Annotated in this window: 55 protein-coding genes and 1 pseudogene (2 of these 56 only partly in view); 40 read left to right on the forward strand and 16 right to left on the reverse strand. The window is 62.5% G+C overall.

Features of this window, described 5'->3' with window-relative positions; all coding sequences use genetic code 11:
* Positions 1 to 2,069: the 3' portion of a TRAP transporter permease gene (locus BLT09_RS14045; RefSeq protein WP_091593863.1), read on the forward strand. Its footprint begins 535 nt before the window's first position; 2,069 of the gene's 2,604 nt are visible here — the last part of the coding sequence; its start codon lies beyond the left edge, outside the window; the stop codon is at positions 2,067 to 2,069.
* A gap of 42 nt (positions 2,070 to 2,111) precedes the next feature.
* Here the strand turns inward: BLT09_RS14045 and BLT09_RS14050 are convergent, their stop codons facing one another.
* The 6 genes from BLT09_RS14050 to BLT09_RS14080 form a co-directional block, all read right to left on the reverse strand.
* Positions 2,112 to 3,161, reverse strand: coding sequence for an L-idonate 5-dehydrogenase (locus tag BLT09_RS14050; protein ID WP_091593865.1), 1,050 nt, complete (start codon positions 3,159 to 3,161; stop codon positions 2,112 to 2,114).
* Positions 3,158 to 4,564 (reverse strand): TRAP transporter large permease, encoded by a 1,407-nt coding sequence (locus BLT09_RS14055; RefSeq protein WP_091593867.1) that lies wholly within the window; start codon positions 4,562 to 4,564, stop codon positions 3,158 to 3,160. The genes BLT09_RS14050 and BLT09_RS14055 overlap by 4 nt, the downstream gene beginning before the upstream one ends.
* Positions 4,565 to 4,567: 3 nt before the next feature.
* A complete protein-coding gene (locus BLT09_RS14060; RefSeq protein ID WP_091593869.1) occupies positions 4,568 to 5,140 on the reverse strand; it encodes a TRAP transporter small permease in 573 nt (190 codons plus the stop codon).
* Between the two features lie 79 nt (positions 5,141 to 5,219).
* Positions 5,220 to 6,194, reverse strand: coding sequence for a sialic acid TRAP transporter substrate-binding protein SiaP (locus BLT09_RS14065; RefSeq protein WP_091594061.1), 975 nt, complete (start codon positions 6,192 to 6,194; stop codon positions 5,220 to 5,222).
* Positions 6,195 to 6,254: 60 nt separating this feature from the next.
* Entirely contained in the window at positions 6,255 to 6,974 is a 720-nt protein-coding gene (locus tag BLT09_RS14070) for a FadR/GntR family transcriptional regulator (RefSeq protein WP_091593871.1), read from the reverse strand.
* 447 nt (positions 6,975 to 7,421) lie between these two features.
* Positions 7,422 to 8,084, reverse strand: a complete 663-nt coding sequence (locus tag BLT09_RS14080; RefSeq protein WP_236473589.1) for a hypothetical protein — start codon at positions 8,082 to 8,084, stop codon at positions 7,422 to 7,424.
* A gap of 208 nt (positions 8,085 to 8,292) precedes the next feature.
* Here BLT09_RS14080 and BLT09_RS14085 point away from each other — a divergent pair, with 208 nt between their 5' ends.
* The 11 genes from BLT09_RS14085 to BLT09_RS14140 all read left to right on the forward strand — a co-directional run bounded on the left by BLT09_RS14085 (position 8,293) and on the right by BLT09_RS14140 (position 20,228).
* Positions 8,293 to 9,459, forward strand: a complete 1,167-nt coding sequence (locus tag BLT09_RS14085; RefSeq protein ID WP_091593875.1) for an FAD-dependent monooxygenase — start codon at positions 8,293 to 8,295, stop codon at positions 9,457 to 9,459.
* A gap of 229 nt (positions 9,460 to 9,688) precedes the next feature.
* The gene (locus tag BLT09_RS14090) at positions 9,689 to 12,205 is read left to right on the forward strand and encodes a heavy metal translocating P-type ATPase (protein WP_091593877.1); all 2,517 of its coding nucleotides are present in this window, start codon (positions 9,689 to 9,691) and stop codon (positions 12,203 to 12,205) included.
* 9 nt (positions 12,206 to 12,214) lie between these two features.
* A complete protein-coding gene (gene cueR, locus BLT09_RS14095; RefSeq protein WP_091593879.1) occupies positions 12,215 to 12,613 on the forward strand; it encodes a Cu(I)-responsive transcriptional regulator in 399 nt (132 codons plus the stop codon).
* Positions 12,610 to 13,170, forward strand: coding sequence for a cytochrome c (locus tag BLT09_RS14100; protein ID WP_027151848.1), 561 nt, complete (start codon positions 12,610 to 12,612; stop codon positions 13,168 to 13,170). The genes cueR and BLT09_RS14100 overlap by 4 nt, the downstream gene beginning before the upstream one ends.
* Positions 13,171 to 13,236: 66 nt before the next feature.
* Entirely contained in the window at positions 13,237 to 15,240 is a 2,004-nt protein-coding gene (locus BLT09_RS14105) for a multicopper oxidase domain-containing protein (protein WP_091593881.1), read from the forward strand.
* Positions 15,241 to 15,266: 26 nt separating this feature from the next.
* Entirely contained in the window at positions 15,267 to 15,704 is a 438-nt protein-coding gene (locus BLT09_RS14110; protein WP_091593883.1) for a YqaA family protein, read from the forward strand.
* A 165-nt stretch (positions 15,705 to 15,869) separates the two neighbouring features.
* On the forward strand, positions 15,870 to 16,241 hold the full coding sequence (locus BLT09_RS14115; RefSeq protein WP_091593885.1) for a hypothetical protein: 372 nt from the start codon (positions 15,870 to 15,872) through the stop codon (positions 16,239 to 16,241).
* Positions 16,242 to 16,553: 312 nt separating this feature from the next.
* Positions 16,554 to 18,011 (forward strand): TolC family protein, encoded by a 1,458-nt coding sequence (locus BLT09_RS14125; RefSeq protein ID WP_091593889.1) that lies wholly within the window; start codon positions 16,554 to 16,556, stop codon positions 18,009 to 18,011.
* Positions 18,012 to 18,028: 17 nt separating this feature from the next.
* Complete coding sequence (locus tag BLT09_RS14130; protein ID WP_091593891.1) at positions 18,029 to 19,387, forward strand: multicopper oxidase family protein; 1,359 nt, start codon at positions 18,029 to 18,031, stop codon at positions 19,385 to 19,387.
* A gap of 42 nt (positions 19,388 to 19,429) precedes the next feature.
* On the forward strand, positions 19,430 to 19,918 hold the full coding sequence (locus tag BLT09_RS14135; protein WP_091593893.1) for a cupredoxin domain-containing protein: 489 nt from the start codon (positions 19,430 to 19,432) through the stop codon (positions 19,916 to 19,918).
* 25 nt (positions 19,919 to 19,943) lie between these two features.
* Complete coding sequence (locus BLT09_RS14140; RefSeq protein WP_091593895.1) at positions 19,944 to 20,228, forward strand: copper-binding protein; 285 nt, start codon at positions 19,944 to 19,946, stop codon at positions 20,226 to 20,228.
* Positions 20,229 to 20,355: 127 nt separating this feature from the next.
* Here BLT09_RS14140 and BLT09_RS14145 read toward each other — a convergent pair.
* From BLT09_RS14145 to BLT09_RS14165, 5 genes and pseudogenes are all read right to left on the reverse strand, one after another.
* Positions 20,356 to 20,571 (reverse strand): annotated as a pseudogene (locus tag BLT09_RS14145) (histidine kinase dimerization/phospho-acceptor domain-containing protein); the annotation flags it as partial.
* 1,308 nt (positions 20,572 to 21,879) lie between these two features.
* Positions 21,880 to 22,188, reverse strand: coding sequence for a twin-arginine translocation signal domain-containing protein (locus tag BLT09_RS14150; RefSeq protein WP_091593897.1), 309 nt, complete (start codon positions 22,186 to 22,188; stop codon positions 21,880 to 21,882).
* Positions 22,189 to 22,224: 36 nt separating this feature from the next.
* The gene (locus BLT09_RS14155; protein WP_091593899.1) at positions 22,225 to 23,088 is read right to left on the reverse strand and encodes a ferritin-like domain-containing protein; all 864 of its coding nucleotides are present in this window, start codon (positions 23,086 to 23,088) and stop codon (positions 22,225 to 22,227) included.
* A 158-nt stretch (positions 23,089 to 23,246) separates the two neighbouring features.
* Positions 23,247 to 23,969, reverse strand: coding sequence for an RNA polymerase sigma factor (locus tag BLT09_RS14160; protein WP_091593901.1), 723 nt, complete (start codon positions 23,967 to 23,969; stop codon positions 23,247 to 23,249).
* Positions 23,970 to 24,039: 70 nt separating this feature from the next.
* Complete coding sequence (locus BLT09_RS14165; RefSeq protein ID WP_091593903.1) at positions 24,040 to 25,119, reverse strand: mechanosensitive ion channel family protein; 1,080 nt, start codon at positions 25,117 to 25,119, stop codon at positions 24,040 to 24,042.
* Between the two features lie 809 nt (positions 25,120 to 25,928).
* Here BLT09_RS14165 and BLT09_RS14170 point away from each other — a divergent pair.
* The 3 genes from BLT09_RS14170 (at position 25,929) to BLT09_RS14180 (ending at position 28,319) form a co-directional block, all read left to right on the forward strand.
* Entirely contained in the window at positions 25,929 to 26,279 is a 351-nt protein-coding gene (locus BLT09_RS14170) for a YciI family protein (RefSeq protein ID WP_091593904.1), read from the forward strand.
* Between the two features lie 31 nt (positions 26,280 to 26,310).
* Entirely contained in the window at positions 26,311 to 27,585 is a 1,275-nt protein-coding gene (locus tag BLT09_RS14175) for an RNA polymerase sigma factor (RefSeq protein WP_091594063.1), read from the forward strand.
* Positions 27,586 to 28,052: 467 nt separating this feature from the next.
* Entirely contained in the window at positions 28,053 to 28,319 is a 267-nt protein-coding gene (locus tag BLT09_RS14180; protein ID WP_091593905.1) for a BrnA antitoxin family protein, read from the forward strand.
* Between the two features lie 42 nt (positions 28,320 to 28,361).
* Here the strand turns inward: BLT09_RS14180 and BLT09_RS14185 are convergent, their stop codons facing one another.
* Together BLT09_RS14185 and BLT09_RS14190 are read right to left on the reverse strand one after the other, a co-directional pair.
* Complete coding sequence (locus BLT09_RS14185; RefSeq protein WP_091593908.1) at positions 28,362 to 29,843, reverse strand: ATP-binding protein; 1,482 nt, start codon at positions 29,841 to 29,843, stop codon at positions 28,362 to 28,364.
* Positions 29,840 to 30,559: a response regulator gene (locus BLT09_RS14190; RefSeq protein WP_023798507.1), complete on the reverse strand. Its 720-nt coding sequence runs from the start codon at positions 30,557 to 30,559 to the stop codon at positions 29,840 to 29,842. Before BLT09_RS14190 ends, BLT09_RS14185 begins: the two co-directional genes overlap by 4 nt.
* A 312-nt stretch (positions 30,560 to 30,871) precedes the next feature.
* On the opposite strand from BLT09_RS14190, the gene BLT09_RS14195 reads away from it, so the two are divergent.
* The 8 genes from BLT09_RS14195 to soxA are packed head-to-tail and all read left to right on the forward strand — an operon-like array spanning position 30,872 to position 37,195.
* The gene (locus BLT09_RS14195; RefSeq protein WP_023798506.1) at positions 30,872 to 31,342 is read left to right on the forward strand and encodes a (2Fe-2S)-binding protein; all 471 of its coding nucleotides are present in this window, start codon (positions 30,872 to 30,874) and stop codon (positions 31,340 to 31,342) included.
* Positions 31,343 to 31,353: 11 nt separating this feature from the next.
* Positions 31,354 to 33,528, forward strand: a complete 2,175-nt coding sequence (locus tag BLT09_RS14200; protein ID WP_091593909.1) for a xanthine dehydrogenase family protein molybdopterin-binding subunit — start codon at positions 31,354 to 31,356, stop codon at positions 33,526 to 33,528.
* The gene (locus BLT09_RS14205; RefSeq protein ID WP_236473587.1) at positions 33,515 to 33,877 is read left to right on the forward strand and encodes a c-type cytochrome; all 363 of its coding nucleotides are present in this window, start codon (positions 33,515 to 33,517) and stop codon (positions 33,875 to 33,877) included. Before BLT09_RS14200 ends, BLT09_RS14205 begins: the two co-directional genes overlap by 14 nt.
* Positions 33,864 to 35,126, forward strand: a complete 1,263-nt coding sequence (locus tag BLT09_RS14210) for an NAD(P)/FAD-dependent oxidoreductase (RefSeq protein WP_091593912.1) — start codon at positions 33,864 to 33,866, stop codon at positions 35,124 to 35,126. Before BLT09_RS14205 ends, BLT09_RS14210 begins: the two co-directional genes overlap by 14 nt.
* A complete protein-coding gene (soxX, locus tag BLT09_RS14215; RefSeq protein WP_236473585.1) occupies positions 35,123 to 35,593 on the forward strand; it encodes a sulfur oxidation c-type cytochrome SoxX in 471 nt (156 codons plus the stop codon). The genes BLT09_RS14210 and soxX overlap by 4 nt, the downstream gene beginning before the upstream one ends.
* 53 nt (positions 35,594 to 35,646) lie before the next feature.
* On the forward strand, positions 35,647 to 36,096 hold the full coding sequence (locus BLT09_RS14220; RefSeq protein ID WP_091593917.1) for a SoxY-related AACIE arm protein: 450 nt from the start codon (positions 35,647 to 35,649) through the stop codon (positions 36,094 to 36,096).
* On the forward strand, positions 36,096 to 36,416 hold the full coding sequence (soxZ, locus tag BLT09_RS14225; protein ID WP_091593921.1) for a thiosulfate oxidation carrier complex protein SoxZ: 321 nt from the start codon (positions 36,096 to 36,098) through the stop codon (positions 36,414 to 36,416). Before BLT09_RS14220 ends, soxZ begins: the two co-directional genes overlap by 1 nt.
* Positions 36,416 to 37,195, forward strand: a complete 780-nt coding sequence (soxA, locus tag BLT09_RS14230; RefSeq protein ID WP_091593923.1) for a sulfur oxidation c-type cytochrome SoxA — start codon at positions 36,416 to 36,418, stop codon at positions 37,193 to 37,195. Before soxZ ends, soxA begins: the two co-directional genes overlap by 1 nt.
* Positions 37,196 to 37,452: 257 nt before the next feature.
* On the opposite strand, the gene BLT09_RS14235 is transcribed toward soxA, so the two are convergent.
* Positions 37,453 to 37,929, reverse strand: coding sequence for a cupin domain-containing protein (locus BLT09_RS14235; RefSeq protein WP_236473583.1), 477 nt, complete (start codon positions 37,927 to 37,929; stop codon positions 37,453 to 37,455).
* A 138-nt stretch (positions 37,930 to 38,067) separates the two neighbouring features.
* On the opposite strand from BLT09_RS14235, the gene BLT09_RS14240 reads away from it, so the two are divergent.
* The 7 genes from BLT09_RS14240 (at position 38,068) to BLT09_RS35810 (ending at position 44,862) form a co-directional block, all read left to right on the forward strand.
* A complete protein-coding gene (locus tag BLT09_RS14240; protein WP_027151810.1) occupies positions 38,068 to 38,307 on the forward strand; it encodes a hypothetical protein in 240 nt (79 codons plus the stop codon).
* 256 nt (positions 38,308 to 38,563) lie between these two features.
* Positions 38,564 to 39,529 (forward strand): LysR family transcriptional regulator, encoded by a 966-nt coding sequence (locus tag BLT09_RS14245; protein ID WP_091593925.1) that lies wholly within the window; start codon positions 38,564 to 38,566, stop codon positions 39,527 to 39,529.
* Between the two features lie 139 nt (positions 39,530 to 39,668).
* On the forward strand, positions 39,669 to 40,682 hold the full coding sequence (locus BLT09_RS14250; RefSeq protein ID WP_091594065.1) for an amino acid ABC transporter substrate-binding protein: 1,014 nt from the start codon (positions 39,669 to 39,671) through the stop codon (positions 40,680 to 40,682).
* 69 nt (positions 40,683 to 40,751) lie between these two features.
* Entirely contained in the window at positions 40,752 to 41,939 is a 1,188-nt protein-coding gene (locus BLT09_RS14255) for an amino acid ABC transporter permease (RefSeq protein ID WP_091593927.1), read from the forward strand.
* Positions 41,940 to 41,996: 57 nt separating this feature from the next.
* On the forward strand, positions 41,997 to 43,082 hold the full coding sequence (locus BLT09_RS14260; RefSeq protein WP_091593929.1) for an amino acid ABC transporter permease: 1,086 nt from the start codon (positions 41,997 to 41,999) through the stop codon (positions 43,080 to 43,082).
* 166 nt (positions 43,083 to 43,248) lie between these two features.
* On the forward strand, positions 43,249 to 44,427 hold the full coding sequence (locus BLT09_RS14265; RefSeq protein ID WP_236473604.1) for a MalY/PatB family protein: 1,179 nt from the start codon (positions 43,249 to 43,251) through the stop codon (positions 44,425 to 44,427).
* A gap of 162 nt (positions 44,428 to 44,589) precedes the next feature.
* Complete coding sequence (locus BLT09_RS35810) at positions 44,590 to 44,862, forward strand: hypothetical protein (protein ID WP_208602505.1); 273 nt, start codon at positions 44,590 to 44,592, stop codon at positions 44,860 to 44,862.
* A 55-nt stretch (positions 44,863 to 44,917) separates the two neighbouring features.
* On the opposite strand, the gene BLT09_RS14275 is transcribed toward BLT09_RS35810, so the two are convergent.
* On the reverse strand, positions 44,918 to 45,637 hold the full coding sequence (locus tag BLT09_RS14275; RefSeq protein ID WP_236473536.1) for a GntR family transcriptional regulator: 720 nt from the start codon (positions 45,635 to 45,637) through the stop codon (positions 44,918 to 44,920).
* 205 nt (positions 45,638 to 45,842) lie between these two features.
* Between BLT09_RS14275 and BLT09_RS14280 the strand changes: the two genes are divergently transcribed.
* The 8 genes from BLT09_RS14280 (at position 45,843) to BLT09_RS14315 (ending at position 53,626) form a co-directional block, all read left to right on the forward strand.
* Positions 45,843 to 46,673: a transporter substrate-binding domain-containing protein gene (locus tag BLT09_RS14280; RefSeq protein WP_091593936.1), complete on the forward strand. Its 831-nt coding sequence runs from the start codon at positions 45,843 to 45,845 to the stop codon at positions 46,671 to 46,673.
* A 70-nt stretch (positions 46,674 to 46,743) separates the two neighbouring features.
* On the forward strand, positions 46,744 to 47,520 hold the full coding sequence (locus BLT09_RS14285; RefSeq protein ID WP_091593938.1) for an amino acid ABC transporter ATP-binding protein: 777 nt from the start codon (positions 46,744 to 46,746) through the stop codon (positions 47,518 to 47,520).
* Positions 47,521 to 47,529: 9 nt separating this feature from the next.
* The gene (locus BLT09_RS14290; protein WP_091593940.1) at positions 47,530 to 48,198 is read left to right on the forward strand and encodes an amino acid ABC transporter permease; all 669 of its coding nucleotides are present in this window, start codon (positions 47,530 to 47,532) and stop codon (positions 48,196 to 48,198) included.
* Between the two features lie 11 nt (positions 48,199 to 48,209).
* A complete protein-coding gene (locus BLT09_RS14295; protein WP_091593942.1) occupies positions 48,210 to 48,878 on the forward strand; it encodes an amino acid ABC transporter permease in 669 nt (222 codons plus the stop codon).
* Positions 48,879 to 48,908: 30 nt separating this feature from the next.
* Complete coding sequence (locus BLT09_RS14300) at positions 48,909 to 49,784, forward strand: dihydrodipicolinate synthase family protein (protein WP_091593943.1); 876 nt, start codon at positions 48,909 to 48,911, stop codon at positions 49,782 to 49,784.
* A gap of 20 nt (positions 49,785 to 49,804) precedes the next feature.
* The gene (locus tag BLT09_RS14305; RefSeq protein ID WP_091593945.1) at positions 49,805 to 51,061 is read left to right on the forward strand and encodes an NAD(P)/FAD-dependent oxidoreductase; all 1,257 of its coding nucleotides are present in this window, start codon (positions 49,805 to 49,807) and stop codon (positions 51,059 to 51,061) included.
* Between the two features lie 59 nt (positions 51,062 to 51,120).
* Positions 51,121 to 52,599, forward strand: coding sequence for an aldehyde dehydrogenase family protein (locus BLT09_RS14310; RefSeq protein ID WP_167366432.1), 1,479 nt, complete (start codon positions 51,121 to 51,123; stop codon positions 52,597 to 52,599).
* A 4-nt stretch (positions 52,600 to 52,603) separates the two neighbouring features.
* Complete coding sequence (locus BLT09_RS14315) at positions 52,604 to 53,626, forward strand: proline racemase family protein (protein ID WP_091593949.1); 1,023 nt, start codon at positions 52,604 to 52,606, stop codon at positions 53,624 to 53,626.
* 165 nt (positions 53,627 to 53,791) lie between these two features.
* Here BLT09_RS14315 and BLT09_RS14320 read toward each other — a convergent pair whose 3' ends face one another.
* Positions 53,792 to 54,670, reverse strand: a complete 879-nt coding sequence (locus tag BLT09_RS14320) for a GNAT family N-acetyltransferase (RefSeq protein ID WP_091593951.1) — start codon at positions 54,668 to 54,670, stop codon at positions 53,792 to 53,794.
* 255 nt (positions 54,671 to 54,925) lie between these two features.
* On the opposite strand from BLT09_RS14320, the gene argE reads away from it, so the two are divergent.
* Complete coding sequence (gene argE / locus BLT09_RS14325) at positions 54,926 to 56,050, forward strand: acetylornithine deacetylase (protein WP_091593953.1); 1,125 nt, start codon at positions 54,926 to 54,928, stop codon at positions 56,048 to 56,050.
* 16 nt (positions 56,051 to 56,066) lie between these two features.
* Positions 56,067 to 56,775 carry the 5' portion of a 2-hydroxyacid dehydrogenase gene (locus BLT09_RS14330; protein WP_091593955.1) on the forward strand. Its footprint extends 215 nt past the window's final position, so only the first 709 of its 924 coding nucleotides appear in the window; the start codon lies at positions 56,067 to 56,069; its stop codon lies off the right edge, out of view.

The raw sequence follows: 56,775 nt of genomic DNA on the forward strand, positions 1-56,775 counted from the left end.
ATCGCGGCGCATCGCTCACCAAGTTTCTCAACCATCAATGGCTGACAACCGAAGGCGTCTTCGGGATTGCACTTGGCGTATCGACTAGCTTCGTCTTTCTGTTCGTCCTGTTCGGCACGCTTCTGGAAAAGGCAGGCGCCGGCAACTGGATGATGCAGATCTCCATTGCGCTGCTCGGCCATCTGCGCGGCGGCCCGGCGAAAGTCGCGGTGGTCTCGTCGGCCCTCAACGGCGTTGTGTCCGGCTCGTCCGTCTCCAACGTGGTTTCAGGCGGCATCTTCACCATCCCGCTGATGAAGCGCACCGGCCTTTCCGGCGTCAAAGCGGGCGCCATCGAGGCTTCAGCTTCGATCAACGGCCAGATCATGCCGCCGGTCATGGGCGCGGCCGCCTTCCTGATGGTCGAATATGTCGGCATTCCCTATGCGGAGATCGTCAAGCACGCGCTGCTGCCGGCGGTCTTCTCCTATATCGCGCTGCTCTACATGGTTCATCTCGAAGCGATTAAGACGGGCCTGAAGACGATCCCGCAGCGTCCGACGCCGGCAAGAGAACGGATGCTGCGGATGGGACTGGGACTGTCGGGCAGCGTTCTCGCCGTCTGTATCGTCTATTACGGCATCATTGCTATCCAGGCTGTCTTCGGTGGGGCCGCGCCGCCGCTGCTCGCGCTCGCCGGCGTCGCTCTCTACGTGGCCTCGGTCTGGTATTCCTCGCGCTATCCGGATCTCGCGCTCGACGATCCAAACGCGCCAATCCTGGAACTGCCGCGCGCCTGGGATGTCACGCGGACCGGGCTCGATTTCCTCATCCCGATCGCCGTGCTTCTGTGGTGTCTGATGGTCGAGCAGATGTCGCCCGGCCTCTCGGCGTTCTGGGCGACCGTTTCAATCCTCGCTATTGTCGCCACCCGCAAGCCGCTGATGGCGCTGTTCCGCAAAGGAAATCTCGCCGCCTCAGTGCGGGCTGCCTGGGACGACCTGATCGACGGGCTGGCGCTCGGCGCCCGCAACATGATCGGCATCGGTATCGCCACCGCCACCGCCGGCATCGTCGTCGGCACGATCACGCTGACCGGTCTCGGCCTGATGATGACGGAACTCGTCGAGTTCATTTCCGGCGGCAATGTCATCCTGATGCTGATCCTGATCGCCGCGATCAGCCTTGTGCTCGGTATGGGCATCCCGACCACCGCAAACTATATTCTGGTCGCCACGCTGATGGCCCCGGTCGTGGTCGATCTCGGCGCGCAGGCCGGACTGCCAATCCCGCTGATCGCGGTCCACCTGTTCGTCTTCTACTTCGGCATCATGGCCGACATCACCCCGCCCGTCGGGCTGGCCGCGTTCGCGGCGGCGGCGATTTCCAAGGAGGATCCGATCGCCACCGGTTTCCAGGGCGCCCTCTATTCGCTGCGTACGGCGATCCTGCCGTTCGTCTTCATCTTCAATCCGGCGATCCTGCTGATCGGAGTCGACACTTGGCCGCAGACGATCTGGGTGGCAACGGTGTCGCTGATCGCAATATTGCTATTTTCGGCCGCGACCATGAACTGGTTCGTGACCAAAAGCCGCCTGTGGGAAAGCGCGGCGCTGCTGCTCATCTGCTTCACGCTGTTTCGGCCGGACTGGTGGCTCAACCAGGTGTCGCCGCCCTACGAGGAGTTGCCGGCAAGCGAGTTCCTGCCGGCGGTGGCGCAGACGCCGGCCGATGGCCGCATCAATTTCGTCGTCGAGGGTGTCGACCTCATGGGCGAGGATGTCCGCAAGACGGTCAATGTGCCGCTCGGCGAGCCGGGCGAGCCGCTGGAGCGGCTGCGCGGCATCGGCCTTACCATCACGCAAGCGGGCGACGCGCTGATGATCAGCAATGTCGATTTCGGATCCTACGCCAAGCGCATCGGGCTGGATGTCGGGTATGACGTGGTGGCGGTGCTCAGAAAGGCCGACCAGCCCTCGAGCCTCATTCCGATCGGCCTGGCGCTGGCTGCGACCGCCGGCGTCGCCGGGCTGCAGTTTGCGCGGGCGCGCAAGCAGGCCGACAGGAAGGAAACCGGGCCGGCAGGCTGAAACCGGAACGGATGATACAGTTGGGAGGCGCCGGGAAAACGCTCAGTCCGCGGTCAGCACCACCTTGACGCTCTGCGAGCGGTCGGCGGCTAGGGCAAACGCATCGTAGGCCGAGGAGAGGGGGCGTTCGGCGGTCACCAGCTTCAGGACGTCGATATCCCCGCTGACGATGAGGGCGACCGCCTCGTTGAATTCTGCGCCGAAACGAAACGTGCCGTTCAGATTGATTTCCTTGGCCATCACCGCATTGGCGGCCACCGGGATCTGACCACCCGGCAGATTGCCGACCTGAACCACCGTGCCGCCGCGCCGGACGCTGGCGATCGCAGCTGCGAGACCCGCGGCGGTGCCTGAAATCTCGAACGCGACATCGATCATCTTGTCGGCCGCGAGCGCCTTGAGCTCGTCGTCGCCGCCGAACAGGTTGATCGTCCTGTTTGCTCCAAGTTTGCTGGCGAAGGCGAGCGGCGCCTCGGCTATGTCGGCGACGGTGAGCTCGCCACAACCCTTGAGCCTGGCGGCGAGCATGGTCAGGAGCCCGATGGGGCCGGCGCCGATCAGGATGACGTTGCGGCCGGCAATGTCGCCGGCCCGCGCCACGGCATGCAGGCTGACGGCGAGCGGTTCGGCGAGCGCCGCCGCCTTGTAGGCGACAGCATGCGGAACCTTGACGCATTGCGCCGGCGTGGCATCGAACACGCTGGCAAAACCGCCTTGCATGTGCGGCGTTTTCGACGCCGAGCCCATGAAATAGATGTTTTCACAGAGATTGGCGCGGCCCTCTGCGCATCGGGCGCATTGTCCGCACCAGCGCGACGGGTTGACCGCCACGCGATCACCGACGGCGAGTCCTGGCGCGTCCGCGTTGATTTCGACGATCTCACCGGCGACCTCGTGGCCGAGCACGAGCGGCGATGTGACGACAAAATCGCCGGTCCGCGCGTGGCGGAAATAGTGCAGGTCGGAACCGCAGATGCCGCCGGCGCCGAAGCGCGCGCGCACCATTCCGGGCGCGAGCGGGCCGAGCGGGTGCTCGACGACGCGCAGATCCTCAGGGCCGAACAGCGTCGCGGCGATTGCACGGTCGATCAACGGATCAGCCCCATTTGCGTCGGCAGCCACAGCGAGATGGCGGGGACGAAGGTGATCAGGATCAGCGCGACGATCAACGGCACCAGCCAGGGCAGGATTGCCATGGTCGTACGCTCGACCGACAGCTTGGCGACCCGCGAGAGGACGAACAGCACCATGCCGAGCGGCGGATGAAGCAGACCGATCATCAGATTGAGCGTCATGATCAGACCGAAATGCACAGGGTCGATGCCGTAGAGGACCACGATCGGCAGGAGGATCGGCACGAGGATCGTGATGGCGGCGATCGTGTCGAGAAAACAACCGACTACCAGCATCAGGATGTTGACCAGGATCAGGAACACCCATTTGTTTTCGGTCAGCGATGTGATGAAGACCGAGAACAGCTGCGCCGCCTGGCTGACCGTGAGCAACCAGGCGAAGATCGACGCTGCGGTGACGATGAAAAGGACCGACGCGGTCGTCTCGATCGTATCGAAACTGGCCTTGGCCAAGGCTGCGAGTGTCATCGTGCGATAGCGCACGAGCCCGAGAAACAACGACCAGATGACGGCGGCCATGGCCGCTTCGGTCGGGGTGAACCAGCCCATGGTCATGCCGCCGATCAGGATGATCGGTGTCATCAGCGCCATGACGGCGGAAAAGTCGAAATACCAGTCGCAGGCGATCAGGACGACGAGCACGATGCCAACGGCGATGTTGAGCGACAGTCCCATCTGGACAAGGACATAGACCGCCAGCGGAAAGCAGCACACGACGGCGACCTCGATCGAGGCGGCGGCGAGCCGGTTCAGTTTGAACGGCGTGTCCGAACCCCAGCCCCGGCGGTGGGCGAAGATCGCGACCGTCACCATCATCAGCGCCGTCATGACGACGCCGGGCAGGATGCCGGCCATGAACAGCGCGCCGATCGAGACGTTGGCCATCATGCCGTAGATGACGAAGGGCAGCGACGGCGGGAAGATCGGGCCGAGCGTCGAGGAGGCGGCGGTGACGCCGACCGCCGCCTCGACGGGATAGCCGTGGTCCTTCATCGCCTTGATCTCGATGGTGCCGATGCCGGCGGCATCGGCAAGGGCTGCTCCCGACATGCCGGCGAAGACCACCGATCCGATGATGTTCACCTGCGCTAGGCCGCCCTTCATCCAGCCGACAAGCGCCAGCGCGAAGGAATAGATCCGCCCGGTGACACCGGCGATGTTCATGAGGTTGCCGGCGAAGATGAAGAACGGCACGGCAAGCAGCGGAAAGCTCTCGACACCGGCGATCATGCGCTGCGCGGCGATGATGTCGGGCGCCACGCCATAGAAGACGAGATAGAGCAGCGACGACACCGCCATCGACACAGCGACAGGCACGCCGACCAGCATCAGGACGAGAAAGGCTCCGATCAGAAGCAGCATGGCCTATTCCCCCAATCCGTCGAACGCGGCGGGGCGCTCCAGCGCCGAGTAGCCACGGCGAATGTTGCCGATGAAGACCTGGATGGCGCGCAGCATCATCAGCACGAAACCGGCGAAGACGGCGTAGAAGACGACGTTGCGCGGCAGGTTGATGGTGACCATCCGCTCGCGGTGGACGATCCCGACATAGCGCCAGAGGAGCCAGGACATGTAGGCGAAGAAGCAAATGGTAATCACATTGACCGCGAGCGCCAGGTAGCGCCCGGCCCCAGCGGGGAGATAGTGATAGAGCACGTCGACGTGGATGTGGCGCGTGGTGCGCGTGCACATGACCGAGCCCAGGAAGACCACGACGACGAGGCAGTTGATGGCGATCTCCTCGGTCCAGGCAAAACTGTTGTTCATGACGTAGCGCGTAAAGAACTGCAGGAACACGCAGAACGACATGCCCCAGAACACGGCGAGCGTGACCCAGTCCTCCACCGCGTATCGCGACAGATCGATGGGCGGCGCTTCTTCCTCGAAAGCGTGCGCCAGTTCTTCTGGGGTAACCTGGGTGTGGACCTCTTGGGTCATCGGCAAGCTCCGGGCACTGTTGGACAGCGGGCTCGACAGACCCGACGCGCTTGTCGCGCCGGGCCCGGATCGATGCGGGTTATTTGACGGCGCGGATCGCCTCCCAATCCTCCTTGCGGTAGCCGAACTCGTCGAACGTCACCTTCTCCATCACGTTCTTTTCGAAATCGGCGCGATCGACTTCGGTGACGGTGAGACCGCGCTCCTTGAAGGTTTCAACCAGCGCCTTCTCGCGATCGACGATGATCTTTGTCGCTCGCGCGGCGGCTTCCTGCATCACCTCGGTGAAGATCGCCTTGTCCTCGTCCGACAATTGCGACCAGCGCGATTGCGACACGATCGTGTTGAGATGATCGACGATGTGCCCGGTCAGGATAATGTGCTTTTGCACTTCGTAGAACTTCTTGGCGTCGATCGTCGTCAGTGGGTTTTCCTGCGCTTCCACCGTGCCCTGCTGCAAGGCGAGATAGACCTCGGCGAAGGCGATCGGCGCGGTGTTGGCGCCGCAGGCGCGCGGCATGGCGAGATAGGCCGGCACATCGGGCACGCGGATTTTCAGGCCCTGCATGTCGGCGCATTTCTCGATGGGCCGGTTGGAGGTCGTGTGACGCGTGCCGTAGTAGGTGGTCGCGGTGATGTGATGGCCGGAGGCCTCTTCGAAGCCGGCGGTCAACTCCTTGTATTTGTCGCTCTTGGCGTAAGCGAGCAGGTGATCCGCGTCGCGGAAAGTGAACGGGAAGTAGGTCACGCCGATCGGCGGGTATTCGCGGGCGGCGAAGCTCGATCCGGAGATGATGATGTCGACCGTGCCGAGGGTCAGCCCCTGGTTGATGTCGGCTTCCTTGCCGAGTTGCGAAGCCGGGAAGACGTCGATCGTATAGCGGCCGTCGGTGCGCTTTTTGATCTCTTCCGCCGCCCATACCGACTCGGTGTGGAAGGGTTCGGACGTTTCGTAGACATGGGCCCATTTCAGCGCGGTTTGCGCAGAGGCCGAAGCCATGGGCAGAGCGAATGCAGCGATCGTGCCGAGCAGAACGGCGTATTTCCTCAACATCATATTCCTCCCTGTGAATGGATTGACGGTGCCGACAGGACCCTCCCGGTCGGCGGACTCCTATCCCGCGACCTCCCTGGCCGCGGATTTCTCACCGAAATTGCGTGAGAATCTCAGTTGCGACTGACGCAGATGTTCCTGCATCGCGGCCTTGGCCCGTTCAGGGTCGCGCGCCGCGATCGCGTCGCGCACCGCGCGATGCTCCTCCGCGGCGGCCCGCCAGGACTCCCTGTTCTCGAAATAGCTCGACAGGCGTTCGAAATATGGGTTCATGCGCTGGTCGAAGAGCTCGCCGATGCAGCGCACCAGAACGGCGTTTCCGAGAATGCCCGCCACCATCGTATGGAATTCGCGGTCGAGCGCGATCGTCATCCTGGTCGGGCGAGGTATGTCCTCCATGCGGCGCAGCACGTCGTCCATATGTTCGATGTCGATCGGCCGAGCATGGAGGGCGGCTTCGGCGGCGATCGCCCCTTCGATGAACTCGCGTGCCCGCAACAGCTCGAACGGGCCCTCATCCATTTCTGCCGTCAAAATTTCGGCACGCGGCGGTTCGGTGACGTAGATGCCCGAGCCGACGCGAATGCGTATGCGCCCCTCGACCTCGAGCGCGATCAGCGCTTCACGCACGGTCGGGCGGGAGATGCCAAGCTGATCGGCCAGTTCGCGCTCGGTCGGCAGCCGATCGCCGACTGCGAACTCGCCCGCGTCGATCAACTGCCTGAGCTGATCGGCGATCTGTCGGTAAAGTCGACGCGGTTCAACGGCCTGGATCGGCATTGTTACCCAGTTCTACTTCAACGGAATCATCTGGCTGATCCCGGATCGGTAAATTGGTCTGACCTATTGATCGAAACCTGCCGCGAAAAAGGCTGGGAGTCAAGCAGCAGAGAACGCCCATGGAACCCATTCTCCGTGACTTCTTGGAAACGACTGATCGGCCATGGCTGGACGGCAACTCTTGAACTTCCAGCAGCTGGAAGGATTATCGCGTGGTTTTCCGCCGGCGGACAGCCGAATTATTTCACCATCAACGGCCGCGCCTATCCTTCGACGGACACGATCAGGATGAAAGTCGGCGAAACTCTGAAAGTGCGCTTCATCGGCACCAATGTGCCACTTGTGGCAGCGGATCATGCTGCGGCGACTTCCGGCACCGTAGCATATCTCACCTGCGCAATGAGTAATAGACTGAGAGGGGGCGCCAGGGCAGCTAGGGGAGCCGTGTCATCGAGCCAGTGGATAGGTCTGCGGCGACTTCCGATATGCCTCTTCACAACGCGGCGAACAAAACCATGGCCCTTCTGGGGCGGCCCGTCGATAGGATGCATACGGAGCATGCATCTTGCACACTGGATCGATCCAGGCCGGGTCAGGCGAGGGGGCAAGTTCGATCTCGTAAAGAGGGATTTCATCAGCTACCGACCGCAGCGCCACCTCTCCGAGATCCCGCACCAGGATGCCTTTGGCGGCAGCGGCGTCGGCAATGGGTTGAGTCGCAAGCAATTGACCGGGGGACGCAAGCGCAGCAATACGTGCCGCTATGTTGACGGTCGATCCAAACAGATCACCTGCCCTGCGGATGACCGGTCCATGGTGCAGCGCCGACCGGGTGAGCGGGAGGCGCGGTTCTTCCCGGCATGCCTGCAACAGCGTTCCAAGCGCCTGGATCGCTAACTCCGGCTCCGGAAACGAGAGCATCGCTTCATCCCCGATCCACTTGATCGGAGGCTCGTAGCCAGCAAGCGCCTCGCGGACCATGCTCTCGAAAATCTCGAGCACATCGATTGCCGCTGCATCTCCATAAACGTCCGCGATGGCGCTAAAGCCCGCAAGATCGATGAATGCCACCGTAGCCGAAGCGCCGACGGAACTCTGCGTCTGGCTCATATCCCTGTCCATGCGAAGTTATTTAACGCCTGTAACACGGTTTCGCGAATCTCGGACGCGATCGTCAGAGCTCCAGGGCGTCGGTACGCCACACCGCAGACCTCCCTTCGAGTGAAATTGGAGAAGGCGTTAGCCGCCTGTTTCCTCGGGAACACTTTGGTCTCGCAAAGTGTTTTGCCGCGTGGCAAAGGCGAAAGGGAGCGTGAACATGCGCGCAGTCATCATTGGTGCAGGCATCGCCGGACTTGCAGTTGCCAAGGGCCTGCGACTCCTCGGATGGGAGACCGAGATTTACGAGCAGGCGAGCGAACTGAAACCTCTGGGTGCGGGTCTCAGTCTCAGCGCCAATGCGCTTCGTGCCCTTCGTACGCTCGGGCTCTACGAAGCGGTTGTGGCCGAGGCGCAGCCAATACACAGGCTCGATCTTCTCGACGACAAGGGACAAGTTCTCCAATCCACGGATTTTCAGCGCTTCAGTCAGAACTATGGTCACCTCAGCATGGCCGTGCTGCATCGTGGCGATCTCCACAAGGCCCTTCTTTCGGAACTACCACGTTCTATCATCCGCACCGAAATGGAATGCGTGGATGCTCGGCAGGTTGGCGACAACATCGCCCTGCGCTTTGCGAATGGGGAGATCGTGGAAAGCGAGCTGGTGCTCGCTTGCGATGGCATTCACTCCGCGGTTCGTAGAGCGTTGTTTCCCCAATCGCGCGAGCATTTCGCTCGCTACGCTTGCTGGCGCGCGATCGCGCCCGGTTTCCTGCAAGGAATGGACCCGGCGCGTCTTAGCGAAAGCTGGGGGGCCGGAAAACGCATCGGTCTGGCCGCGATCCCCGGCGAAAGGGTCTACTGGTTTGCCTGCTGTGGCGCAGACCAACGGGACGACCCCAGGCTGGCTCGGGCCGATCTTGCAGAAGTGCAGGCGATGTTTTCCGGATTTCACGAGCCAGTCCCGGAGGTTCTTGATCGGACCGCGGAGGACTCGCTGATCTGGACGGACATTCTTGATCTCGATCCAATGCCCTCGTTCACGCGCGGAAGAGCGGTTTTGCTTGGCGACGCCGCGCATGCGGTGACGCCCGATCTGGGACAAGGCGCCGGACTTGCCATGGAAGACGCGGCCGTTCTTGCTGCGTTGTTCGGGCGACTTCCGGCCGACCGGGCCATCCGCGAGTATGACAAACGCCGTCTCGACAGGGCACATAGGGTCGCGGCTGAATCACGCCTCTATGCCAAAGTTGCGCAATGGAAGAACCCGCTTGTCGTCCCGCTACGCAACTTGCTGGTAAAGAGCATACCGGAGCGTTTCATGGACCGGCAGCTCGAGGCGGTTCTCGATATAGATTTCGAGCCTGTCAGGAACGCCGCCTAGCGCCGGCGATTAAACGCACACCAATCGTCCAATTTTTCTTGTCGGCGGCATAGTGGCCAAGGCCCTGGCGGCAGGTGAAGGGGCGCCCATCTCATCCTGCGGCAGCACACAGGGGGACACGCTGGCCATATCGCGGCGGAAGTAAGCGATCATTTTGCAGAAAGCCACTTGACCTTCCAGTAACTGGAAACCGTAGGTGGAAGGGGAGTTGCCCATTTAGGAGTGCCCCATGATCGACCGTCACGATGATGCCACCCACACCGACGCATCGCATGGCTCGTGCTGTTCCTCGCGCGCGCCGGCCGCTGCCTCAATCGTCGTCACTCGCGATCCAGTGTGCGGCATGACAGTCGATCCAGCGGCGGGAAAGCCGTCAGCGACCTTGGGCGGCCACAGCTATCATTTCTGTTCGGAAGGCTGCCGGACCAGGTTCCAGAAGGAGCCAGAAGCCTTTCTGAATGCGACCGATCCGGTTTGCGGGATGAAAGTCGAGCGCGCCACGGCGAAGCATTTCGTGCGGCATGAGGGCAAGGGTTTTTACTTCTGCTCCGCCGGGTGCAAAGCCAAGTTCGAGGCCGATCCTCAGAAATATCTGAGCGGCCAGCCAGCGCCGGAGCCGATGCCGAAGGGCACGCAATATACTTGCCCGATGCATCCCGAGATTGTCCGCGACAAGGCCGGCTCCTGCCCGATCTGCGGCATGGCGCTGGAGCCGATGGGCGTGCCGACCGGCGACGAAGGTCCCAATCCGGAACTCGTCGACTTCACCCGCCGCTTTCGGGTAAGTGCCGTCCTGTCGATCCCGCTGCTTCTGATCACCATGGGACCGATGCTGGGCCTGCCGTTCCGCGACTGGCTCGGCGAACATCCGGCAGCCTGGATTGAGTTGGCGCTGGCGACCCCGGTGGTGCTCTGGGCGGCGATCCCCTTCTTCCATCGCGGCTGGGAGTCGATCGTCAACCGCAGTCCGAACATGTGGACGCTGATCTCGATCGGCGTCGGCACCGCCTATGTCTACAGCGTCGTGGCGACGTTGTTCCCGGATATCTTCCCGCACCAGTTTCGCGGCCACGGTGGCACGGTTCCGGTCTATTTCGAGGCAGCCGCAGTAATCGTCGCGCTGGTCTTTCTCGGCCAGGTGCTGGAACTGAAGGCAAGGGAGCGCACTGGCTCCGCCATCCGCGCACTGCTCGACCTGGCGCCGAAGACGGCACGGCGGATCGGGGCGGACGGTTCTGAGACGGATGTGCCGCTCGAGGAAGTGCAGGCCGGCGAGCGGCTCCGCGTGCGGCCCGGCGACAGTGTGCCGGTCGACGGCACGGTGCTCGAAGGCCGCTCCTCGGTCGACGAATCGATGCTGAGCGGCGAACCTGTCCCCGTCGAGAAGACGCAAGGCGACTTTGTGACCGGCGGCACGCTCAACAAGAACGGAACGCTGGTCATGCGCGCCGAAAAGGTCGGCGCCGATACGATGCTGTCGCGCATCGTCGAAATGGTTGCCAACGCGCAGCGCAGCAGAGCGCCCATCCAGGGACTTGCCGACCGCGTCTCCTATTACTTCGTGCCTACTGTCGTTCTGGTCGCCATCGTCGCCTTCATCGTCTGGGCCATCTATGGGCCTCAGCCGAGCATGGTCTTCGCCATCGTTTCGGCCGTCTCGGTGCTGATCATCGCCTGTCCCTGCGCGCTTGGGTTGGCGACGCCAATGTCGATTATGACCGCCACGGGACGCGGCGCGCAGGCTGGCGTGCTGATCAAGGAGGCCGAAGCGCTGGAGCGCTTCTCCAAGGTCGACACGCTGATCGTCGACAAGACCGGCACGCTGACCGAGGGCAAGCCCAAGTTGACCGACGTCGTCGGGTTCGATGGCTTTGACGAGGCCGAACTTCTCGGCCTTGCCGCCAGCCTCGAGAAGGGTTCGGAGCACCCGCTTGCCGAGGCGATCGTCGATGGCGCGCGGGAGCGCGGCGCGACCGTCGAAGACGCAGCGGATTTCGAGGCCGTCACGGGCAAGGGCGTCACGGGAACGGTCAAGGGCCGCGCCGTTTCGCTCGGCAATCAGGCGCTGATGGACGATCTGGGCATCGGCCTGGAGGTGGCGAAGGAGCGTGCCGACGCGCTGCGTTCCGACGGCAAGACGGTGATGTTCGTCGCGGCCGACGGCAGGCTTGCCGGTTTCGTCGCCGTGGCCGATCCGATCAAGGCGACGACGGTGGAAGCGATCCGCGCCCTGCATGACAGCGGACTCAGGATCATCATGGCGACGGGCGACAACGAGCGCACAGCGAAAGCGGTGGCGGCGAAGCTCGGCATCGACGAGGTGCGCGCCGACATGCTGCCGGAGAGCAAGAAGGCGCTGATCGACGAACTGCATGCGAAGGGCGCGGGCGTCGCGATGGCCGGCGACGGCGTCAACGACGCACCGGCGCTGGCGGCGGCCGATGTCGGCATCGCCATGGGAACCGGCGCCGACGTGGCGGTCGAGAGCGCCGGCATCACGCTGGTCAAGGGCGACCTCAACGGCATCGTCCGGGCGCGGCGGCTGTCGCAGGCGACGATCCGTAACATCAAGCAGAACCTGTTCTTCGCCTTCGTCTACAACGCACTCGGCGTGCCGGTAGCGGCGGGCATCCTCTACCCGATCTTCGGCACGCTGCTGTCACCGATGATCGCGGCAGCGGCAATGAGCCTTTCGTCAGTTTCCGTGATCGGAAACGCGCTGCGACTTCGTTCCTTGAAGCTTTGAGGTCAGACCATGAACATAGGAACTGCTGCAGAACAGTCCGGCCTGCCGCCAAAGACCATCCGATACTACGAAGACATCGGTCTTCTCAGGCCTGATCGCGCCGACAACGGGTACAGGGACTATTCGATGGCCGACGTGCATCGCCTGCGCTTCCTGCAGCGATCACGCAGCCTAGGCTTCTCGGTCGAGGAATGCCGCCAGCTCCTTTCGCTCTACGGCGACAAGGAGCGCGAAAGCGCGGATGTGAAGGCCATAGCGGAAGCCAAGCTCGCCGAAATCAACCGGAAACTTGCGGAACTCGCCGGGCTGCGGGACATGCTTCGGCATCTGGCCGACCATTGCAACGGCGATGACCGACCTGATTGCCCGATCATCGACGGGCTTGCTGGACACGGCACGGTTCAGTGAGGCGCGTCCCCATCATTGCAGCAGTCCTTGTCATCGCCGGGATCGCCGCCGGGACGGCGCTCCCGAAGACAGCCGTCGCCCCAGTCGTCGCCGAGCGCCAAGCGTCGATGAAGGCGATGGCGAGCGCCGCCAAGACCATCTCCGAAATTTTTGCCGGCAAGGTGGCCTACGATGCCGCAGCCTTCAAGGCGGCAACCGAAACCATTCGCCGCCGGTCCGGAAGTGCCATGGTAGACGCATTTCCAGCGGACTCGCTTGGTGAACCCTCGGCCGCTAAGGCGGATATCGGTCAGTCCCAAGAAGAATTCGCCGCGCTCGCTCGCCATCTCGAAAGCCTGGCTGCGGCGCTGTCAGATGCGGCTGACGATGCGCCCGAAGGCATTACGGAAGCCATGAGGATGAAACCCGGAATGGCAATGGGCAGCAGCCTGCTCGGAAAACGGGCTGGCGGCGCGGCCGATTCCGATCCTTCGAAGATCCCAGCCGAACACGTATTCCATCTGATGCTGCAGAACTGCACGAACTGCCACGCCAAGTTCAGGGAGAAACGGCAGTAGGCAAGGCATCGACTTCACCCGATGCCGGACTAGGTGACATTGACGACAATCGACAGGAATCCTGCAATGTTCGTACAGCCCGTCGACTACTTCCTCGCAGTCTGGTTCGTTCTGGCGGGCCTGAGCACGGCCTATGTTGCGTGGGACCAGTTCCGCAACAACCCCGAACCCGTGGTGATGAAATGGGGTTTCATCCTGGTCACGCTTTATATGGGGCCGCTGGGGCTGCTGATCTACGTGCTGGCCGACAAGGAGCCTCGGCCAGGCGAACATGAGGCGTTCACCAAACCGCTCTGGAAGCAAGGCGTCGGCTCGACGATCCACTGCGTCGCCGGAGACGCCACCGGCATCATCCTTGCTGCGGCAATCACCGCCGCTCTCGGGCTGCCGATGTGGATCGATCTTGTTGTCGAGTACGTTGCCGGTTTCGCCTTCGGCCTGTTCATCTTCCAGTCGCTGTTCATGAAATCGATGATGGGCGGCACCTACTGGGAGAATGTCCGCAAGAGCTTCATGCCGGAATTCATCAGCATGAATTTCATGATGGCGGGCATGGCGCCGATCATGAGCTTCCTGATGATGGGCAGCGACATGCGGGCCATGGAACCGACCGAGCTCCTGTTCTGGGGCGTGATGTCGTTCGGCGTGATCGTTGGATTCGTCACCGCATATCCCGCCAACATATGGATGGTGGCCCGTGGACTGAAGCACGGGCTGATGACCGAACGCGAACCGGAGCTCGACAAGGCAAGGGAAGGCAGGCGCGAGCACGCACATAGCGGCGCGAAAGCCGGGATGGTGGGGCAACACGCTTACGCGCGCCTCGATGAACATGCCAAGCCCAGACATGCCAACCCAGGCGGCAATCCCGGGCCTGGCCATCATGGATCCGGCCATGGCTCCTCCCACGGCGATGGGGGAGGAGGGTTGCGTGGTTCGCATGGCGGTCACGACGGTATGGAACCGGATGCAACTGTGCCGCAACTCGCGGCCTTCGGCGGCGTGTCCGTACTCGCGCTGGCGCTCGGCATGATCGCTCCGGCCAACTGGGTGAACCTCGCCCTCAGCGCGCGAGACGTAGGCGGCGCCATCATGCCGCCCGGCATGATCATGGACCGCGACACGCCGGCTGCAGCGATGCTGGACATGGCCGCCGTGCATCCTCGCCTGATCACGGCCAGCCATGGCTTGGAGGTTCGCGGCGACCGGGAACTGGAAGCCAGGATGGAGAACGGGGTAAAGGTGTTCGACCTGGAAACCTCGGTCATCCGCTGGGCGATCTTGCCGGACGTGAAAGTCGACGCCTATGCGATCAACGGCCAGGTTCCCGGCCCACGGCTGCATATCCGGCAAGGCGACCGGGTGCGCATCAACGTCACGAATCGCCTGCCGGAGAGTACGACCATCCATTGGCACGGGTTGATCCTGCCGAACGAAATGGACGGCCCGGCCGAGATCACGCAGGAGCCGATCCCGCCCGGCGGCAGCTACCGATACGAATTTACGGCAGGCCAATCGGGAACCTACTTCTATCACTCGCATGACCATGTCGATCGCCAGCAGGCGCTCGGACTCTACGGTGCACTCATCATCGATCCCGCCAATCCCCAGGACGAGATTGCGGCAGACCACGACTATGTTATCCAGCTTCAGGAATGGCTGATGCGGGAGGGCCTGACTTTTCCGTCGATGCCGATGGACGGCGGGCAGCCGAATTATTTCACCATCAACGGCCGCGCCTATCCGTCGACGGACACGATCAGGATGAAGGTCGGCGAAACTCTGAAGGTGCGCTTCATCGGCACCAATAATGGGTTTATCCACCCTATGCACATCCACGGCGGTCCCTTCGAAGTTGTCGCCCGCGACGGCGAGACCATCCCGGCGTCGGCACGATTCCTTGCCGACACAGTCAACGTCGGACCAGGGCAACGCTACGATGTCGTCTGGCAGGCACGTCGGCCCGGAAAATGGCTGATCCATTGCCATATCGGGCATCATACAACCAACAACAATGTCGAGGAGAAGGGCGGTGGCGGACTGATGGTCGTAATCGATGTGCAACCCTGAAGCCCGCTCCGCAAGGCGAAACGTAGATGGATATCCTTGCCATCTACGGCGGCCTGTTTGCTATTGCCTTCGCTGCGGCGACCATCCTCCCGGCGCAGTCGGAGGCCGCCCTTGCAGGGCTCCTCGCCATGGATTCCTTCTCGCCCGCAATGCTGGTTCTTGTCGCCAGCCTGGGCAACGTCCTGGGTTCTGTGGTGAACTGGGGTCTTGGTCGAGGGATCGAACGCTTCCGGGACAGGCCCTGGTTTCCGCTGCGTCCCGCGACGCTCAACCGCGCCACGAACTGGTATCACCGCTATGGAAGATGGTCGCTCTTGTTAAGCTGGATGCCGATCGTCGGTGACCCACTGACCGTGGTCGCTGGAGCTTTGCGCGAGCCGCTATGGAGCTTCGTCGCGATCGTCGCCTTGGCGAAGGTTTCGCGTTATCTGGTTGTCGCCGGAACGGTGCTGAGTCTGATGTGAAATCGAAATGCAGACGCGTCGCAGCAGGCAGTGGCGTTCACTTTTGGTTGCGTTGCAACAAACCTTACGCACGCGAACTTGACAAATCAGACGAACAATTGTCCCAAGGGCACAATGACGAATGTTGGTCGAATCTCGATCTTGGGAAACATACCGCTCCGAGCAATGCTGGCGGTCGTATTCCTGGTCATGTCGGCTCTTCAGCCTGGTCTATTTGCCACAGCCAACGCCACGGGTTTTCACGCTGGGACGGATCTTCAGCCCGGGATGCATCTCCAAGACGAGACATCTGCACACGACATGGGCCATCACGGCGCCACGGCGGACGACGCGGATACGTCGGACCATCATCACGACGGCGCCAAGCAATCCTCCGACAAGAGCTGTGAAGTCCATTGCGCGCCGGCACATGCGGTGCCGGTCGACTGCCCTGACTTGGAGCATGTTGTCTCCCGCTGCTTTGCGCCCGGCGTTGACGTCACCTTACCGCTTGGCGAATACACTGCGCTCATAAGGCCCCCCAAACATCTGAACTGACGCGCCCTTTTCGGGGTGTTCGCGCAGCGTCGGGAATCCGTTCCCGCGCGGCCAAACGCATACGTCAAGCTTCAGGTCTACAATGAAAATCGCAAGCTCCGCGATGCTCGCATCGCTGTTAGTTGCCGGATGTGCGGCGACCACGCCCCCGGACATCCTTCCCGCCTTCAATCCGGCCGATCCGGCAATGGGCGTCCGTGATGCGCACTACCATCCGGTCGTCGTCGACTATCGCCACCGGGAGCCAGTGGATCCGCAGAATTGGCGGCGTCTCAATGAAGAACGCTCCCCTGCGAACCCGGGAGCCGGATCATGAAACGCCGGCCCCTGACCATAGCTGCGATGGTAACCATCCCGCTGATCGCTGCCGGATGCACGACAAGCGGGGCCCTTGATGGCATCTCAGCCCCCATGGCTGGTTTCACGACAGTCGCGGCACGTGCCGAATCCGTGACCGGCAAGAAAACCGTCTGGGTGCAATCCAGCGAGGAAGCGCGGACGGTTTCAGAGCGCGTGAAAAGCCTCGTCCAGAAGAAAACAATCGGTCCAGACACCGCGGTGCAGGTCGCCTTGCTCAACAACAAGGGCCTGCAGGCCGCCTACGCGGAGATCGGGCTGTCGGCGGCCGACATGTGGCAGGAATCGATGCTCGTCAATCCGACGATCTCGATCGGCATGATCGGCGTCGATCCTGTGCGGACGATTGAAGGAGCGGTGGTCAGCAACATCCTTGCGCTGGCGACTCACAGGCGGCGCATCGCAGTCGCGGATGCACGTTTTCGTCAGGCCCAGCTCCGCGCCGCCGAAGAAACGTTACGACTGGCCGCGGACACGCGGCGGGCCTGGATCAACGCCGTCTCGGCCTGGGAGAGCGTTTCCTATCTGAGCAAGGCGCAAGCCGCCGCCGATGCTGCCTCCGAACTCGCTCAAAAACTTGGAGAGACGGGCGCCTTCACAAAGACCGGCCAAGCCCGCGAACACGTCTTCTATGCCGAGATCACCGGTCAGGCGGCGGAGGCGCGGCTCGCCGCCCGCACCGCCCAGGAAGAGCTCACCCGGTTGATGGGTCTATGGGGACCGGACGTCGATTACTCAGTCCCCAACATGCTTCCAGCCTTGCCCAAAGGCGCCAAGGCCAAACGCGCAATCGAGGCGGAGGCGCTAAGAAATCGCGTCGACCTTGAGATCGCGAAACTAGAGCTGGAAGCGCTGGCGAAATCCTACGGTCTGACCGAGGCGACGCGCTACGTCAGCGATCTGGAGTTACTTTCCGGTGTGGAGGTGGAACGCGAGGAGTCGGAGGAGGGTGCGACGGAAACGAGTGTCTCACCCACTCTCGAGCTCGAGTTCGTCATTCCGATTTTTGACACCGGCGAGGCACGCATGCGCAAGGCGGAGCTTGGTTACATGCAAGCCGCAAATCGGATGGCCGAAAAGGCGGTCGACATCCGGTCGGAGGCCAGATCCGCCTATGACGCCTACCGTTCGACTTACGACATTGCCCGGCACTATCGGAACAATGTCGTGCCGCTGCGAACAAAGATCGAGGCGGAGTCGCTCCTCACCTACAACGGCATGATCACCAACACGTTCGAGCTGCTGGCGGACACACGCGCGAAAATCAGCTCGATCATGCTTTCCCTCAACGCCAAGCGCAACTTCTGGCTGGCCGACGTCAATCTCGGGACCGCCATCCACGGTGGCGGCGCAGGCTCGCCCGGCGGCGGCGACGCACCGGCAGCAGCCGAAGCGGGCGCCGAAGGCCACTGAACCTCAAGGAGAAGAAAATGCTTTCAAGACGTCAGTTGCTTGGCGCGGGAGCCCTGCTCGCCGGCGCCACTGCATGGACCAAAACGTCCGCGATGGGGCTGCCCGACGCTGCAATCATGGAGTCCCCCGACATGCAGCCTCCGATCTTCCCGACGAGCGGACCGGACTACCAGCCGGTCGTGACGCTCAACGGCTGGACCCTTCCGCATCGCATGAACAACGGCGTGAAGGAGTTCCATCTGGTGGCCGAGCCGGTCGAACGCGAGATGTCGCCCGGCATGACTGCCTATCTCTGGGGCTACAACGGTCAATCTCCCGGCCCGACCATAGAGGCGGTCGAGGGCGATCGAGTCCGCATCTTCGTAACAAACAAACTGCCGGAGCACACGACGATCCATTGGCACGGCATGATCCTGCCCAACGGCATGGACGGAGTGACCGGTCTAACCCAGCCCGGCATCCCGCCCGGCAAGACCTTCGTCTACGAGTTCGACCTCCTGAAGAGCGGCACATTCATGTACCACCCGCACGCCGACGAAATGGTCCAGATGGCCATGGGCATGATGGGCTTCTTCGTCATTCATCCCAAAGACCCGAAGTTCATGCGCGTGGACCGCGATTTCGTATTCCTGCTGAACGCCTTCGACATCGAACCGGGGTCGTACGTCCCGCGCATCATGGAGATGACGGATTTCAATCTCTGGGCATGGAACAGCCGCGTTTTTCCGGGGATCAGCCATCTTCCAGTGGCGAAAAACGACCGGGTCAGGGTCCGGGTGGGCAACCTGACCATGACCAATCATCCGATCCACATGCATGGCTACGATTTCGAGGTGACCTGCACCGATGGCGGCTGGGTCCGGCCGGAGGCGCGGTGGCCGGAGGTGTCGATCGACATCCCCGTCGGCGCCATGCGGGCATATGAGTTCGAAGCCAAATATGAGGGCGACTGGGCAATCCATTGCCATAAGTCGCACCACACAATGAACGCGATGGGCCATGACGTGCCCACGTACATCGGCGTCGACAACTCAAAAGTCACCGACAAAATCCGCCGGGTCCAGCCCGATTACATGGCCATGGGTGACCGCGGCATGGCCGACATGGGCGAGATGGAGATGCCGCTTCCCGACAACACGATCCCGATGATGACCGGCTGGGGCCAATTCGGCGCCATCGAGATGGGCGGCATGTTCTCGGTCGTGAAGGTTCGCGAGGGCCTCGCCTCGAACGATTATGCCGATCCGGGCTGGTACCAGCACCCGGAGGGAACCGTGGCTTACGAGTGGAAGGGGGATGTCCCCGCTCCGACGAAATCAGGCGACGCAAAAACGATGGCCCCGGCAGCGCACGGCGGTCACGGCAAACAGGGATGAGAACCGAAACCCCTCAACCTCAACCATGAGAGAAAGTGCAGCATGAAACATATAATCGCAGCGACCGTTTTGATGGCGGTCAGTTCGGGAGCAGCTCTTGCCGGTGGAACCCACGCTGGAGGCCATGGCGACAAAGCCGCCACGATGCCGATCGGCAGCCCTGGCGAGGCTGGCAAGGCAAAGCGGACCATCAACATCTCAATGTCGGAGAAGGACGACGGAAAAATGTTGTTCCAGCCGGCCGTGCTCAAGGTGATGAAGGGCGAGACCGTTCGCCTGGAGTTCGTCAACAAGGGCCAAGTCGACCACGAATTCGTCATGGACGTCCATGACGGGATCATGGAGCACAAGGCGCTGATGGAGAAATTCCCCGAGATGGAGCACGCCGATCCCAATTCGATCCGGCTGGCGCCCGGCGCCAGAGGCGAGATCATCTGGACGTTCGCCAACGCCGGCGAATTCGGCTTCGCCTGCCTGATCCCGGGTCACTACGATTTCGGCATGAAGGGCGATATCACCGTCGCCCACTAACCCCCAAATCGCAAAGGAAGCAGTCATGAAGATATTGATAAGAGCTTTCTCGACCCTCGCGCTCGCGCTCGCCATCGGCGGGAGCGCGTTCGCACAGGAATACGTGAAAGGCGAAGTCGTCAAAGTCGACGCCAAACAGAAAAAGCTGACGATCAAGCATGAGCCGCTGACCAATCTCGACATGCCAGCGATGACGATGGTGTTCGTCGTCGCGGAGGACGGCATGATCGAGAAGGTCAAAGCGGGTCAGGCAATCGAGTTTGCAGCCGACCGCGTCAACGGGCGCATCACGGTCACCGATATCAAGTGATCCACGACTAGCGCCGCGGGTTGCAAATCAACCCGCGGCCGCCATCCGATCAGGCAAAATGCGCTTCATGACGAGGGGGGCCGCGCAGAATGTTATCCAGAGATTCTCTTTCCAATCGTCAGGTGCCCTCGCGCGCGAAGGCGAGCGCTGCTTCCGTCATCGTCTGGATTTCCTCGATGGTCTTCAGCATTTTTTCCTGGAGATCGTGATCCTGGACGAACTCGGCGCGCAGCCGGAGCGAGGTCAGCGGCGTGCGCAGGTCGTGGCTGATCGCCGCCAGCATGCGCGTGCGGTCCTCGACGAAGCGCTGCAGGCGCTCCTGCATGCGGTTGAACGGGCGTGCCTGTCGCTTTGGGGTCATCGTCCTATTCTCAAGACCACTCTTCGCCCATCGGAAAGGATTCCCGTTCCTGTGCCAGTTGGAGGTTGTCTGCTGGTCAGCGAGAACACGAATCGGGTTGAGAGTCGTCCGCAAACCATCGTTCCTTCTCCACGCGAAAAGGTAAGGTTGATGGTAGTTGTCCCTCGGCATTCGACCCCGGTATTGGTCTGCCCGCGAATAGTTCCGCGCCGTGTGATGCTGTTGACGGCAGCCGTCCCGGAAAAGGAGAGCGTCCCATCAATAGTCTGACCGGAGACTGGTGCCGTGATGATGAGCGGGTTTTGCGCCTGCGCGTAGCCGACACCCCAGGCTATCAACATTGTCGCTAAGATTCGCCGGAAAGTACGGTGCATTTGGACGGTTCCTGTTGAGACCGCTGCAGTGCAGACTGCGAGACGGTCATGCTCGGCCTTTCCTGCCAGTCGGTCGTGTCCCACCGCGTGGTGTAGGTCGGCGGTAGCGAAGCCGCTCGCGAGCGCGCGCCCTCAACAGCGCTGTAGCGAGCGAGCGGCGTAGCGGCGGTCATCGATCTTCTTCGGTAGGGTTGGGTTGCTGACACAACCTGATTTGAAGGAACCACCGATGACCAACGACATGATGAACCTGCGCACGCTCGTAGAGAAGACCCCGACGCCGATATCCTGCGCGAGATGATCGGCTTGGCCGCTGAGCGGCTGATGGAGATGGAGCGGCCCTGCTTATGACTTGATCCTGCTACCGCATATCCGTGCCCCTTTAATGTTCAGAGGCCACTGGCGGAAAGCTCTTGACCTTCCCAGCGACCGGAAGTCCTTATCCTGTGGTTTTGGGGCGATGGGGAAGGCGATGTCGCGTCTAGCAGCCGCGTCAGCCCGGAAAATGTTTATCCATCCCGGATATCGGGCATCATACGACCAACAACAATGTCGAAGCGAAGGGCGGTGGCGGACTGATGGTCGTAATCGATGTGCAACCCTGAAGCCCGCTCCGCAAGGCGAAAGGTAGATGGATGACTTTGCCGTTTACGGCGGCCTGTTTCTTGTCGCCTTCGCCGCGGCGACCATCTCCCGGCGCAGTCGGAGGCCGCCCTTGCAGGGCTCCTCGCCATGAATTCCTTTTCGCCGGCACTGATCGACCCAATGCGGACGTTCGCTCTCCGAGAACGAATTCACGCCCATGACCCTAGGCAGACGCCTTACCGCCGGCCGGCCAACGTCCGCTCTGGACGTGGAAGCTGACGTCGCGTTGCTCCCGCCCGAGACATAAGGCGGGAGACCGCAATTTGTTGCATCAAGCCGGCAGCGGCTCGTGGAAACGGCACCAGCCATTTGGGCTGATTGCACCGGCAACGATCTCGCACCCGTTTGGCTCTCGGAAGTGAGTACACCCACCGCAGCGTCGGCCACGATTTGGGGTGTCCTGGTACAGCGCCAGCGCCTTGGTTGTCTTTCCGGCTGCCATCGGTCCAGTCATACAGGCTGAAAGGCCGCCGGCGCTGGCAATCGCCGCACCGGTCACAGAGACTTTCAGGAAATTGCGGCGAGACAGCGCTCGGCTTGAAGCTGCCGATCCGTGGTTCACATCATCATCTTTACTCATGGTCTTTCTCCAAGAGCAGCCCTCGTCGCAGTTGGCTCAGGTGCTCTTGAGCGTGCCGTTCATCCCTTCCGGATAGAAGCCGCCCTTGCTCACTCCGTCCTTGTCGCTGAGATAGACGATCCGGAGCACCTCCTGTGGCGTTCTGGTGAAGGCGATCGCATCGGGCGTCGAAGGAACGATGTTGGCTTTTCCATCCACCTGGATCCCTTGATCCTTATCGTCAGATCCGTCGATTTTGTCTCGGGCATCGCAGACGGCGTTGGCGGCCTTCCAGGCTTCCTCTCCCTTCCGGTATAGCGTAGATCGCGCCATGCCCATGTGGTAGGCCTCGACCGCCAGGATGCCTGCGGCGGCGGCGAGGAAGTCTTTGTTTTTCAGAACCGTCGCCGCACCGGCATAGGCGGTGACGCCGACATCCTCGAACAACATCCCGCCGAGAACGAAGTTCGTTTCGTTACCGAAGGGGTCGAAGTCCGACCCGAGGCCCGCCGCTTCCGCGACGGCCTTGAAACCGGCATCGAAATCGATCGCCGGCCGGTCAACAGCGTCCGTTCCAAGCGTCTTGCGGTAGAAGCGGACGTGCGCGAGTTCATTTTCGGCGACTTCCTGCATGAATTCGCCGATGGCCGGCGTCTCGAAGGAGACTTGCTTGCCGCCAACGACGTCGCCGGGTTTCGAACCAACATCGGCTGCGTCGATGCCCATTCCGGTGGTGCCGCGGAGGTAGTATTCAGCCTCCATATATTCGAGGTTGAGCGCAAAGCGGAAAATATCCTCGTCCGATATGTCCTGTGCCAATACCGGAGAAGACCGTGCGATTCCGCCGAGTGCCGCTCCGGCACCGAGTACGACAAGTCCCTGAAGCGACTGACGCCGGGATAGGTGAAGTGCGCCCTGCATGGCGGTCTCCTATGTTTGTTGATTCAACGCCGCTGTCAGCACCGCGGCGCCGAGTGCATTTGCCTGATGATTAGATGGTCCGGGCCGCCAAAATATTCCCGCGTCCCGCTACAAGAGCTCTAGGAAACGAGCCGGCGTAATCTCGGAGTGAACGGCGTCTACGTGCGCTCAGTCGCCGTGTTCAACGGATGAGTATCCTTTCGAACCAGGCGGATTGCGAGCCGGTCAAAGACTGATTGCGCGAGGCGGTCACAACGGGCGCCAGCGAAGAGAAACGTATCCGTGAACACGGTGGCGAGCTTGTCCCGCAGCGCCTCGCGGAGCAGCCGGCGTGCGCGATAAAGACGGGTGCTCACCGTCTGAGGTCGCAATGCCAAGAGAAAAGCCGTTTCCTCAATGCTCATTTCCTCGACGTCTCGCATGACAAAGACGATGCGAAAGGGCTCTGGCAAGCCACCGACGGCCCGCTCCAGGAGGTTGCGGATTTCAGCGAGAGCGGCCGCCTCTTCGGGATCAGGCTTGTGGGCGCTGAACGGAGCGACCATGCCCTCGATGGCTTTCACGTCGACGGTGGGCCGCCTTTTCCGGCGGCGTCCCAGCGCCTCGTTCAGCGCGATCCGGGTGAGCCAGGTCGACAACTGCGCCTCCGCGCGGAAATCGGCCAGATGGGTGAAGGCGTGGATATAGGTCTCCTGAAGTACGTCCTCGGCCTCGGTGTCGTCGTTCAGGACAGCGCGGGCGACCCGGTGAAGCCGCTGATTGTGACGCTTGATGATTAACCAGAATGCGGCGGGGTCACGCTGTCGCGCGTGTTCAACCAGCCCCGCGTCGTCAAGGTCCTCGATCCTCACTGCCTCGGTGGATCCGGTCGGCTTCATCATAGGCGCTCCAGATGCATCAGCCTGCCGCGATGCGGGCGGGGTGGCTCCGCGCGGCGTGGCCTGAGGAAGTTCACCTCAAATTGCTCTTCGGAAACAGCACGCGATCGGGTTTTGCATTCATTCGCGCCAGCATTTCCTTGATCAAGCGTGTTTTGGTGCGCCCCGCTTCCTTCGGCGGCACGAGGTAACGCACGATGGCCTCGAGCCAAGTGTTTTCACTGACGCGAAAATGAACCACGGGATGCTCCTTCACTTCGAGTTCGTCCACCGGCGTTTGCGACAGGATGTGCTTATAGACCTTCACCTTCTGGCTCATGATGTCGCCGACCTGCTCGTCGACGACCTCTCTCATGGTTTTCGCTACGAATTCCAGATCGCTTTCATAAGCGAGCTGGAACTTGATTTCGTTCCAGACATAGGGAAACAGCGGCCAGGAATAGTTGAAGACCGGCGTGTCAAACACGGTGGAGTTCGGAAACTTGATGACGCGTCCGCTCGGATGATCGGTCCAAAGATGTTCGCCGCCGAATTCCCATAATGTCGTGTCGAGATAGCTGACATCAATGACATCGCCATGGGCATCGCCGATGCGAATGCGGTCGCCAACGCGATAAGGCGCCCTGGCCAAAATATAAATCCACGCGATGAAACTGGAGATCGGCATTTGCAGCGCAAAGCCGAGAATCAGTGAAATCAGGCCGAGTGAAACAACCGCAGTGTACCAGTTCACAAATAAGACTGAAATGGCCACGAAGACGATGGCGACGACGACGACTAATCGAAAAATACGTTGCAAGTTGAAGCGCGAAACACGATTGGGAATTCGGCCAATGAGAAAGACTTCGATAACATTCGCAACGGTCAGCATAACGAAAATGAGAAGGCCGCCCCTGACGTAGTTCAGCACGCGAACGCGCAAAGGCGCGTCAAGCCATTCTAAGCGCCAATTGATCAGGACTTGGATGCCAAAAAGCAGCAAGGCAGCGGCAGCGAAACCAACCGTCCACCAGACGTCTTCCTTGCGTAGGCTGAAGCGGAATTTTTCCTCGGGCTTTTTCGCCTTCTGTTCCATAGTTTTTGGGTCAGCAGTCTGTTGCGCGGCCCGTTCGAGTCGGGAAAGGTTCTCCTGTTTCTTGGCGCGCGGTTCCATGGGTTCACCTCCCGATGTGGCCATCAACACCCAGCCAGTGCCTTCTCGTTCCTCGACGGCGGCATTCCGGCAAACGACCCAACGTCAGTCGCTGACTGGCTCCCTGCTGGTCCCCGACAGCTGGCCTTCATTCCGGCGGGCCCGTCTTTGGTGAAATAGGGCGGCAAGCACGTCGCCACCATATTCGGCAAGTGCCTTATAGCCCCATCCGAAATTAAGTTGAGTTTGGTATCAGCAGCTCACCGGTAGAGATCTCGACTGTTCATCAAGCGGCCGTTGGTTCGAATCCAACTCAGCCTTCATCGGCCGGCGCGTTTCTTGCGTGAGGCGGACTTCGCTCCTGCGGCGGGATCATGCCGGCGGATAGCCACCAATCCATTGGATTGCACGTATTGACTCGAGCCCATCACAACGACTGAGCGAAAGGCGGGATTCGGGATCGAGCTGAGCGTCGACGAACGGCTGAGATTAGGCGCGTTGCTGCCATTCGCAACGCCGAGAATGAAGGTCTCGAAAGGGTCAGAACCGGCCGTTAAATTGACGGACGTCCAACGGCGGAAGTCGACCCCTTGGCGGAAGTTAGAACCAGCCTCCTAGGCGCCAAAATAACGCGGCAACGGAACTCGCGACGTTGGACGTTAGATGGGGTTGGTCAATCGAACCTTGTTCACTCGCCCATCGTCATTACAGCCTGGGCGTGATTTTATTCAAAGCGCGTGTCGATCCGCCGGGGGCTGGTTCGTCGACTTAATTAGCGAGACTGTTCAGCGGCCATCACGTCCGCGGCTCGCCTCAGGAGGAGTTCTCAAATGCGCTTCATGTCGTTCGTCACTTCCGCCCACGCTGGACCGCCGACGGCGGAACTCATCGAGGCGATGAACAAGCTCGCCGACCGAGAAGTCAAGGCCGGCCGCATGGTCGACATGGGCGGGCTCACGCCGGTCGCGATGGGCGCACAAGTGCGCATCGCCGATGGGAAGCTCAGCGTCATCGACGGTCCGTTCGTCGAGGCGAAGGAGGTCATCGGCGGCTACGCGATCATGGAGTTCCGGAACAAGGAAGAGGCCGTGGCGTCGGCGGTCGAGTTTATGCAGCTCCACAAGGATTTCATGCCGGATTGGGAGGGCACGTGCGAGGTCCGCGCTTTTGCCGGCCCTTGAGGCGACGTTCCTGCAGACGGCGTCGGCGGCCATGACGGTCGCCGACGCCCATCGCACGATCCTCGCCGTGTGGCGGATCGAGCAGCCCCGGCTGATCACCAGTCTGGCGAGGATGCTGCGCGATGTGCCGTTGGCCGAGGATTTGACGCAGGAAGCCCTGTTGGTTGCCCTTGAGCGGTGGCCGGCCACAGGCGTTCCGGAAAAACCCGGCGCCTGGCTGATGGTGACCGCCAAGCGCCGGGCCCTGGATCATCTGCGCCGCAGCCGGATGCTCGAGCGCAAGCATGACATTATCGCCTGGGACATGGAGGAGGAGCAGCAGGCCATGCCCGACCTCGACTCGGCCCTGGACGACGACATAGGCGATGAGCTGCTTCGGCTCATCTTCACCGCCTGCCACCCGCGTCTGTCGCGCGAGGCCCGCGCGGCGCTGGCACTGCGGATGATCTGCGGCCTGACAACCGAGGAGATCGCCAGGGCCTTCCTGTTGCCGGAGGCGACGATCGCCCAGCGCATCGTGCGCGCGAAGCGGACTCTTTCGGAATCGGGGCTGGCCTACGAGACCCCGAGCGGCGAGGAGCTCTCAATGCGGCTCTCCTCGGTGCTGGAGGTCGTCTACCTCATCTTCAACGAAGGCTACACCGCGGCGAGCGGCGAGGACTGGCTGCGCGCCCAGCTCTGCAATGAAGCGCTTCGCATGGGCCGCGTGCTCACCTCCATCGTTCCGCACGAGCCCGAAGCCCATGGATTGCTCGCTCTGATGGAGCTGAACGCCTCGCGCACGGCGGCGCGTACTGACGCCGAGGGCGAGCCAATCCTCATGCTGGACCAGAACCGCGCACTCTGGGACCAGCTCCAGATCCGGCGCGGGATGCAGGCGCTCGGGCGAGCGCGCGAATTAGGCGGAGCGGGCGGCATTTACGCCCTACAGGCAGCGATTATCGCCTGCCACGCCCAGGCGGGGACGGCAAGTGATACCGACTGGTCGCGCATCGCCGGACTTTATGCGGAGCTGGTGGCTGTCGTGCGCTCGCCAATCATCGACCTCAACCGCGCGGTTGCCGTCGGCATGGCTGAGGGCCCAGAAGTGGCGCTGGCGATCGTGGACCGCCTTTCGCGCGAGCCGGCCCTCAAAGGCTATCACCTGCTGCCGAGCGTTCGCGGCGACCTGCTCCGCAAACTCGGCCGCTACGAGGAGGCGCGCGCCGCGTTCGAAGCAGCCGCGGCGCTGGCGGGCAACAGGCGGGAACATGACCTGCTGAGACGGCGCGCCGCCGAGGCGGCCGACGCAGCGATGTCATCATAATCCCTGATCAGACAAGGACATGGTCGACCCGGATCGACCGCTTCCGAGGCTTTCGTCATTTCCCTGTGTAAGGTCTGACGTGGATATCGCTGAACGTCCGCTGTCTCACCCGACCCCTTCCAAGGTGGTTCCGTGAAACGGCAGCTCAGGGTCAGAACTTCCGGTTCAGGCTGTGCGGCGGAAAGATAGAGAAAGGTCGAACCTTGCCGATCAGGCATCGGCGAAACGCTACCGTGAATCTGTGTCCCGACAATGGACAGGGGCCCAGTTGCACCGTCGCCATCGAGGGCGTAGCCACCAACACGCCGGCAAATAGTGCAATGGCGCGCATTTCCTGCTCCCGGGGAGGCGAGACCATTGCCTCTCGCGTCGACATTCGATTCACTGTTCCAGGCAGTGGCCGAGGCATTCAGATGCGTTTTGCTTGCATGTCTCCTTCCTTTCGTCATATCGAGTCAGGACCATCAATGGCAAATCCTCCGCGCCGACCGACAAATCCAATGGCTGCCGCCGAAGCCGCCTTCAAGCCTGCCAGGAAGCCGATCGCACCGATTCGCGAAACCGCAGCTGCTCCAAATGTCAGAGAGCTTGTTTCAATCAGGATTGATCGAGCTGTCCTGGATTATTTCCAGGGCGACGGACCGGGCTGGCAGGACCGCATTAACGACGCTTTGCGGGCCGTGGTCGAAAAGCGGATCGCCGCCGAGGACGACCGTCCGGACAAGGTCACCTAACGGCAATGTGAGCGCCTGGCGCGATCGCGGGACGGGTTTCGGTCAAGCCGGCAAGGATCGCAGTCCGGTCGGAGGGCTCGTCTCAGGCACCGGCGCCGGGGCAAGCTGCCTGGCCATGTCGATGAGCGGCAGCCTGACGATCGCGCGAAGGCCGTTGCTCCGGTTTTCCAGCACGATGTCGCCGCCGTGGTGGCGGGCGATGGCGCGGGCAATCGACAGGCCGAGCCCGACGCCACCGGTCTCCCGGTTGCGCGACTGCTCCAGGCGGAAGAACGGCGCGAACACCTGTTCCATGTCGGCTTGCGGAATGCCGGGCCCGGCGTCCTCGACCACAATGTCCAGGCTGTCGGTGCGCCTGACCAGGCTCACCTTGGCCTGCTCGCCATAGCGGACGGCATTTTCGACGAGGTTGCGGATCGCCCGGCGCAGCGAGTCCGGCCGGCAGCGATACAGCACCTTGGGCCCATCGCTGACGGTGACGTTTTGGCCCAGCTCCTCGAGGTCGTCGCAGAGGCTGCCGACGAGCGCCGAAAGATCGACGGTTCGCGTCTCCTCCACCGCGGCGTCCTCGCGCGCAAAGGCGAGCGCTGCTTCCGTCATCGTCTGGATTTCCTCGATGGTCTTCAGCATCTTCTCCTGGAGATCGTGATCCTGGACGAACTCCGCGCGCAGCCGCAGCGAGGTCAGCGGCGTGCGCAGGTCGTGGCTGATCGCCGCCAGCATGCGTGTGCGGTCCTCGACGAAGCGTTGCAGGCGCTCCTGCATGCGGTTGAACGCCTCGGCGGTCTGGCGGATGTCGTCCGGCCCTGATTCCGGCAGCCGCGGCACGGCCTCGCCGCGGCCGAACAGTTCCGCGGCATTGGCGAGCCGTCGCAGCGGACGCGCGATTGCCTGCGCCCCGAAAATCGCTATGGCGGACAGGATGAGTGCGGTGAGCGCCAGCGATATCGCCGATTGCGCGGTCCAGAAGGCGCTCGGCATCACCTTGGCGTAGGCGGCATTCAGCCAGGTGCTGTCGTCAAGGCGGACGGAAAGCCCCATGCCGTTTGGGGCGCCGTCCAGATAAAGAAACTTGGCAGGTCGGGTGAACGGGCTGCCACTGCCGGACAGGTCCAGCATGCGCGGTGGCACGGAAGGATCGGCGGCAGCGACCGCGTTCGAGGCCTGCCCGTTCATGTAGGCTGCATATTTGGCGGCAATGCCGGGCAGCGGCTTGGCGAGTTGCGTCAGCGCCTCCTGTTGCCAGGCGAGGGGATTGCTCGGCCCGTCGTGCGAGGTCCAGAAGCGCGTATAGGCGGTGCCGCTGACGTTGAGGATGTCGGGTCGAAGCGAGGGCGGCGTCGTGTCCAGCAAAATGGCAAGCGAGGACGTGCGGCTGACGAACTCGCCCTTGGCCGCCGCGTGCAGGGCTTGTCCGCGCTCGTCCCACGAGATCAGGAAGGTGATCGCCTGCGACAGGGCGAGCGCAAGCAGCACCAGCATGAGGAAGCGGGCCGCCAGGCTGCGTCTCCATAACAGCATCATGCCTGGGCCACCTCGGCGGTGAAGCAGTAGCCGCCGCCCCAGTGCGTCTTGATCAGCATTGGATTCTTCGGGTCCGCCTCGATCTTCTTGCGCAGCCGGCTCACCTGGTTGTCGACGGCCCGGTCGAAACCGTCGGCCGAGCGCCCGACGGTGAGGTCAAGCAACTGATCCCGGCTGAGCACGATCCCGACATGCTCGATAAAAGCGGTGAGAAGGCGGAATTCGGCCGTGCTGAGCGCGACCGCCACGCCGTCGAGCCCGACCAGCTCGCGGCGGCCGACATTCAGGGTCCAGCGGTCGAAGCGCAGCGCGTTCGACTTGAGCCGACCGCGCTGCGGCGGCAGGCTGTGGACGCGCCTGAGCACAGCCTTGATCCGCGCCAGCAATTCCCGCGGATTGAACGGCTTCGTCAGGTAGTCGTCGGCCCCGATCTCGAGGCCGACGATCCGGTCGACCTCCTCGGCCATGGCGGTAAGGAAGATGATCGGAACGTCGACCGTTCCGCGCACGTGCCGGCAGGCGGCAATGCCGTCCTCGCCAGGCATCATGACGTCGAGGACGATAAGATCGGGCAGGCTGCGGTCGAGCAGCCGCTTGAGCGCGGCCGTGCTGTCGGCGACGCTGACGCGATAACCCTGCTGCGTGAGGTATTTCCCCACGAGATCGCGGATGTCCCTGTGGTCGTCGACGACCGCGATGTGCTGCGCCACTTCCATGCAATGCTCCAAGGTCCCCGCTGAATAGTCGGTCAGTATCGACGATATCTAGTTTGCGTCTACACGGATGATCACCTTCCGCGCCATGGCGGCAATCTCGCCCGACATCAACAAAGCGTGAGAAGTGTAACGAAATGTATCAGAGCACTGCGCCCGCGACAACTTGCGATGAACTGCCGGTGTTCGGGACAAGATTCTGCGACAGCTCCCGCCTAACTTGGCCTCGTCGCTAGCCGGGACGTCCGGTCTTTGTCGCCAGGGGCGGCATCCAGACTTCGGTCCTCGCCAGCCTTTGATCGAAAGGATTGCACAATGGCCAGATTGATCATCAACGGCACGCCACGTGACATCGAGGTCGATCCGGACACGCCGCTGCTGTGGGTGATCCGCGAGCAGATCGGGCTTACCGGAACGAAGTACGGTTGCGGCGTTGCCGCCTGCGGCGCCTGCACCATCCATATAGACGGCGTCGCCACGCGCTCCTGCGTGCTTCCGGTGAGCGCGGTCGAGCCCGACCAGCAAATCACCACCATCGAGGGGCTTTCGCCGGACAGCTCGCATCCGGTCCAGCAGGCCTGGCTGGCGCTCGACGTGCCGCAATGCGGCTACTGCCAGGCCGGCATGATCATGGCTGCGGCGGGTCTGCTCATGCAGAACCCGAACCCCGCGGACGAGGACATCAACGCCGAGATCACCAACATCTGCCGATGCGGCACCTACAACCGGGTGCGCGCCGCGATCAAGCTGGCCGCCAAGGCCGGCGAAGCCACGCAACGCGGTTGAGGAGAGCAGTCATGAACGCCACAATTTCCCTCTCCCGCCGCAGCTTCATCATCGGCGTGGCCGCCTCGGCCGGCGGCTTGTCCCTCGGATTCAACGTGCCGTTCATCAAGCCGGCACATGCGCAGGGCAGCGAGACTGCGCCGGAAATCAATGCCTGGGTGGTGATCAGGCCCGACGATACAGTGGTCATCCGCATCGCCCGCTCCGAGATGGGGCAGGGGACGCTGACCGGCCTGGCGCAACTCGTCGCCGAGGAGCTGAACTGCGACTGGTCCAAGGTCACGACCGAATATCCGTCGCCGGCCCAGAACCTGGCGCGCGACCGCGTGTGGGGCAATTTCTCGACCGGCGGCAGCCGCGGCATCCGCGAGTCGCACGAGTATGTGCGCATTGGCGGCGCCGTTGCGCGCGAGATGCTGATCGCCGCCGCGGCCGCCGAATGGGGCGTGCCGGCCAGCGAATGCACCGCAAGGATGGGCATGGTCACGCACGCAGCGTCGGATCGCGCCACCTTTTACGGACAATTGGCTGCCGCCGCCGCGCGAATCACGCCGCCCGCCAATGTCACGCTCAAGGACCCGAAGGATTGGACCATAGCCGGCAAGCCGCTGCCGCGGCTCGACACGGCCGACAAGCTCAACGGCAGCCAGGTCTACGGCGCCGATCTCAAGCTGCCGAACATGCTCAACGCGGCGATCCGGGCCTGCCCGTATTTCGGCGGCAAGGTGGAGAGTTTCGACGCGGCGGCGGTGGCAGGCATGCCGGGCGTGCGCACTGTCGTTCAGGTCGACGAGACCGCCGTTGCGGTTGTCGCCGACACATGGTGGCGGGCGAAGACCGCTCTCGATGCCTTGCCGATCGTCTGGGACGAAGGTCCGAACAGGCAGGTCACCAGCGCCTCGATCGCGGCGATGCTCGAAGAGGGGCTCGGTGCAAATGACGCCTTCGTCGGCGCCAGGCAAGGTGACGCCGGTGCTGCCCTGTCCGCCGCCGGCCGGACGGTCACGGCGACCTATGCCTTCCCCTACCAGAACCACGCGACCATGGAGCCGATGAACGCGACGGCGCTCTACACGCCGGAGCGCTGCGAGGTATGGGTGCCGACCCAGAATGGCGAGGCGAGCCTTGCTGCAGCGGCCGAGGCCGCAGGCCTGCCGGTGCAGCAATGCGAGGTGCACAAGATCCATCTCGGCGGCGGCTTCGGCCGGCGCGGCAACTTCCAGGACTATGTGCGCCAGGCGGTCAGCATTGCCAGGCAGGTGCCGGGAACGCCGGTAAAGCTCATGTGGTCGCGCGAAGAGGATATGCTGCACGGCGCCTATCACCCGACCACCCGATGCCGGCTGACGGGCGCGCTCGACGCGGACGGCAACCTGACCGCTCTGCACATGCGCATATCCGGCCAGTCGATCCTTGCCGCGGTGCGGCCGCAGGGCATGCAGAACGGCATGGACCCGGTGGTCTTCCAGGGCCTCGTCCTCAGCGGCACGGAAGGCACGCTGGGATATACGGTCGACAATCTGCTTGTCGACCATGCCATGCGCAACCCGCCGATCCCGCCAGGTTTTTGGCGCGGCGTCAACCTCAACCAGAACGCGCTTTACGTCGAGTGTTTCATGGACGAACTCGCCCATGCGGCCGGCGTCGACCCGCTCGCCTTCCGCCGCAAGCTGATGGCCAAACATCCAAAACATCTCGCCGTGCTGGAGGCGGTCGCCGAACGGATCGGCTGGGACACCCCGGCCGCGGCCGGCGTTCACCGCGGCCTGGCGCAGATCATGGGTTTTGGCAGTTACGTGGCGGCGGCAGCGGAGGTTTCCGTCACCGACGGGCAACTCAGGATCCATCGCATCGTGGCGGCCACCGACCCGGGTCATGTCGTCAACCCGGCACAGGTCGAGCGGCAGGTCGAGGGTTCCTTCGTCTATGGCCTTTCCGCCTGCATCTACGGCGAATGCACGGTCAATGGCGGCCGCATGGAGCAGGAAAACTTCGACAGCTACGAGGTCCTGCGCATGGCCGAAATGCCTGATGTGGAGACGATCATCCTGCCGTCCGGCGGCTTCTGGGGCGGCGTCGGCGAGCCGACCATCGCGGTCGCCGCGCCGGCCGTCCTCAATGCGATCTTCGCCGCCACCGGAAAACGCATCCGCACGCTGCCGCTGAAGAATCATGACCTCGCCTGATATGAGGCGCGCGACGAACAGGCGCGGCGGACCGGCGCTTGCGCCTGTCCTGCTTGCGGCGCCTGTCCTGCTTGCGGCGCTTGCGGCCAGCGCGCCGGCATGGGCCGACGCGGCGTCAGGCGCCGCGGCATGCACCGGCTGTCACGGGCCGGCGGCGCTCGGCTCAGCCATCCCTTCGCTCGACGGCCATGCGGCAGACGATATCGTCGCCCAGATGCACGCCTTCCGTTCCGGTGAGCGCAAGGCGACGGTCATGGACCGCATCGCCAGCGGATTTACCGAGGAGGAGACGCGCGCCATCGCCGAATGGCTCGCCAAGCCGGAGGCGGCACGCCATGCCCAGCCGTAGAGCCCTGATCGGCGGCGTCGCGGCCAGCGTCGCCGCGGCCGTCCTTGCCGCGCCGCAGGTGCGCGCACAGACACTGCCCGGCGTGATCGTCGTCGGCGGCGGCTTTGCCGGGGCAAGCTGCGCCCGCGCGCTGAAACGGCTGGATCGCGATCTTGCCGTGACGCTGATCGAGCCAGAGGCCGCCTATCTGGCCTGCCCGTTCAGCAATGAAGTGCTTGCCGGGCTGCGCGGCATCGAGGCGCAGACCTTCGGCTATGACCAGTTCGGCGACATCGCGCTGATCCGCAAGCGGGCTGTCGTCGTCGATGCCGAGCGCCGGCGCGTTCGGCTGGAGGATGGTGCCGAGATCGGCTACACCAGGCTGGTGCTGGCGCCCGGCATCGACCTGCGCTTCGACGCCTTGCCGGGCTACGACGAGGCGGCGACGGCGACCATGCCGCATGCGTGGAAGGCTGGGGCGCAGACGCTGCTGCTGCGCGACCAGCTCGCGGCGATGCCGGACGGTGGGATCGTCGTCCTCGCGGCGCCAGCCAATCCGTTTCGCTGCCCGCCCGGTCCCTACGAGCGGGCAAGCCTGATCGCGCATTATCTCAAGACCAGCAAGCCCAGATCCAAGCTGATCATCCTCGACGCCAAGGACGCCTTTTCGAAGCAGCGGCTGTTCGAAGCGGCCTGGCAGGAGCTCTATCCCGGCTTGATCGAATGGGTGCCGCTGTCGTCGGGCGGCAGGGTGACGGAAGTCGACCCGGCGACAAGGACGCTGGTGACCGAGTTCGGCGATCACAAGGCCGATGTCGCCAATGTGATCCCGCCGCAGCGTGCGGGCGCGATTGCGCAGTCGGCCGGCATTGCCGACCAGACGGGCTGGTGCCCGATCGACCCGGTCAGCTTCGAGTCCCGCCTGCAGCCGGCGATCCACGTCATCGGCGACGCGGCGATCGGCGGGGCGATGCCGAAATCCGCCTTCAGCGCCAACGCCCAGGCAAAAGCTTGCGCCGCGGCGGTCGCCGCCCTGGTCAGGGAGCGGCCGCCGGCGCAGCCGAAACTCATCAACACCTGCTACAGCCTGGTCGCGCCCGGTTATGGCATTTCGATCGCCGGGGTCTACCAGCCGCGTGACGGGCTGCTTGCCGAGGTGGAGGGTGCGGGCGGCACCAGCCCGCTCGAAGCGCCGCGTTCCGTCCGCGAACTGGAAGCGGCCTATGCGCAGGACTGGTTCCGGACCATCACCAGTGAAGTGTTCGGATGATGAGGCTGGCTTTTCTGGCTTTTTTGGGATTGCAGCTTGCGGCCTCGCCCGGTGCCGGCGAGGAGACGGGGTCCTATGAGGAGACGGCGTCTTATGTCGTGACCGGCGATGCGATCATGCAGCCTCTGGTCGGCGGCAAGGGTGATCCGGCGCGCGGCGCCGCGCTGATCGCGGACCGGCAGCGCAGCCTCTGCACGCTCTGCCACAGCGGGCTGTTTCCCGACGCGCATCTGCACGGCACGCTGGCGCCCGACCTGACCGGCGTCGGGGCAAGACTTTCGGAAGGCCAGATCCGGCTGCGCGTGGTCGACATGAAGCGGCTCGTGCCGGACACGATCATGCCTTCCTACTATCGGGTCGCGGATGAGCAAGGCCGACGTGTCGCCGCCGCCTGGCGCGGCAAGCCGATCCTGGGCGGCGCCGATATCGAGGATATCGTCGCCTATCTCACGACGCTGAAGGGGTGATCATGCACGAAGACCCGCTTCGAGTTTACGCAGGCCCGGGAGTTTACGCAGGCATGGTCGGACGGCGGCAGTTTCTTCGGGCCGGCATGACTGGCCTGCTGGCGATCAGCCTGCCGCGCTGGGCCGTTGCCCGCCCGAGCCTCGAGGAAGCGATCCGGACCTTTACGGGGGGAGCCAACGTTCTCGACGGCCGCGTCCGGCTCGACCTGCCGCCTCTGGTCGAGAACGGCAACGCGGTCGGGGTCACAATCGTCGCCGAAAGCCCGATGACCGAAGACGACCATGTCCGGCGCATCGCGGTCTTCAACGAGAAAAACCCGGAGGCGAATGTCGCGGTTTTCCACCTCGGGGCGCGCTCCGGCCGCGCCATGGTCTCGACGCGGATCCGGCTCGCGACCTCGCAGGTCGTTGTCGCCGTCGCCGAGATGAGCGACGGCAGCTTCTGGTCGAGCCGGGCGAGCGCCATCGTCACGCTGGCCGCCTGTATCGAGGACCTTTCATAATGGCGCGCGCGCTCGTCAATGTGCCGAAAGTGGCCAGGCAGGGCGAAGTCGTCGAGATCAAGGCGATGATCGCCCATCCGATGGAAACCGGCTATCGTAGCGGCCCGAACGGCTCCAACATCCCCCGCGACATCATCCGCCGTTTCACCTGCACCTACAACGGCGAGGAGGTGTTTTCGGCCGATCTCTTTCCAGCGGTGTCGGCAAATCCGTTCATTGCCTTCACGCTGGTTGCGACGACGAGCGGCACGATCGACTTCACCTGGAGCGACGATGCCGGGAAGACCCAAACGGCGTCGGCTGATATCACGGTGAACTGATGCATGCGCTCTGGCGGCTTGCAGCCGTCGCTGTCGCCGCTATTTGCGGCATTGTCTCTGCCGCCGGCATCGAAGACGGCGAGAAGCGCTCCGGCTTCGACTTCATGACGCCGCAGACGCAGGCGCTGCAGGCCGACGACATGAGCAACCCCGGCATGCTGTGGGTGCTGCAGGGCGAGCAGCTCTGGCAACAGGCGCAGGGCAGGGCGGATGTCGCCTGCTCCGGCTGCCATGACGATGCGCGCCAGACGATGCGCGGCGTTGCCGCGCGCTACCCGGCCTTTGACGCGGCGACGGGCCGGCCGATCGATCTTGCCGGGCGTATCAACTCCTGTCGAGCGGAGCGGCAGCAGGCCGAGCCGCTGGCGCCGGAGTCCGACGCCTTGCTCGCCCTGACGGCCTATGTGACGCATCAGTCGCGCGGCATGCCAATCACGCCGGCGACCGACGCCCGGCTCGCGCCGTTTCGCGACAACGGCCGGCGTCTGTTCCAGAGCCGCATCGGACAGCTCGAGCTCTCCTGCGCCTCCTGCCACGACGACAATTGGGGCAAACGGCTCGGCGGCAGTGTCATCCCGCAGGCGCATCCGACCGGCTATCCGCTCTACCGACTGGAGTGGCAGACGGTCGGTTCGCTGCAGCGGCGCCTGCGCAACTGCATGATCGGGGTCAGAGCCGAGCCCTTCGCATTCGGCGCAGCCGAACTCGTCGACCTGAAGCTCCATCTGACCGAGCGGGCCCGCGGCCTGCTGATCGAGACGCCGGCCGTGCGGCCGTGATGCCAGACAGCGGGATGGTTGTTCACCTGCCGCCGACGGACAGTTGATTGGGAATGCGGCGCTCAGCCGGTAGCCTGAGCTGCGAACTCCCCCGCTCGTGCATTCTGTGCTTGTGGGTCTTCGATCGATCTGCGCCTAGTTCAAGTCTTCTTCCAATTTTGCAGAAGCGGGCCTTTGCTCCCATAGACGGGATCCTTGCGTGGACGACCTACCTTCCGGATCGTGGCCAGCGCGCCATCATGCTCCTCGTGCATTCGTCATAGGTCCCAAATGGAGGGTACGCCGACAACCAGAAAATCGTCGGACGCCGAAAGGCATTGGTGCCCGGTGCCGGCCGGAAGAACCGCGACGTCGCCGGCCTTCAGTGACAGGGTTCGTCCCTTTTTGCCTCCAAACTGGACTTTAGCCGTACCGGCCGCAACCCCGAGCACCTCATGTATTCGTGAATGGTAGTGAACGTAGTCGTAGATGGCATTCCGCCAGCTATCCCCCCATCCATTGGCCTCAAAAAGCTCCTCCAAGACGGCTGCGGGATCAAATTCTTCGGGCAGCCTCATGGCGCTGCGATAGACGACAAGCGGCCAAAACGGATGATTGGGGACCAGGCCATCATCCTTGAACCAAAACTCATTCGCTTTTCGCCGCCTTACGAGATCGGTTACTCCTTGCTTGCCCGGTCTTGCGACACCGGTAACCTGCTCGACAGCTTTCTTGGTACTCTGCAGAATGCTCATGATGTAGCCTGCATTGCTGGTTGTCAGAGGACGACTCTTCATGCCGATTCAACCGGCTGCATGCCGGGTCGGTTCCGCTACCTTTTGGCCCACGGCAATCCAGCCGGATTTGTTCGATGACCGCAGGAGATAGTCGGCATGAGTAACGTGGTAACGCTGCATGGTGACAAGCGCTGGAAAGCGGTTCTTGTCTACGGCCACCAGAACGGCCCGATTACGATCGAACATTATCTTGAAGAGATTTCCGAGCTTCATAACATCATTGAACACGGCCCGGACTGGAACACCCTGATTGCGTGCACGGTGACAATCAACCGTCCTGACGGTGGTGAGGAGCAGAACAGCGAGGAAAAGGAGGCGCGCCGTGAACATCGGTGAAATCCGCGGGAAACTATATTGAGTGCTGCCCACGCAAGTAGCACTCAAGCATCTGAAATCCGGTATCGATTCCTACGGATGTACCCGTCAGACTCGAGGCCCCGAGCACGTGCACAATGTGCTTGCAATCCCTGGCGAGGGCAGGGCCAGCAATCGAGCGTTCTCGCCTCATGATGAAACCCAAGGCCTTATCGGCTCTCTGTGGCGGTCATTTTTCGGTGCTGATTCATGACAAACCATTCATGACAAACCATTCATGGGCAATCTCATGAGCTTCGATGACCTCGACCTGAATTTGCTGCGCGTGTTCGACGTAATGATGCGCGAAAGAAGTGTCACGCGTACGGCATGCGAATTGGGAAGAACGCAATCTGCGATCAGCCACTCCTTGTCCAGGCTGCGGCACCTTTTCGGCGATAAGCTGTTCACGCGCGATGGAGGCGTTATGAGGCCAACCCCGCGCGCGGTTGAGCTTCTGCCAGACATTTCGGCCGGATTGGCAACGATTCGAGCCTCGATTGATCGCCATCAAACTTTCGATCCCGCAACCACACGGCGGAACTTTCGTGTCGGCCTCACCGACTACCATGCGATGATAATCATACCACGTCTTCTGCGGGAGTTTTCCAGGCAGGCGCCCGGTGCCACGTTGAATATTATTCCAGCGAACGGGCTCGATATCCCGTCCTCGGTTCATCTTCGACAGATCGACTGTGCATTGACTGGAGCAGTGATCAAGGATGACCCAAGCCTTTTGAAGATCGAACTGGGCCAGGATCGTCTCTTCTGCGCAGTTTGGAGCGGCAGCCAAATCGCAAGTTCGGCGATGTCATTGGAGACATATCTGTCAGCGTCTCACTTGCAGGTTTCCGCCGATGGTGTTTCCAGCGGACTTGCGGATGCCGCGCTCAAGGAGCTTGGTTTGCGGCGGAACGTGGTCGCGACGATATCGAATTATCTGGCACTTCCGTGGGTTTTGCGAGGCACCGAACTTGTTGCTCATTGTGGTGACGGAATCCTCCAAATCCTTGATAAAGCGAGTGAAGTGACGCTGCTTTCGCCGCCGCTGCCGATCCCAAATGTGAGCGCGTGGTTGCTCCTTCATCCGCAGATGGCCACGGACCCAGGGACGATCTGGCTCAAAGAAGTTCTCTCAAACATCTACTCTGAGTCACAGATTAAAAAGAGAGAAATTGTTTCTGAGAGAGAACAGAAGAAATAAACAGGAGACACACGGCTGAAACCATTACGAGTGCAGCCATGTATGAGCAGACCTCATAGTCATCATGACGAGAATGAATTTGACCAATAATGAGGCCTGCGCAACCTTGGTGCTCCACAAAAAAATAAGGGGAACCAAGATGCAAGCAATTCTCAAGGGTCTGGTCGGAGCAGCGGTAGGGCTCGTTGTATCCAACGCGTCCGCCGCGACGATCGAAAATGTTAGGAAGAACGGAGTTCTGACCTGCGGAACCAACTCAGCGACGGCCGGATTTAGCCTTCCAGACAATGAGGGCAAATGGACCGGGTTCGTGGTCGACTATTGTCGCGCTGTTGCAGCAGCGGTTCTGGGCGATGCGCAGAAGGTAAGGTTCATTCCGCTTACGCCGAAGGACCGCTTCACCGCGCTTCAGTCGGGCGAGATCGATATACTCGCACATAACGCAACCTGGACATCATCGCGCGACACGTCTCTCGGAATACTTTTTGCGGGCACGTATTTCTACGATGGCCAGGGTTTTATGGTCCGCAAAGCGGAGAACGTCGGTTCGGCCAAGGATCTGGATGGCGCATCCATCTGCGTCACCCAGGGCACGACGACAGAATTGAATCTCGCCGATTACTTCCGGTCGCATTCGATGACATTCTCGACCGTCGGGTTTGCCGATGAAGAAGCTGTCGTAAAGGCATACGACGAAGGTCGCTGCGACGTCCTCTCCGCCGATACGTCCACTTTGAATGCATCGCGCCAGCGCATGGCGAAGGCCGACGACAGCATCGTGCTTCCCGAACTCATCTCCAAGGAGCCGCTTGGGCCAGCCGTGCGGCAGGGCGATGATCATTGGCTCAACGTGGCCAAATGGACGCTCCTTGTCATGGTCGCAGCCGAAGAACTGGGCGTAACCCAGCAGAATGTCGATGAAATGAAGTCGTCGGACAACCCGAACATTCGCCGGCTGCTCGGAGCGGAGGGCAGCCTCGGAAAGGATCTCGGGCTTGGCGATACCTGGTCCGTGGACGTTATCAAGCAGGTCGGCAACTACGGCGAAGTGTTCGATCGCAATATCGGCAAGGCCTCGCCGCTCAAGATGGAGCGCGGCCTGAACGCTCTTTGGAGTGAGGGCGGTCTCCAGTACGCCCCGCCGATCCGCTAGGCCGGGTCGGTCACAAGCCGCCGGCGATTGCGCCGGCGGCTTAGTCCACATCAACACAGGAACAGGGTCATGTCCGATGTGCTGCTCGCCGCGCCCTCGCGCAGGAGCCTGTCCCTGCACGACGCCAAGGTCCGCGGCATCATCTATCAGCTTTTGCTGGCGGCCAGCCTGCTGGCTTTGGCCGTGGGCATTGCCGTTCAGACTGCGTCGAACATGAGGGCACGCGGGATTCCGCTGTCTTTCGGCTTCTGGAACGAGGCCGCCGGCTTCGACATCAATCAGACGCTGATCCCCTACGACACGCTCTCCACCTACGGCCAAGCGTTCTGGGTTGGTGTGGTCAACACGCTCTATGTGAGCTTGCTTGGAATCGTGTTGGCCACAATCTTGGGCTTTGTCGTCGGCATTGCCCGTCTGTCACCGAACTGGATCGTTTCAAAGGTCGCGGCTTCGTATGTCGAGATCATACGCAACATCCCGTTATTGCTGCAGCTTTTGTTCTGGTACAATGCAGTCCTGAAAGCGCTGCCTGCGCCGAGGGCGTCGATCGAACTCCCCGGCGGCATCTATCTGAACAATCGCGGTCTCATCATTCCGGAAATCCAGCTCTACGCAGGAGCAGGTACCGTAGGACTCGCGTTCCTGGCGGCCAGCATCTTCTGCGTCGCTTTTTGGTTCTACGCCAGGCGCGCTCAGAACCGCACCGGAAAGCAGTTGCCCGGGCTGTGGGTCAGCCTCGCTGCCTTGATTGGACTGCCTCTGGCCGTCTTCCTCCTGGTCGGCTCGCCGGTGTCGTTCGTGACGCCAGAGTTGAAAGGGTTCAATTACCGGGGCGGACACCAGCTTTATCCGGAGTTCGCCGCTCTTCTGATCGGTCTGTCCGTCTATACCGCTTCCTTTATCGCGGAAATTGTCCGCAGCGGGATCCAGGCTGTGCCGAAAGGCCAGACCGAAGCCGCCCATGCGCTCGGGCTTGCGCCGGGCAAAACGCTTCGCCTGGTCATTGTTCCGCAGGCACTGCGCATCATCATACCGCCCCTGACCAGCCAGTACCTGAATCTCACGAAGAATTCCTCACTCGCCGTGTTTATCGGCTACCCCGATCTCGTTCAGGTTTTCGCGGGAACGGTGCTCAACCAGACTGGCGCCGCCGTCCAGGTGATGGCGATTACGCTGTCGGTCTACCTCGCGATCTCCCTCGTCATGTCGATGGCCATGAACGCTTTCAATCAACGTTTCGCGATCGTCGAGAGGTGATGCATGAGCGGCCAGTCCCTGCATCCGCCCCTCGTTGGCGCTCCGCTTCTGCCCCCTATGGCACCGCCTTCTGGAATCCGGCCGAGCCCGGCAACCTGGATCAGAAAGAACCTGTTCTCGACGCCGTTCTCCGGCGTTCTCACGATCTGCTTCACAGTTCTCGCCGCATGGCTTTTGCATCAGTTCGTGAGTTTTGCAGTCTTGGATGCAGTCTGGGCCGGCGGACAGGAACAATGCCGCGCCAACCCTGAGGGCGCGTGTTGGCCGTTCATCGTGGAGAAATTCGACTATCTCCGTTACGGGGCATATCCGGTTTCCGAGCGCTGGCGGGTGGACCTGACGCTGGCGATCGGCGCCGTGCTGATCGCCTGGCTGCTGTGGAAACGGGCGCCGCGGCGCAACGTGGCAGCGTTGCTGTTCTTTGTTGCCTACCCGGTCGTCGCCTTCGTGCTGTTGAGGGGCGTCGCGTCGCTCGATCTGCCGGTCATCGATACCGTCTTGTGGGGTGGGCTGCTCATCACGCTGCTCATGTCGATCGTGGGCATCGTCTTCTCGTTGCCGCTCGGCGTGCTTCTCGCGCTTGGCCGACGATCGGAGCTTCCCTTCGTCAGGGCAGTGTGTGTGATCTTCATCGAGGTCGTCAGGGGTGTGCCGTTCATCACGGTGCTGTTCATGGCGAATTTCATGATGCCGCTCTTCGTCCCCGACTATCTGACGCCCGATCGGCTGCTGCGTCCGCTGATTGCAATAGCGCTGTTCTCGTCCGCCTACATGGCCGAGGTGGTGCGCGCCGGCCTTCAGGCGATCCCGAAGGGGCAATATGAGGCGGCAAAGGCGCTCGGCGTCAGCTATTTTACCATGATGCGTCTGATCATCCTGCCGCAGGCGCTCACTATCGTTATCCCAGGCATCGTCTCTACCTTCATCGGGCTGTTCAAGGACACGACGCTGGTAGCGATCGTCGGCATTGCAGACTTCCTGAGAGCCGTCGAAACGGCGCGAGTCGACCCGAACTGGGCTGGGCCGACGATCTCCTCGACCGGCTATCTCTTCGCCGGGCTGGTCTACTGGATCTTCTGCTTTGGAATGTCCCGGTACTCGCAGTCGATGGAGCGCGCGTTGGCGCGCGGCCACAAGAGCTAGGAAGCGGATGTGCGACAGGCAGTTTCAGCAGCGAGGCACGTGGCGCAAATTCTCAAATAGCCCGCCAAAAGTTCGAGCAGCCGCGAGCGGCAAAAACCACACCGGAAACCAGGCAATGGCTTGTGCAGATGCATCGCAACCGACGGTTGCGGAAAGAAATGTTGGAATGATCGACTTCGACAGGATCTATGATCGCCACCAGTTTGGGTCAGTCAAATGGGCCAATCAGTGGGACGAATTCTCGCCTCGGGTCGAGGGCGAAGATCTGCTTTCGCTATGGACCGCCGACATGGATTTTCGCGCGCCTGAAACCGTCATCGCGCGGTTGCGGGAAGCGGCGGACCATGGAATCTATGGCTATACCCGCCGCGACCCCCGTCACTACGAGATTGTGCAATCATGGTTCGCGCGTCGGCACGGCTGGTCGCCGGCACTGGAATCGCTGCTGCCGGCGCCTGCGATCATGCCGTCGGTAGCCGCGATGCTTCGGACCTTCACGAAGCCCGGGGACGGGGTGATCGTGCAGTCTCCCATCTACTCGCCCTATTTCGAAGTGATTCAGGGGAACGGAAGGAAGCTGCTGGTCAACAGGCTAAGGTTGCAGGATAACCGATACGAGCTCGACCTGGAGAACTTCGCGAAACTGGCAGCCGGCGCCAAGGCCTTCCTGTTGTGTAATCCGCACAATCCAGCTGGAAAGGTGTGGACGCGCCAGGAATTGACGGCGCTGAACGATATCTGCGAGCGCTACGGCATCCTTGTCATATCTGATGACATCCATTGCGATATCAGATTGTCGGATCGCCCGCACATCGTCTTCTCGTCCCTCTCGGAGGATGCCGCGGAAAAGTCATTCATCTGCACGGCTCCAACGAAGACCTTCAATCTGGCCGGCGTGCCCTCCGCAACCGTGTCGGTGGCCAACAAGCAGCGGCGCGAGGCGCTTCTGGCGACCATGCAGGCATCGTTCATGGTCAATGCCAACTTCTTTGGACGGCTGGCGCTAGAGGTCGCCTACAGCACCGGCGCGCCGTGGCTGGATCAGCTGACGCGCTACATCGGCGGGAATGTCGATTTCGTCCTCAAGTTCGCCGAGGATCGCCTGCCGGGCATCACACCGATGCGGCCGGACGCTTCCTTCCTGGTGTGGCTGGATGCGCGCGGGCTCGATCGGAAGGTCGGAGGCGTTCAACGCTTTTTCGTCGACCGAGCCGGGGTCAATTTGTACGACGGGCGCGTCTATGGACCCGGCGGTGAAGGCTTCATTCGCCTCAATGTCGGTTGCCCTCGTCCGCTGTTGCGGAGGGGGCTCGAACGCATGTCCAGGGCGCTGGAGTCGTTGTGAGAGCGTTGACGGGACCGGAGCGGCCCTGCGGCATCGGCGATAGCGTGCTTGCATTCAGCTCCAGGCGTGGCTGGCCATCCACAGGCCCACGGCGCTCCGGCTTTGACTTCATGACGCCGCAGACGCAGGCGCTGCAGGGCCGACGACATGAGCAATCCCGGCATGCTGTGGGTGCTGCAGGGCGAGCAGCTCTGGCAACAGGCGCAGGGCAGGGAGGATGTCGCCTGCTCCGGCTGTCATGACGACGCTCGTCAGACGATGCGGGGCGTTGCCGCGCGCTACCCGGCCTTTGACGCGGCGACGGGTCGTCCGATCGACCTTGCCGGCGATGCCAGAACAGGTCGGCATGCCGCTGCAGCGGCCAATCGTGAATGGCAGCAGCAACCATCGCGCACGCTTTTCCAGTCTTCGCGGTGGCGCTCCAGCTTGCGATGATCGAGTGTGTGGGCGCGTCCGGTCAACTGACTGCTAGAAATGCGAAACGGCGAGTTTACGTGGCGGTACGGAGTTGCCTTAGTGGAACGTCAGTCGTGTAGTTTTCTTTCATGAAATTGATGAAGTTGTCGCGGAACTGACGGGTATGATCGTGCGCAAGCAGGTCGGCTTTCTCGACGTCCTTCTCGCGTACCGCTTCCAGCATGAGATTGTGCTCGTCCGTCAACAGATACCCCTCGTGAGTTCGCTCCAGGAACTCGAAGTGCATGTGAAGCATGCGGCGACCCTGATCGAGCAAGCGCTCGTAGAAGGATGCCAAGTAGGGGTTCCGGCCGGCGTGCGCGATCGCCATGTGAAACTGCTTGTTGGTTTCGGACATGGCCAGATGATCGCCTGATTTGACAGCCGCCTCGAACTCGCGCTGGCAGCGGGCAATCGACTTCAGGTCCAGGTCAGTCCGCAGTTCGGCCGCAAGGCGTGTGTTCATGCGCTGCGCGATGTCGAGCGCCTCGACATATTTCGGGAAGGTAGCGATCTCGATCGGCGCGACAATGGTGCTGCGATTGGGCAGCGTTACGACGAGATCCTCGCCGGACAGCCGGATCAGCGCTTCGCGGACTGGCGAGCGTGACATGTCGAAGCGCTCCGACAGCGTAGTTTCGTCGAGCAGCGTTCCGGGCGGGAGTCTTAGGGACAGAATGTCCGTCCGGAGCGTGTCATAGACGCTCTTCCATCCCGAGCCTTTTGCCCTGCGGGTTTCTACGATGTCGTCCACCGGCCGTCTCCAATTCTGATTCACTAAACTGCGCGAGAGCATGCCTCAAAGAGCGCTGAATGTCGACACGTTGTACTTTTCTCTTGACGTGTCGACACGGTGACGACATAAAGCGGTGTCGGCACGGTGCCGACATAAAGCAAGATCGGCATCAAGCCGACGAAGAGGAATGCGCCCCGACCGGCGCCTCACAGAGGAGTTTCGAATGATTTCCAAACTGCTTGCGCCCGCGATCGGGGCGATCTCCGCATTGGCCTTGCTGGTGGCCGTTCCGACAACGGCCGGTGCCCAGTCTGTCGAGGGTTATTGGCAGAAGGTTCAGAAGGCCGGTGTTCTTCGCTGCGGGGCCGCGGTTGCTCCGCCCTATGTCATGCGCGACCCGGCTTCGGGCGAGTATTCAGGCTTCTTCGCGGATCTGTGCCGCGAGTTCGCCGAGGTCCTGCAGGTGAAGCCTGAATTCGTCGACACGACTTGGGACAACATCGTCGCCGGCCTGCAGGCCGGCAAATGGGACATGTCGCTGGCGCTGAACCGCACGCCGGCCCGAGCCATGGCGGTGCAGTTCTCGATTCCGGCAATGGAGTATCAGATATCGCTCGCCTACAACAAGGAGAACCCCAAGATCCCGGGCGCTGCCGCGTCGGTGGCTGATGTCGATAAGCCGGATGTTACGCTTGCCGTCATGTCCGGCACCGCCCAGGACAAGGCGATCTCCGCCGCTGTCAAGCAGGCGCAGATACTGCGCCTTCCTGGCAATGACGAAACTCGGTTGGCGCTCACCTCGCGCCGCGCTGACATCCTAGTCGACGCGTCGGACACCAACGCCCTGTTCACCCAGGCGAATCCGGACTGGGCGGTCGTGCTGAATCCAGTCCCCGCTCTCGCAAAGCAGGGCGTCGCATTCGGTCTGTCGCACGACCTGTCTGCCTCGGACGTGGAGGTCGTGAACATATTCCTGGAGGAGAAGGTTGCAACGGGCCATGTGGATGACCTGATCCGCAAGGCCAACGACGAAGTCCTCAAGGGCACGAAATAGTCGGTCGGCACAGCAGGCCGCGCTTCGGCGCGGTCTGTTGAAAGGCGGAACCGACAGGAGGAGATCTGTCATGATCGATCGGGCGACAGCCCCGCTAGTCAGTGTCAGCGGGTTGCAGAAAGCCTATGGCGCGCTGCAAGTGCTCCAGGGCATCGACCTGACCATGAAGCCTGGCGAGAGGCTGGTCGTCATCGGTCCAAGCGGCGGCGGCAAGAGCACGCTGCTGAGAGTTATGATGGGGCTTGAGAACATCAATGGCGGCTCCATCACGTTCGCAGGCAAGCCCTACATCCATGCCGGCGCTACGCCGGCGAAGACTGCCATCGACGTTCAGGTGCGCCGGTCGATCGGCATGGTCTTTCAACATTATACGCTGTTCCCGCATCTGAACGTCCTGCAGAATCTGATCCTCGCCCCTTGTAAGGTGCGTGGCGAAAAGAAATCCGCCGCGACCGAGCGTGCAAACACTCTGCTCATCCGCTTCGGACTGGGCCAGAAGGCGACAGCCTTTCCCTCCCAGCTCTCGGGCGGTCAGAAACAGCGCGTGGCGATTGCCCGTGCGTTGATGCTCGACCCCAAGCTCATGCTCTTCGACGAAGTGACGTCGGCGCTCGATCCGGAACTGGTCGGCGAGGTCGAGCAGGTCATCCTCCAACTCGCGCGGCAGAATATGCCGATGATGATCGTCACCCACGACATGTGGTTTGCGAAGAACATCGCATCGCGCGTGCTGTTCTGCGCCGGCGGCTTCATTGTCGAGGACGGTCCGCCCGAACAGGTTCTAGGCGCGCCCAAGGAGGAGCGGACGAAGGACTTCATCGATCGCGTCTTTCACATCCGGCAGTGAGGCGGGGCGATGAACTACAGTTTCGATTTCCAGTCGGTCACCCGCAACTTCGGGCCGCTGCTCGACGGCCTCGTCGTGACGTTGCAGTTGACCGCAGCAGCCAATCTGATCGGACTGACTCTCGGTTTCGTCGTGGCGCTCATGGTGATGAGCCGCTGGGGCGTCGTGCGGTGGCCGGCGACCATGTTCGTCGAGTTCTTCCGCTGCACGCCCGCGCTCGTCCAGATCGTCTGGTTCTTCTACTGCGTGCCGATGCTGTTCAACGTCTTTCTCGGTTCGGTAACTATGGGCATCGTCGCTCTCGGTTTGAACCTCACGGCCTTCAACGCGGAAGCCTACCGCGCCTCCATCCAGGCGGTGCCGCGCGAACAACTCGACGCGGGTATCGCGCTCGGCCTCAATCCGCTCCAGCGCATTCTCTACATCGTATTGCCGAACGCCTTCCGTGCATCGGTCCCGGTTCTGCTCACCAACGGCATCGGCATCTTCCAGCAGAGCGCGCTGGTCGCCATCGTGGCCGTCCAGGATCTCATGTACCAGGGCAAAACGCTGGCGACCCAGACCTATCGTCCTATCGAAACCTTCACGATCGTTGCGCTGATCTACTTCGCCGTCTCGTTCCCGGTCGGCCAGCTTGTCGGTTATCTCGAGCGCCGCCGCGCGACCTTGGCAGAGTAGGAGAGGCGACGATGGCTCCGCTCGATTTCTCCGTTCTGCTGCGCTTCCAGGACGCGCTCCTCACGGGCCTGCTGACGACGCTCGAGCTGACGCTGATCTGTATCGTGCTCGGCTGCGCTATCGGCTTCTTCGTCGGTCTTGCCCGCACGTCGGACAATCGCATCCTGCGCGGTGTCTCCGGCTTCTATGTGGAGTTCTTCCGCGGCACGCCGGTGCTAATCCAGTTGTTCTGGATCTTCTTCTGCCTGCCACTCCTGCTCGGCACGGAGCTCTCCAACTTCACGTCCGCGGTGATCGCGCTGACCCTTTATATGGGCGCCATCACCAGCGAGACGTTCCGGGCATCGCTGCGCTCGATCGGTCGCGAGCAATACGACGCCTGCGTTGCGCTCGGCCTGCCGCGCTGGACGCAAACGACCAGTGTGGTGCTGCCGCAGGCGGTGTTGCGGGCCATTCCGACGCTGCTGTCGAACTGCATCAGCCTGTTCAAGGAAAGCGCCCTGGTTTCGGCGGTCGGCATGACGGATCTGATGTTCATCGGCTCGAACATCTCGAACAATACCGCTCGCCCCGTCGAGGTACTGACGGCCGTCGCACTCATCTATTTCGTGATCGCCTTCCCTTTGACGCGCGCTGTCACCTTCATCGAGCAACGCATTCTGACCAAGCTGGCCGTCTGACGATCTGGCCTGAACAACCTGGAGACAAAAATGAAACTTTCAGGCGTGATGCCCGCGCTCGTGACCCCGTTCGACGGCTACGGCAAGGTCGACTTCAAGGCTTTCGAGAAGCTGCTCACACACCTGCGGGAAGCCGGCGTCACCGGCTGGGTGCCGAACGGCTCGACCGGCGAGTATTTTTCGCAGTCGACGGACGAGCGCCGTGAGGTGCTGCAGTTCGTGAAGGATTTCGCCAGGCCGGGCGAGACGCTGATCGCCGGCACCAATGCGCCGGCCACCCGCGAAGTCATCGAACAGACGGAGATAGCAAAAAGGATCGGCTACGATACCGTCCTGCTCGCGCCGCCCTTCTACACGCGCTCGACGCAAGACGAGTTGATCCGCCACTATGAGACTGTCCTGGATGCGGTGGAAGTCAATCTGGTGCTCTACTCCTACCCGGCCAAGGACGGGTCGGACATCAGCTTCGAACTGATGGATCATTTCGCCGACAATCCGCGGGTCATCGGCATCAAGGAAAGTTCCGGCTCGCTCCAGCGCGCGATCGATATCGCCAGCCGTTACGAGGGCAAGATCCAGCTGGTCTCGGGTTCGGACGACATCGCGCTCGATTTCATGTTCTGGGGCGCCGATTGCTGGATCTGCGGTCCGTCCAACTGCATGGCCAAGGCCTGCTGCGATCTCGACCGCGCCTACCGGTCCGGCGACCTCGATGCCGCGCGCGCGCAGATGAAGACGCTCTACCGGGCGATGAACATCCTGGAGAGCGGCAAGTTCGTCCAGAAGATCAAATATGGCTGCGAACTGCAGGGTCTGCCGCTCGGCCAATGCCGGGCGCCGCTTGGACCCCTGACCGACGCCGAGAAGGCCGAGTTCAGGGCGGCGATGCAGCCGATCCTAAACTAGTTCGGCGCGGGGAAGCTGCCATGCCAGAGCGGCGAGCCCTGTCGCCCATCGTCGTGATCGGCGCCGGCATCGTCGGCGCGGCCATCGCATTCGAATTGCAGCGACGAGGTCGTGACACGCTTCTCATCGACCGAGATGCGCCGGGCAAGGGTGCATCGTTCGGCAACATGGCGAGCATCGCCGTGACGGAGTTCATGCCGGCCTCGCGGCCGGGCGTGTGGGCGCAGATGCCGAAATGGCTGCTTGACCCTGAGGGGCCGGTCCGTTTCCGGCCGTCCTATATGCCCAGGCTCATGCCGTGGTTCCTGCGCTTTCTCGCGGCGAGCCGGCCGTCAAAGGTCAAGCAGCTGGAGGCCGCGGGCGCCGCACTTTGCGCGCGTGTCTACGACGATTTGCTTCCGATGCTGCACGCGATCGGCGCTTCCAACATGCTGACCCTTGAGGGCTGTCTCAGCCTCTATGCGGATGAGACCGAGTTCCGCGCCGATCGCGATCACATCGAGGTGCTTGAAGGCTTCGGCATCGCGCATGAGGTGATCGGCGGCAACCTTCTGCGCGATCTCGAACCGGCGCTTGCGGCAAAAATCGGCAAGGCAGTGCTGTTCCCGCAGAATCGCTCGATAACGGACCCTTATCGTCTTGTGCTCCTGCTGGTAGAGGCGTTCGACCGGCTCGGTGGCAAGGTCGAGCGCGGCGAGGTCGCCGGCTTCGAACGCGATGCGGACGGGCTCGCCGTGGTCCGGTTGAAGGACGGGCGCCGGCTTGCCGCGCGCGAGGCTATTCTGGCGGCCGGCGCCTGGACGGGACGGCTGTCGGCCGAACTCGGCGAGCCGATGCCCCTGGAGACCGAGCGCGGCTATCATACGCAGATCATGGCGCCGGGCGTTTCCCTAAAGCATTCGCTGATCTGGCCGGCGCGCGCCTTCATGGTCACGCCGACCGCCGGCGGGTTGCGGGTCGGCGGCACGGTGGAAATGGCAGGTCTCGACGCGCCGCCGGACTACCGACGGGCGAAAGTGCTGGTGAAACGGGCGAAGGGAGCCTTGCCTGATCTTCAGGCGGCCGAGACGAGCGAATGGATGGGGCATCGCCCGGCTTTGCCCGACACCGTGCCGGTCATCTCGCCATCCGCGAAAACGAAGGGCGTCTACTACGCCACGGGGCACGGCCATCTGGGCCTGACCTACGCGGCGACGACCGCCCGCATCGTCGGCGACCTCGTCACCGGGCAGCCTCCGCCGCTGGATATCAGGCCCTACCGAATCGACCGGTTCTGAGGTTCGGGCCACCAGACAGACATGGCGGCGCGAGCCGCTCGACGGGATTGGAGAAGGACATGCGCGACAAACTCTATATTGACGGCCAATGGCGGGCGCCCGCGGCAGGCGGCACGGTCGAAGTCATCAACCCGTCGACCGAGGAAGTGATCCATAGCATCGCGGCGGCGGGCGCGGAGGATGTCGACGCCGCGGTCAAGGCGGCAAGGCGAGCGTTCGATGACGGGTCGTGGAGCAAGCTGACAGGTGCCGAGCGCGCCAAGTACCTTTGCGCCATCGCCGCCGGCATTCGCGAGCGCCAGGCCGAGATCGCGCGGCTGGAGGTGATCGACAACGGCAAGCCGTTCCCCGAAGCCGACTGGGATGTCGGCGACGCCGCGGGCTGCTTCGACTTCTACGCCGGGCTCGCCGAGGAACTCGACGCTCATCCCGAGGAAGCCATCGCGCTGCCCGATGCCCGTTTCACATCGAAGGCCGTCAAGGAGCCGATCGGCGTCGCCGGCGCCATCATCCCCTGGAACTATCCGCTGCTGATGGCGGCCTGGAAGGTGGCGCCGGCGCTTGCCGCCGGCTGCACCGTGGTCCTCAAGCCGGCCGAGGTTACGTCTCTCACCGCGCTCGAACTGGCCCACATCGCCGACAAGGCGGGATTGCCGGCGGGCGTCCTGAACGTGCTGACGGGCTCGGGCTCGGTCGCCGGTCAAGCCATCATCGATCATACGGACGTCGACAAGCTCGCCTTCACCGGCTCTACCGCGGTTGGTTCGAAGATCATGGCGACCGCGGCGCGCGACATCAAGCGGGTCAGCCTCGAGCTCGGCGGCAAGTCGCCCTTCGTCGTCTTCGAGGACGCCGACATCGGCGAGGCGGTCGAGTGGATCATGTTCGGCATTTTCTGGAATCAGGGCCAAGTCTGCTCAGCCACCTCGCGCGTCCTCGTTCAAGAGGGAATTTACGACAGGCTGCTCGAGCGTCGGGTCGCGGAAACCCGTAAGATCAGGATCGGCGACGGCCTGGCGGAAGGCACGCTGCTCGGGCCGCTCGTTTCGAAAAAGCAGTATGACGGCGTGCAGGCGGCGGTCGAGAAGGCGCGGACCGAAGGCGCCAAGGTGCTGACCGGCGGCGGCCGCGCGCCGGGCTTCAACAAGGGCTATTATTTCGAGCCGACCGTGATCGTCGACGCGCCGCTCGACGGCGAGACCTGGAACGAGGAGATCTTCGGCCCCGTCGTCTGCGTGCGGCCATTCTCCACGGAAGAGGAAGCGGTTCGGCTGGCCAACGATTCGCGCTTCGGCCTGGCGGCGGCGGTGATGTCGAAGGACGATGCGCGCGCCGAGCGCGTCGCGGCCGCCTTCCGCGCCGGCATCGTCTGGATCAACTGCTCGCAACCGACGTTCACCGAAGCGCCGTGGGGTGGCTACAAGCAGTCCGGCATTGGTCGCGAGCTTGGCCGCTGGGGTCTCGAAAACTACCTCGAAACCAAGCAGATCACGCGCTTTGCCTCCGACAATCCGTGGGGCTGGTACATCAAGGACTAGACGGATGCGGTGGAAGAGGACGCTTCAGACGGTCGATGTGCACTGCACCGGCGAGATCGGCCGCGTAATCACTGGCGGCACGCTCGACATTCCAGGCGCGACGATGGCCGCCAAGCTCAACCACATCAACACGGTCGACGACGGTCTGCGGCGGCTGCTTTGTTCAGAGCCGCGCAGCGGCCCGGCAGGATCCTTTGTGCTGCTGACTCCGGCGACCCGGCCCGGGGCCGATTTCGGCTTCATCGTGCTTCAGCCGGACCAGGCGCACGCCATGTCAGGGTCCAACGCCATGTGCGCCGTGACCGCCGTGCTCGAGACCGGCATGAAGGAGATGACGAAGCCACAAACCGTCGTCACCCTCGATACGGCCGCCGGCCTCGTGCGCGCCGTCGCCGATTGCGCCGACGGCAAGGTCGTTCGCGTCAGTCTCGACATGCCGCCATCCTTCGTGGCGCGGAGAGATGCGGTGGTCGAAACGCCGCAATGGGGACCAGTCCGGTACGACCTGTGTTTCGGGGGTGTCTTTTATGCCCTCGTCGACCCGGAACAGCTTGGGCTGACAATCGCGCCGCAGAATGCACGGAGGCTTGGCGCTGAGGGCGTCGCCCTGCGTGACCTGATCGCGCGTGACGTCACCATCGCGCATCCCGAAACACCGGAGATCAACGGCATTGCCTATGTCATGTTCCGTTCCGAGGAGGTCGACGGAGCGGTGCGCACTTGCACGACGCTACCGCCCGGGCGCGTCGACCGGTCGCCTTGCGGCACAGGCTCGAACGCCAATATGGCGGTTCGCTTCTCTGACGGGCGCGTCAAGCCCGGCGATACAGTCGTGTCACGCTCCACAATCGGCGGGGAGTTCACGACGCTGTTCCTCGAAGAAGCGCGCGTCGGTCCCTATCCGGCCACACGCAACCGCGTTTCCGGCCGATGCTGGATCTACGGCATCTCGCAGATCGGGCTCGATCCCGACGATCCGTTTCCAACCGGCTTCATTCTTTCAGACACCTGGGGCGGCGCCGCCTGATATCCGAGGAATTCTATCATGACCATCACGGCCCCGAATGATCTCAGCGCCTTCTGGATGCCGTTCACGGCAAACCGGCAGCCCGTTGGCGACAAGGTTCGTTCAGATCGCGTTGCGCAACGCGAACCCGCACCTCTGCTGCTTGAGGGCGGAATACGCTGGCATTCAGCTCCAGGCGTGGCTGGCCAATCCATAGACCCAGGGCCCGTTGCTTTCGCGGTTCAGAAAGCGGCGGCCTTTGGACATCGTCGTCACGGTCTCGGCAATGCCGAGGCCGCTCTGCTGAAGAAACTCGGCAAACACGCCATCCTTCTCGCGCGTATCGACGCGGGCGAATCGACCTGCCAGCTTCTTCAGATGGACGGCTGTGAGGTGGACCGCGTCCTGGTCGTTTCGGGCTATTGTGGGACCAATCACATGGCCGCGCCCGAACTCGCGACACATTGAATAGCCAACGACCTCGCCGCCGCGACTCAAAGTGGCGATCGAGGCATCCTCCGAGAGCAACGCAAGCAGCCTTGCACGGTTGGTCCCGAATGCGCGCGCGTCCAGTTCGGTGATCTCGCGAAGTCTGCCGCTGGGCAGATCACTTAATTCACCATCCGGAGCTGGCATTGGCGGGAGTTTTTGTGGGATCTCGCCCTGGCGCATGTAGACGATCGCCTCGTTCGTGAAGCCGAGCGACACATACAGAGGATAGGCGGCATGGGTTGCATTCAGGGCCAGATTGCGATCCCCGCACTGCTCGAGGACCTGGTCCATGAGCCATCGGCCGCCTCCCTGCGCCTGTGCGCGAGGCGTCGTGATCACCAGGCCGATGGTGGCAAAATCGTCCCCTTGGGGAAACCACATCGCGCTTCCGAAGACGCGCCCAATTCCGTCAACGGCGACTATGCCGTGGCCGGCGCGGCGCAACAAATCCCAGTCCTTGGGACGATGCGGCCAGCGGACCGAAATCGATAGTGCATGCAGCAGATCAACATCGACATCATTGATGTCTCGCGCGACCAGTTCAAAGGATTTCAGGCGTACTGATCTCTGCATCTCAGTCGATCCGCTCCTTCAACGAATGTCTTTCAACGAATGCCCAGGGCACGCGGCGTTAAATCCTGGCGCCGATAGCCATGTTTGCGACAGGCCTCATTTGCAGCAGCATTACAGGGGAACGCCAGCAGGTTTCGCTGGTTCGAGGCGTTTTTTCGCAATCTTCAACCAAAGCACGACGCGATTCGGCAGGGAACACTGCTGCTCAGGGATAGGCTGGTCGCAATCTACAGTGTGCAAGCAGAGCGGACAGCCATGAACGTGGAAGAAATCCTCGCGACCCTGATTGCGTTTCCCTCGGTTGTGGGCACGCCAAACGGTGAGATCGTCGATTGGATCCGCGACCACTGTCAGGTAGCCGGAGCCGAGGTGACGGTTCTGCCCGGTCCCGAGGGCGACCGGTCCAACCTGTTCGTCACGGTCGGCCCGCGTGGCGGTCGGGGCTACGTCATCTCCGGACATATGGATGTCGTGCCGGCCGGCGAGCCGGAATGGAGTTCCGATCCGTTCGTCCTGCGTCGCGAGGGCGGCAGGCTTTACGGCCGCGGCACCACCGACATGAAGGGCTTTCTCGCCTGCGCATTGGCCGCGCTGCCAGGACTTGCGGCAATGAACCTGCGGCAGCCAGTCCATTTCGCATTCTCCTATGACGAAGAGGCGGGGTGCCGTGGTGTGCCGCATCTCCTGGCTACGTTGCCGAGCCTATGCGAGAGGCCGCTTGGCGCGATTGTCGGCGAGCCGAGCCGGATGCAGCCTGTGCGCGCGCACAAGGGGAAGGCCGCCGCGCGGCTCGAGGTGATCGGGCGATCCGGCCATTCGTCACGCCCCGATCTCGGACTCAATGCCGTGCACGCCATGGCCGGCGTCATCTCGCACGCAGTGGCCTACGGCCAATCGCTCACGGGCGGCCCGCTCGATCAAAATTTCGAGCCCCCATACTCTTCCTTGCAGGTGGGTGTCATCGCCGGTGGACAGGCGGTCAACATCATCGCTGGCCACTGCACAGCCGATATCGAGGTGCGTGCCGTGCCGGGCGTTTCCCCAGCATCCCTGCTCGAGCCGGTCAAAGCCCGGCTTTTCGATCTGCGCGACAGCGGCTTCGAGGTGGCCTGGCACGAATTGAGTTCCTATCCCGCCCTTGCGCCGGCGGATGGGAGCAAGCTAGCGGCAGTCCTGACCGAGCTGACGGGGCAGGAGCCGCTCACGGCGGTCAGTTACGGCACTGAGGCCGGGCTTTATCAGCAGGCCGGTATCGATGCGATCATTTGCGGCCCTGGCGAAATTTCCCGCGCGCATCGTCCCAATGAATACATCGAGATCGGTGAGCTTGCTGCCTGCCAGAGCATGATCGACGATCTCGGCGCGCGTCTCGCGGCCTGAGGGAAGGGCGGGTTCCATGGCATTTCTTTTCAACTCCGATGCGGCGCGTGCTGCGGTGTTCCGCGAGATTTTTGCGCGCGAACTCCCGGATCTGGAATTCTTCCATTCCGGCGATGATTTGGAGCCGGACCAGGTGCGCTATCTCATCACCTGGACGGTGCCGGACGACATCTCCTGCTACCGCAACCTGGAAGTGCTGTTTTCGATCGGAGCCGGCGTCGACCAGTTCAGGCAGGACGTCGTGCCGAGCCATGTGAAGCTGGTGCGCATGGTCGAGGACGGCATCATCCGCATGATGCAGGAATACGTCGCGCTTGGCGTGTTGGCGCTCCACCGGGAGATGCCCGCCTATCTCGAGCAGCAGAAAAGGTGCCTCTGGCAACCGATTGCCGCTCGACAGGCGGCCGAGCGCCGGGTCGGTCTTCTTGGTCTTGGCATGCTGGCGCAGGCGGCTATCGAGCGCCTGATGCCATTCCAGTTTCCGCTTGCCGGGTGGAGCCGCAGCGAAAAGCGGATAGAGGGCGTTGCCTGTTTTTACGGCGCCGATCAGTTACCCCGCTTTCTGAAGCAGACGGACATTCTCGTCTGCCTGCTACCGCTGACACAGGAAACCAGCGGCATTCTCGATGCCGGGCTTTTCTCCTTGCTACCAGCCGGGGCGCGACTGCTGCATGTCGGCAGGGGTCCGCAACTCGACCAGGCCGCGCTGATCGAAGCGCTCGATA

It is taken from the genome of Mesorhizobium muleiense, assembly GCF_900099905.1.
GTDB lineage: Bacteria > Pseudomonadota > Alphaproteobacteria > Rhizobiales > Rhizobiaceae > Mesorhizobium > Mesorhizobium muleiense.

Coding starts and splice junctions, on each gene's coding strand:
- BLT09_RS14280 (WP_091593936.1), top strand. CDS start 45,843: ATGATTTCCAAACTGCTTGCGCCCGCGATCGGGGCGATCTCCGCATTG.
- BLT09_RS14160 (WP_091593901.1), bottom strand. CDS start 23,969: ATGATGAAGCCGACCGGATCCACCGAGGCAGTGAGGATCGAGGACCTT.
- BLT09_RS14220 (WP_091593917.1), top strand. CDS start 35,647: ATGGTCGGACGGCGGCAGTTTCTTCGGGCCGGCATGACTGGCCTGCTG.
- BLT09_RS14085 (WP_091593875.1), top strand. CDS start 8,293: ATGCGCGCAGTCATCATTGGTGCAGGCATCGCCGGACTTGCAGTTGCC.
- BLT09_RS14170 (WP_091593904.1), top strand. CDS start 25,929: ATGCGCTTCATGTCGTTCGTCACTTCCGCCCACGCTGGACCGCCGACG.
- BLT09_RS14260 (WP_091593929.1), top strand. CDS start 41,997: ATGGCACCGCCTTCTGGAATCCGGCCGAGCCCGGCAACCTGGATCAGA.
- BLT09_RS14180 (WP_091593905.1), top strand. CDS start 28,053: ATGGCAAATCCTCCGCGCCGACCGACAAATCCAATGGCTGCCGCCGAA.
- BLT09_RS14105 (WP_091593881.1), top strand. CDS start 13,237: ATGTTCGTACAGCCCGTCGACTACTTCCTCGCAGTCTGGTTCGTTCTG.
- BLT09_RS14305 (WP_091593945.1), top strand. CDS start 49,805: ATGCCAGAGCGGCGAGCCCTGTCGCCCATCGTCGTGATCGGCGCCGGC.
- BLT09_RS14255 (WP_091593927.1), top strand. CDS start 40,752: ATGTCCGATGTGCTGCTCGCCGCGCCCTCGCGCAGGAGCCTGTCCCTG.
- BLT09_RS14290 (WP_091593940.1), top strand. CDS start 47,530: ATGAACTACAGTTTCGATTTCCAGTCGGTCACCCGCAACTTCGGGCCG.
- BLT09_RS14310 (WP_167366432.1), top strand. CDS start 51,121: ATGCGCGACAAACTCTATATTGACGGCCAATGGCGGGCGCCCGCGGCA.
- BLT09_RS14165 (WP_091593903.1), bottom strand. CDS start 25,119: ATGGAACCGCGCGCCAAGAAACAGGAGAACCTTTCCCGACTCGAACGG.
- soxA (WP_091593923.1), top strand. CDS start 36,416: ATGCATGCGCTCTGGCGGCTTGCAGCCGTCGCTGTCGCCGCTATTTGC.
- BLT09_RS14155 (WP_091593899.1), bottom strand. CDS start 23,088: ATGCAGGGCGCACTTCACCTATCCCGGCGTCAGTCGCTTCAGGGACTT.
- BLT09_RS14200 (WP_091593909.1), top strand. CDS start 31,354: ATGAACGCCACAATTTCCCTCTCCCGCCGCAGCTTCATCATCGGCGTG.
- BLT09_RS14175 (WP_091594063.1), top strand. CDS start 26,311: ATGACGGTCGCCGACGCCCATCGCACGATCCTCGCCGTGTGGCGGATC.
- argE (WP_091593953.1), top strand. CDS start 54,926: ATGAACGTGGAAGAAATCCTCGCGACCCTGATTGCGTTTCCCTCGGTT.
- BLT09_RS14190 (WP_023798507.1), bottom strand. CDS start 30,559: ATGGAAGTGGCGCAGCACATCGCGGTCGTCGACGACCACAGGGACATC.
- BLT09_RS14115 (WP_091593885.1), top strand. CDS start 15,870: ATGCTGGCGGTCGTATTCCTGGTCATGTCGGCTCTTCAGCCTGGTCTA.
- BLT09_RS14245 (WP_091593925.1), top strand. CDS start 38,564: ATGGGCAATCTCATGAGCTTCGATGACCTCGACCTGAATTTGCTGCGC.
- BLT09_RS14210 (WP_091593912.1), top strand. CDS start 33,864: ATGCCCAGCCGTAGAGCCCTGATCGGCGGCGTCGCGGCCAGCGTCGCC.
- BLT09_RS14080 (WP_236473589.1), bottom strand. CDS start 8,084: ATGAGCCAGACGCAGAGTTCCGTCGGCGCTTCGGCTACGGTGGCATTC.
- BLT09_RS14055 (WP_091593867.1), bottom strand. CDS start 4,564: ATGCTGCTTCTGATCGGAGCCTTTCTCGTCCTGATGCTGGTCGGCGTG.
- BLT09_RS14320 (WP_091593951.1), bottom strand. CDS start 54,670: ATGCAGAGATCAGTACGCCTGAAATCCTTTGAACTGGTCGCGCGAGAC.
- BLT09_RS14265 (WP_236473604.1), top strand. CDS start 43,249: ATGATCGACTTCGACAGGATCTATGATCGCCACCAGTTTGGGTCAGTC.
- BLT09_RS14060 (WP_091593869.1), bottom strand. CDS start 5,140: ATGACCCAAGAGGTCCACACCCAGGTTACCCCAGAAGAACTGGCGCAC.
- BLT09_RS14195 (WP_023798506.1), top strand. CDS start 30,872: ATGGCCAGATTGATCATCAACGGCACGCCACGTGACATCGAGGTCGAT.
- soxX (WP_236473585.1), top strand. CDS start 35,123: ATGATGAGGCTGGCTTTTCTGGCTTTTTTGGGATTGCAGCTTGCGGCC.
- cueR (WP_091593879.1), top strand. CDS start 12,215: ATGAACATAGGAACTGCTGCAGAACAGTCCGGCCTGCCGCCAAAGACC.
- BLT09_RS14070 (WP_091593871.1), bottom strand. CDS start 6,974: ATGCCGATCCAGGCCGTTGAACCGCGTCGACTTTACCGACAGATCGCC.
- soxZ (WP_091593921.1), top strand. CDS start 36,096: ATGGCGCGCGCGCTCGTCAATGTGCCGAAAGTGGCCAGGCAGGGCGAA.
- BLT09_RS14235 (WP_236473583.1), bottom strand. CDS start 37,929: ATGAGCATTCTGCAGAGTACCAAGAAAGCTGTCGAGCAGGTTACCGGT.
- BLT09_RS14315 (WP_091593949.1), top strand. CDS start 52,604: ATGCGGTGGAAGAGGACGCTTCAGACGGTCGATGTGCACTGCACCGGC.
- BLT09_RS14110 (WP_091593883.1), top strand. CDS start 15,267: ATGGATATCCTTGCCATCTACGGCGGCCTGTTTGCTATTGCCTTCGCT.
- BLT09_RS14295 (WP_091593942.1), top strand. CDS start 48,210: ATGGCTCCGCTCGATTTCTCCGTTCTGCTGCGCTTCCAGGACGCGCTC.
- BLT09_RS14205 (WP_236473587.1), top strand. CDS start 33,515: ATGACCTCGCCTGATATGAGGCGCGCGACGAACAGGCGCGGCGGACCG.
- BLT09_RS14185 (WP_091593908.1), bottom strand. CDS start 29,843: ATGATGCTGTTATGGAGACGCAGCCTGGCGGCCCGCTTCCTCATGCTG.
- BLT09_RS14130 (WP_091593891.1), top strand. CDS start 18,029: ATGCTTTCAAGACGTCAGTTGCTTGGCGCGGGAGCCCTGCTCGCCGGC.
- BLT09_RS14300 (WP_091593943.1), top strand. CDS start 48,909: ATGAAACTTTCAGGCGTGATGCCCGCGCTCGTGACCCCGTTCGACGGC.
- BLT09_RS14250 (WP_091594065.1), top strand. CDS start 39,669: ATGCAAGCAATTCTCAAGGGTCTGGTCGGAGCAGCGGTAGGGCTCGTT.
- BLT09_RS35810 (WP_208602505.1), top strand. CDS start 44,590: ATGCTGTGGGTGCTGCAGGGCGAGCAGCTCTGGCAACAGGCGCAGGGC.
- BLT09_RS14090 (WP_091593877.1), top strand. CDS start 9,689: ATGATCGACCGTCACGATGATGCCACCCACACCGACGCATCGCATGGC.
- BLT09_RS14125 (WP_091593889.1), top strand. CDS start 16,554: ATGAAACGCCGGCCCCTGACCATAGCTGCGATGGTAACCATCCCGCTG.
- BLT09_RS14135 (WP_091593893.1), top strand. CDS start 19,430: ATGAAACATATAATCGCAGCGACCGTTTTGATGGCGGTCAGTTCGGGA.
- BLT09_RS14240 (WP_027151810.1), top strand. CDS start 38,068: ATGAGTAACGTGGTAACGCTGCATGGTGACAAGCGCTGGAAAGCGGTT.
- BLT09_RS14140 (WP_091593895.1), top strand. CDS start 19,944: ATGAAGATATTGATAAGAGCTTTCTCGACCCTCGCGCTCGCGCTCGCC.
- BLT09_RS14065 (WP_091594061.1), bottom strand. CDS start 6,194: ATGTTGAGGAAATACGCCGTTCTGCTCGGCACGATCGCTGCATTCGCT.
- BLT09_RS14150 (WP_091593897.1), bottom strand. CDS start 22,188: ATGAGTAAAGATGATGATGTGAACCACGGATCGGCAGCTTCAAGCCGA.
- BLT09_RS14285 (WP_091593938.1), top strand. CDS start 46,744: ATGATCGATCGGGCGACAGCCCCGCTAGTCAGTGTCAGCGGGTTGCAG.